Raw genomic sequence first — 57097 nt, 5'->3', positions numbered from 1 at the left:
CATGGTGGCATCAGTTTCATGGGAAAAATCAAAGGCCTGGTGTACCCGTTCTAGCCACCACGTTGCCGAGCGTTGACTATCGCTATCAATCAATAAAACGCGCTTATCTTCTGCAAAAATTGCGGCTAAATTAACGGCAGTTGTGGTTTTTCCCACCCCACCCTTACCGTTGAGAATCACTAGTACCTTAGGCACTACCTGCTTCTGTTTGACCTTAGCCACGACTTGTCACAACAATACGACCCTAACTCCATAGGTATTGATGTTCAGAGTAGATCGGGTTTTTAGGCTACCTGCATCTAAACCCTTGCATCTAAACTGTAGCTTCTCGCCCATTGTAAAGACTCATAGCCCTTTCAATGCCTTTACCAAGGCTAAATTCTATGGCTTCCCCAGCAAGATTAATAGCAGCATCCACAACTTTACGCTCGTCTGGCGCAAATTTACCCAGCACATGACCAACTACTGCACGATTAGCCTGCTTGTCTGCGCCATCTACCCGACTGATCCCCAGCCTCAGTCGGGGGAAGTCCTGGGTTCCCAGGTGAGAAATAATCGATTTCATCCCGTTATGTCCCCCGGCTGAACCAGACATTCTCATTCGCAGCTTACCAATGGGCAAATCCATGTCGTCATAAATCACTAACACATGGATGGGCTGTAACTTATACCAGTCCAATACTGAGCGCACGGACTGCCCAGAGAGATTCATGTAGGTAGAGGGTTTCAGCAAAATTAAGCGGTCACCAGACGCTGCACGGGTTTCGGCAACATGGCCTTGGAACCGTTTGTTGTCCGAAAGCGGAACAGACCATGCTTTCGCTAGATTGTCGATAATTTCAAACCCAATATTATGCCGCGTGCGCTCATACTTTTGTCCCGGATTCCCCAGGCCAACTAGCAATTTAGGCATCTGTGGAGAATCAGCCTCTATGGTCGTCATCCTACCGCCACATCCTATTGCCGCAAGTTTATCTAATGCTCCCTATGCAGTTTCCTCTGTGGTGGCGCTAACTGTGTCCGATGCGAGCGTCTCCTCAGCATCTGGATTGAGGGCCTTGGGCTCTGGTTTCTCCAATGTAGCTTTTATCGGTTCTGCCACCGTTTTTTCGATGCGAGCAGCTTCCTTTTTGAACTCATCTTCAAATTCCCTCGAAGCATCTTGAAACCCTTTGAGGGCCTTACCTAGGCTACGCCCAATTTCAGGCAACTTCTTGGGGCCAAATACCAGCAAGGCCACCATCATAATCAGAGCCATCTCTGGCAGACCAATGCCAAAAATATTCATTCCGGTAAATCTCCCGCTGACTGCTAACTAGCCAGCACCGACGCACCAGTGCTGGTCCTGACAAATGCTTGCAAATGCTTGACTATAGATTAGCTAACTGGGAAAGGGGACAGACCTATTAGCCTATCCCCTTTCCCAGTTGTCCACTTTCTAACAGGCTACCTTGATAACTATCACCACAGGCAACTCACATGTTGACCAGAGCTGACCTAAAAGCTCAGGCTACGCCAGTCAACATCAACCCCTTGAATTTGAATGGAGTTGTTATAGAGCTGCAGGATGATGAGTAGAAAAACAAGGAAAAGTACCATAAATACTCCCATCAAAGGAGTAGTACCCCAGCCTGGGGTGACTTTACCGTATTCAGAGTTGAGGGGTTTAAGCAGGTTTCCCAACCGAGTTTCCTGTGCCATGGGTGTATCTACCTTAAGGTCACTTTATAATCTGTAATATCATAGATTTTACATCCTCTACGGCTTAAACGATCCCATGGATTCTGCAACAGTTCTTATCATTTCAGTAGGCGCTATCGTCGTCACCTTTACTGGACTTGCGATATATACGGCATTTGGCCCCCCTTCCAAACAACTCGCGGATCCATTTGACGATCATGAAGATTAAGTCATTTCTATGGTGTCACTACGTTCCATCTTTTAATCAGACCATTGCATAGGTCTCCAACGGGTTCTCACTGCAGCTTGCTTTGACTGCAGTGTAGATCCTGCTTATGGGTGATAGAATTAGATGCTCTATATGAGTTCGCTGGCTTATGTTGATTTTCATGACTCCTAATGGGTCCGGAAAATAGGTACTTTTCAGCCAGTGGAGTATGTCCAAACTTTCAAACGAACAGACCGTTTCAACCCAACTATGATCAAATTGCGACTGAAGCGTTACGGCAAAAAACGTGAGGTGAGCTATCGGATTGTGGCTATGAATAGCCGAGATCGCCGTGATGGTCGCCCCATAGAAGAACTCGGATTTTATAATCCCCGGACCGATGAAACCCGTCTAGAAGTACCTGCGATTTTGAAGCGCCTTAAAGAAGGGGCACAACCTACCAAGACTGTGCAGCATATTCTTCAAAAGGCCAATGTATACGAACAGCTAAAGGCGTAGTTTGAGTAGTTCTGGTGGTTGAGACTAGCTTTTGCTTAGCAGCCTGTACATTGGCAACTTTTTGCCTGGTATAGGCTTTGTACATCCACATTTTTACTATGCTTGCTGCTAGATGTTAGAAGGTAACGCATGTGCCTGACTTTGAAGCCTTAGTTCGTTTTTTGGTAACTCCTTTTCTGGAGTCTCCTGATGCGTTGAAGTTAAACGTTGAGCCGCTTGCTGATGGTCAGCGGCTTTGGGTTCGAGTTGCCTTTGACGGGGATGATAAGGGTCGAGTTTTTGGCCGTGGTGGTCGAAATATCCAGGCCATACGTCAAGTTTTGAAGGCGACTGGCACACTGCATGGTTGCTCAGTGAACCTTGATGTTTATGGTGAATCATCCCAGGGATCGGGGGATGGTTCTGATCGTTCGCGGCCGCGTGGCGGCCGTGGTGGTGGTCGCCCCCGTCGGGATAGTGTTAGTAGACCGAAGCCCAAGGCACCTACCCCCAGGCGTAATGATCAAGATACATAGTTCGGTATAGCTGAAATTTTAGTGACTAAAGCGATAGTGGCTGAAGCGATAGGGATAGTTATTGCATATGCCCAGGCAATGAGAGATCGGAAGATGCCGGATCTTGGATGCCTATGGTGGCAAAATTAGGCCATTGTATGGAAGGTGCCTTCACATTTGAGTTTGATACGGCTGAACAGGCGATGGCCATGGCGGGTTATCAGGAAGACGCTATTAAACGCCTATCTCAGCAGACAGGAGCTAGGTTGGTCATGCGTGGTACGACGCTTTTGATGTCAGGCACGGCTAGCCAGGTAGAACGCTCTAAGAATTTGGTGACTGTGCTTAAGTCCATCTGGTCCCAAGGACAGGCTGTCTCTGTGGCTGATGTGATGACTGCAATCCATGCTCTGGATACTCACCGGGAGGATGATCTTGGGAAGCTCCATGGCGATGTGATCGCCCGCACCCGTCGGGGTGAGACTATTCGGGCCAAAACGTTTCGGCAGCGTCAGTATGTCAGTGCCTTACGGACCAGTGATCTAATTTTTTGTACTGGGCCAGCAGGTACGGGTAAGACCTTTTTGGCGGCTATGGTAGCTGTGGGGGCAATTCTTGAGCAGCAGTATGAGCGTTTAATTTTGACTCGACCTGCGGTGGAGGCGGGTGAGCGGCTGGGTTTTTTGCCGGGTGATTTGCAACAAAAGGTAGATCCCTATTTGCGTCCCCTGTACGACGCACTGCATGAGTTAATTGATCCGGAGCGTATTCCGAGTCTGATGGAACGCGGCATTATTGAGGTGGCTCCGCTGGCTTATATGCGTGGACGGACGTTAAATAACGCGTTTGTGATTTTGGATGAAGCGCAAAATACGACGGCGGCCCAAATGAAAATGGTGTTAACGCGATTGGGTAATAAGTCACGGATGGTGGTCACGGGCGACATTACCCAAACGGACTTGCCCGATGATCGGCAATCAGGTTTATCGATGGCGTTGAAGGTGCTCAAAGGAGTTGATGGTATTGCATTCTCTGAATTGACTAAGGCCGATGTTGTGCGCCACCCATTGGTGCAGAGGATTGTTGCGGCCTATGAAAAATACGAGATGTAGGGGAGGAAACTCTTCTATCTATGGGCTCTGAAGCCTGTTTATCTTGATGTGGAACGATACTGAAGGCAACATTGATTATGGCGATTCTCCATGGAAGTTGGCTTCCGACGCAGCAACGCTTTTTTGTTTGGGCTGAAACGTGGCGCAGGCTTGAAGAGACGCTGGCGGATGGTTGGGGGGTGGCAGATCATCCATATTGCTTGACTGCCGAGGAGTTTAAGGCCTTGCCGCAGCCTGACGAACAGTGGGATTTAGGACTTTTGTTAGAGCGGTTTCAGGCTCGCTGGTGTGGGCATGTTTTAGCTCTGCCAACGGTGTTTGATGCGGATGGGAAAATTTATCCCCAGTTGTCTGGGCAGCCTCCATCAACGGACCCTGTCTTACACCCTTGGCAGGTCTTTGGGGTGATGTTGCCAGCGACCATTGCTTTAAAGTTCCTCACAGGAGCACCTTTGGGGGCAGATGCCAGTTTGGTGGGGGGGGATCTCCGCTATTGGTCCCACATGGCTCGCTGGAGTTTAGATTTGATGTCACGGGGTAAGTTTATGCCGACGGTGAGTGCGGATGGTAGCGGTGCGATCGCAACCTGGCAACTCCTGCTCAACAGTGCGCTAGATCAAGCCCGACTGCGTCAGTTCTCCGACCGTATGCCCCTAGTCTGTCGCCTGTACCAAACCGCCAAAACCCAAACCCGAAAAACAGCAGCGGCCAATAAAACGAGCAAAGCTAAAACGACTAAAGCAAAAACAGCCGACCAAACGAGCAAAGCTAAAACGGCCAAATCCGCAGCGGTGGATCAACCACCTGCGGCGATTGGATTTCCTACCCCCACCTCATCTCTGCTGCAAGACTTTATCGCCAATGTAGTATCAGCCCAGGTACGTGAACTAGCTCAAATTCAGCCCCTGTCCCCAACGGCTCCCCTCAGTAAAGATTTACCCCTGCGGGAATGGGTCGGTGCCCTGACCCAAGACAAAAAAAAACGGTTTGAATCTACTCCGGCGGGTCTGGTGCGGTTGAATGAGGCCCTCAACACCTGGACCGCACCGTTACAAAATCTGGCAGCCGATGCGCTGGACACCGTGCATGTAGGATTCCGTTTGGTCCCACCCCCCAGCCGCGGCTCCAATCATGACTCCAATGGCGAGCTCAATTGGACGTTGCACTACGGTCTAGAATCATCTGATGACGAGAACTTTGGCCTAGATGCCCAGACCATTTGGCAACACCCCGTTGACCAGCTAGATTATCGCGGGCTGACCATCGATGCCCCCCAAGAAAAATTACTCGCAGGTCTAGGACGAGCCGCCCGTCTCTGTGAGCCCATAAAACATACCTTGGGTGAAACCAGGCCAAGTCTGTGTCTCCTCGATCCAATTCAAGCCTTTGAATTTATTAAAGCCACAGCCAGTCGTCTCCAGGACAATGGCTTTGGCGTCACCCTACCGGAAAATCTAGTCGATCCCACCAAGGCCAGCGCTAGCCGGTTGGGATTGAGTGTCAAGGCCATGGCCCCCTCACGGCAGCAGCAGCGGTTGGGGCTACAAAGCCTGCTCAACTTTGAGTGGGAGCTGTCCATTGGGGGGCAAAAGGTTAGCCAACGGGAATTTGAACAGCTAATTTCTCAGCAAACCCCCCTGGTGGAGGTCAACGGTCAGTGGGTCGAACTCCGTCCCCAGGATGTCAAAGCTGCCCAGTCGTTTTTTACCAGTCGTCAAACCAAAAACAAGCTTTCCGTCGAAGAAGTTTTGCGCATTAGCAGTGGGGATGGCCAGCTGATTGACAAGTTACCTGTGGTCGCCTTCGAAGCATCCGGTAAGTTAGATGAGCTGATCACCACCCTCACAACGGGCAACCAAACCCTGGAAGAGATGCAAGAGCCCCATGGCTTTAAAGGGAAGTTGCGTCCCTATCAAGCGCGCGGGGTTTCCTGGCTATCATTTCTGGAACAGTGGGGATTGGGGGCTTGTCTAGCTGACGACATGGGTTTGGGTAAAACTATCCAACTGATTGCATTTCTACTCCACCTGAAACAAGAGGGCCTGTTAACTAAACCCATTTTGCTCGTGTGTCCCACATCGGTACTCAGCAACTGGCAGCGAGAAGTCAACCGCTTTGGCCCAGAGTTAACAACGTTGATTTACCACGGTGATAAGCGCCCTAAGGGAACGACGTTTACCAAGCAAGCCCAGGGAACCAATCTGGTCATTACCAGTTACACCCTGGTCTATCGAGATCTCAAAGAATTAAAGCGAGTAGATTGGCAGGGGCTGGTGCTGGATGAAGCCCAGAATATTAAGAACTCGGATGCTATGCAGTCGAAGGCGGTGCGGGAACTGAACAGTGACTTTCGCATTGCCCTCACCGGTACCCCGGTAGAGAATCGGTTAGCTGAACTGTGGTCCATTATGGATTTTTTGAATCCCAACTATCTGGGACCAAAAAACTTCTTTCAGCGGCGCTTTGCCACACCTATTGAGCGCTATGGCGATACCGATTCATTACGCACCTTGCGGGGGTTGGTACAGCCATTTATTTTGAGGCGACTCAAAACCGATCGCAGCATCATTCAGGACTTGCCCGAGAAGCAGGAAATGACCGTTTTCTGTGGCTTATCTGCCGAACAGGCCCGCCTATATCAAAAAACGGTGGATGAGGCCCTAGTCAACATTGACGAAGCGGATGGCGTACAGCGGCGAGGAATGATTTTAGGCCTATTGGTCAAACTCAAGCAAATCTGTAACCATCCGGCCCACTATCTGAAGCAGGAGTCCTTAGGCAAGCAACGGCGTTCTGCCAAGCTGCAACGGTTGAATGAGATGCTCGAAGAGGTGATTTCAGAAGGTGATCGGGCCTTGATATTTACCCAATTTGCCGAGTGGGGCAATTTGCTAAAGGATCACCTCAAAGAACATCTGGGGGAAGAGGCCATGTTTCTCTATGGCAGCACGTCTCAGCCCGCCCGTGAAGCAATGGTGGATCGATTTCAGCAGGATCCCAACGGGCCCAAACTATTTATTCTTTCGCTCAAAGCTGGAGGGGTGGGTCTAAACCTCACCCGGGCAAACCATGTCTTTCACTTTGATCGCTGGTGGAATCCCGCCGTCGAAAATCAGGCCACGGATAGAGCGTTTCGCATTGGCCAGACCCGCAACGTACAGGTGCATAAATTTGTCTGTAGCGGCACCCTTGAGGAGCGCATCAACGACATGATTGAAAGCAAAAAAGCGCTGGCAGAACAGGTGGTTGGAGCTGGTGAACAATGGTTAACAGAGCTGGATACAGACCAGTTGCGCAATCTGCTACTGCTCGATCGGAAAGCGGTAATTGACGAAAGCTAACTCTTTAGGAAGCAGGGACAGCTAGTCTAACTGGCTATACATAAAGCAAACGTCACAAAACGGACATTGGAGATAAAGCTCTGGTGAGATTTTCGCCGGTTGCTCCCTGGTGTCTGGTGCTTGGGGTTCTTTCTGAAAGTCACTGCTGACCGAGATAATCCCATGTTCTTATGCCTGAATGCGTCAGGACATTTCTGGTTTTGCTGTGCCACTGAAAAACCTGGACTAATCCGGATCAGGACGGTGAGAGAGGTTGATATTTAGTTATATAGGGCCTGCGGCGCAATCTTAATGATGAGATCGCTCGGAATCGGTTCGCTGAGTGATGTAGATCCTAACATCACCTTGATGTGAGTCACTTGGGCTTTAACAACCGCCCCCTACGCTAAGTATGGGTGCATCAATCTAGCTCAAAAGGTTCGCATTTGGAGCAACCCCCAAGTTTTGTGGACTGTTCTCCGATCTCTTAGCTCGGGCACACTACATTTACGAGGGCTAGACGGCCTTGACTGTTTTTAGAGTTACACCGCCCATGGTTATGGATGCAACGTCTTATCAATCCACTGCAGATGCTGATTTGGCAGCCCCCAGCTCTGTTGCTCTCGCTTTGCTGGATCCTGTTCAGGATGAGCCCAGCGATACTGATATCAAAATGCTGCTATCGAAAGATGATGATGGCACTGTAGATAACTTAGACGTTGATAAGTTGGCCGTCGCCGCAGGGCGACGGACCACCGATTTGGTTCGTCTCTATTTACAAGAAATCGGCCGTGTACGTCTTTTGGAGAGAGACGAAGAGGTGGCGGAAGCGCAATTAGTCCAAGGCTATATGAAGCTTTTGGAAGAGCGCAAACAGGCCGCTGAGAACCAAGATGGGATTCTCGCTAACTATGTCGTCCTCCTAGAGACCCGCGATCGCATCACGGCCCAGTTGGGCCATCGGCCCTCCCTGGAACGCCTAGCCAAGGAATGCGACATTCATGTTACAGAACTCAAGCCTACCCTCCAGGCCGGGAAGCGTCAGTGGGCCGAAACCGTTGGGCTATCCGTTGAAGACTTGGACGCAGCCTGTACTGAAGGTGTGCGGGCTAAGGAGCACATGATTAAGGCGAACCTGCGTCTGGTTGTGTCGGTGGCGAAGAAATATCAAAACCGTGGCCTAGAGCTGCTGGATCTGATTCAGGAAGGCACCCTGGGGCTCGAACGGGCAGTGGAGAAGTTTGACCCCACCAAGGGCTATCGCTTTAGTACCTATGCCTACTGGTGGATTCGTCAGGGTATTACCCGTGCGATCGCAACCCAGAGTCGGACCATTCGCCTGCCGGTCCACATTACCGAAAAACTCAACAAAATCAAAAAAGCCCAGCGCAAAATCTCCCAGACCCAAGGCCGTACGGCCACCGTGGAAGATATCGCCCGCGAGCTAAACATGACAGCGCCCCAGGTGCGAGAAGTGCTGCTCAAGGTGCCCCGGTCCATTTCCCTAGAAACTAAGGTCGGCAAAGAGCGAGATACGGAACTCGGAGATCTCCTAGAGACCGATGCCCTTTCTCCTGAAGAGCTAGCCGTTCGGGATGCCCTCCGCCGCGACTTACATCAGTTACTCTCTGACCTCACTACCCGGGAGCAAGAAGTCATTCGTCTTCGCTTTGGCCTAGGGGATGGAGTGCCCTACTCCCTGGCTGAAATTGGCCGCACCCTGGAATTATCCCGTGAGCGTGTCCGTCAAATTGAGTCCAAGGCATTGCAAAAGCTGCGTCAGCCCAAGCGACGTAATCGCGTTCGCGACTACCTAGAAGCGCTGAACTAAGTTCTGCAACAGCTCATATTTCCTACAACAAAACACTTTCCTTGCCGACGATAAACCACTATCGTCGGTTTTTTATCGGGATCTAGGGAGGCCCTGATTTGGGAACTCTAACGCCCATCGGCCCTTCTTTTTATTCCGTCTGGCTAGTACACTATGGCTATTTTTCACGTTACAGCGAATGCCCCCAATAGCAATACCGGTGCTTCTTGGAATACAGCCACTAGTTTGCAGACAGCCCTAACCTTTGCCAACCCAGGTGATGAAATTTGGATCACCCAGGGCACCTACACCCCCGGCAATAATCCGAACGATACCTTTACCGTTAATCGAGCCCTGAAACTCTATGGGGGCTTTAGCGGCACAGAAACAGACCGCAATCAGCGTGATTGGGTCATCAATCAAACGATTCTCACCGGTAGCAATGTCAACCATACGGTCGTTACCACCCAAAGTACCGCCACCGCTGCTCTGATCGATGGGGTAATTATTCAAAACGGTAACTCCAATGATGACGGTGGTGGAGTTTACAACCAGGGCAATGGTCTCTTAACCCTACAAAACATTATTGTTCAAAATAATCAGGCAGCTGATGATGGCGGTGGCATCCGTAATAATGGCCAACTAACCATTATCAATAGCAGCATTATTAACAACACGGCCCTTGGCACTAGCACCACCAGCGGCGGTGGCGGTCTCTTAAACACCGTTGGGTCCCTAGTCACTGTTGTTAGTAGTACATTCAGCGGCAATAGCGCACCGAATGGTGGTGGTATTCGTAACGACGGCACATTAAATTTCACCAACAGTACCCTCAGTGGCAATACAGCCACTAGGGGAGGGGGTGGCCTAGCGAACACAGTCAGGCTTAGTACTAGCGGTCTTCCCGTGGTGGTTGGTGCAGCCACCGCCACTATTTCCCATAGCACCGTGATCAACAACAAGGCTATGGGAAATAGTGGCGGTGGTATTGCCAACTTTGGAGGCGTTACCGTCACTAGCAGTATCATCGCCAATAACGTTGGTAATGACGACATTGCTGATATCAATTTTCTGAGTAGCAGGGGTACCACGGTCTCCGGTGGCAATAACTTCATCGGTAACGGTGGCAATGCTACTGGCTTTACCAATGGCATTAAGAGTGATCAAGTCGGGACTAGTGCAGTTGCTTTAAATCCACAATTGGGAGCGCTGCAAGCCAACGGTGGTTTTACCCAAACCCATGCACCCCAAAATGCTAGCCCCGTGATCGATGCAGGCCCAGGTGTTCTACCAATAGATACCTTTGACCTAGATGGTGATGGTGATAGTGCAGAGGCGATTCCCTTGGATCAGCGAGGTTTTCCCTTTGATCGGATTGTAGGTACGACAGTCGATATTGGTGCCGTGGAAAGCCAGGTCGTCCCGACCCCGGCCATTAATCTGACCCCAACGACGGGTCTGATCACGACAGAAACAGGAGGCCTAGCCACCTTCACGGCCGTATTAGCCAGTCAGCCGGCAAATACTGTAACCCTTGGTTTTACTAGTGATGATCTGAGTGAAGGGACCGTAACACCCAGTATTACCTTTACGACAACTAATTGGAATACACCGCAAACCGTCACCATCACTGGCGTTGATGATGGCGATGACGATGGCGATGCCGCCTATATTATTAACACCAGTGTCACCAGTACAGATACTCGCTACAGTACGTTGCTGCCGGTGCCGGTGTCCGTAACCAATCAGGATGACGATGATCCGGTTAGCCCAACTAATCCAACGTCCCCAGTTCCTGTGACTCCAGTACCAGCGAGTCTCACCCCCCAAGGGGCAAGGTTGGCTGTTGGCGGCAGTGGCGATGTTTTAATCGAATTTTCCATTAGCCAAAATGCCTCCGAGCAGGTGAAGGAAATCATTCTATTTGCCACAGATACCAATGGTGGCGTCAACGGACTCACCCCCAAGGACCCAGGTTATTTAGATGCGGTCCTAGCTGCAGCCCAGGTAGTTTTTTCCACCCTTGAATCAGGGGAGATTCCTGCTCTAGCCACCAGTCGGACCATGACAGCGACAGCGGGCACAGTGTTGCAGTTTGCCGTCATCCATGACGGCAGTCTCGATAGCCTGCGTCGGGGAATGGGGGGAACGATTACCCTCACGGAGGTTAACAGCCAGTCAGAGCTCGTCGAGCAGCAAGCGTTAAGTACTGGGGCCGTGCAGGTTGGGTTCCGCCAAGGCCAAACTGGCTCCTTTGATCAGCTGGTGATCAAGGCCGTGGTGGGTGACGTTGTCCCGATTGGCACAGGACTCCAGGGTCTTAGCCCCGATTCTGAACTGATTGATCTGCGGACGGAAACAGGGAGCCTGACGGCCACGATAGATGTGTTCCGGGAAGCAGCATTGGATAGTGTGGCGGGTCTATTTGTCGTTGAAAACGAGCAGGGTCAGGTGCGGGACTCCCTAGGATTGTTGCTGAACCCTGGGGATGCTGGCTACGCCCAGGCAGCCTTGGCTCAACGGTTAGACTTAGACCTAACAGGCACCCATGGGAAAACCGTGAGTTATACCGCTGAGGTTTTAGGTGGCCAGTTGCTGTCTACATTTTTGATCGTCGATGGCACGATGGCTGACTTATTGGATGGGAATGGGGCGAATGACCCGGCCATTTACTTCACCCATACCTTGGGCAATCGGGATGGCACGGATCATGTTCGACTCTTGGGCAATAACACCTTTGGCTTTGAAGATCTTTCTGGCGGCGGGGATATGGACTTTGATGATGTGGTTATACAAGCTAGGTTTGCCTAGGTTGTGAGCATTTGCCCCATGAAAAAGCCAGCAGTGCAAACTACTGGCTGGACAGGAATCATTCATTGCTCGGGGCTAAAAAAGGCAAGACCGTTTCCTAGCAACTAGCAGAAGTGGTCAAGGAGCACAGCGGCAGCAGAGGCAAAACCTGTAATCCCCAGGGCAATCAAGGGATTTTGGCCTTGGCTGACAGCAAACGATGTGATGATGCCTGCACCGAGGGCAGCAATTATAAATGCACCTAACCAGTCTTTTTGGGCGTTGTACATAGGGTGCAGCTGGGTAAACAAGCAGGAACGACTAAACGTTACTGAGGCTTAATTTATCACCAGCTCTCAGGCCATATGAAGCAACCAGGATATTCTGTAATCAAGATTTAGGCTCGGAGATGTTTTGTTACAAATGTCTCAATTTTCCTCTGAGTATTCTAATTGGGTCAGGTCTACAGGCTGGCTAGGGGGTCGTGGGTTCATCTCCTGTGATGGTTTTAACGGTTGCTAGCAGTTGAGCTACCTGGGCTAGGTCCTTGTCTCCAGGGGCGTATTCTACTCCACTGGAGAGGTCAATCCCCTGGGGTGACAGGATGGATAGGGCCTGAGCCACATTGTCGGGACGTAGGCCCCCCGCTAAAAACCAGGGTTTTTCAGGGTGAAATGTTTGCAGCGCTTGCCAGTCTAGGGTGTGTCCGGTGCCGCCCAGCTGTTCTGGATGATAGGCGTCCAGTAAAAATGTATCTACATAAGGGGTGTAGTCCTGTAACCGGTCTAGGTCCTGTGGATGTCGAAGGCGCAGGGCTTTAATGATCTCTACCTGGGGCAACACCCGCCGGACCTGCTGGCAATAGTCGGGGGATTCTTGGCCGTGGAGTTGTACGCCGCTCAGTTGTCCAAGGGCGACCGTTTGCTGGATTTGTTTGATGGAGGCATCGGCAAAAACACCAAAGCAATCTATGGGAGGAAGCGCTTTGACAATTGCTTGGATGGTGTCTGGGGACACGTAGCGTGGCGATTGTTGGACGCAAATAAAGCCTAAAACTGATGCTCCCATGGTTGCGATCGCAACCGCTTGGTCTGGTTTGGTCAGACCGCAAATCTTAACCCGCATTGATAATGATTAAAAAAGATTCGGATATCCTGTAACGACATTTGTAAACCCCTCATTAAAATGAAGTCAGTGCTTGAGATTCAAGTTGCTTTTTAGGGCTAGCACATCCTAGGAAACCCCCTGGGTTTACCTGACGAAAACTTACAGTTCTGGATGGGGCGTGATTGAGTAGGCTTTTAGTAGGACTATGCTCATAATCCTGTCCCTAGTTTTCTAGGCATATCAAAGGTATATCACTATGCAATCCGGTTGGCGCATTGGCACGATTTTTGGCATCCCCCTATTCGTTGATAACTCGTGGTTCTTTATTGTGCTACTGATGACGTTTGCCTATGGGAGCGATCTGCATAGCGATGGTTTTTCCTTTCCCATGGCAGCGGTGGTCGGGTTAGTAATGGCGCTCCTTTTGTTTGGCTCCGTGCTGCTCCACGAATTGGGCCATAGCCTAGTGGCTAAGCGCCAGGGCATCCAAGTAAACTCAATTACCCTATTCTTGTTTGGGGGCATTGCTTCCATCGATAAGGAGTCAAAAACTCCAGGTCAAGCATTTCAGGTTGCGATCGCAGGCCCCCTAGTCAGCTTTTTCCTATTTGTGGCCCTCTCCCTGGCGTTGCAGATATTGCCAAGTCAACCAGTGGTGGTATTAGTGGTGGGAACAATTGCCCGCATCAACCTTGTCCTCACCCTATTTAACCTCATTCCAGGACTGCCCCTAGATGGTGGTCAGGTGCTCAAAGCAGCTGTTTGGAAAATGACCGGTAGCCGAGCCCAAGGAGTGCGCTGGGCGGCTCGGGTGGGTCAGCTTTTAGGATGGATGGCGATTACGATCGGCATTTACGCCTATTTGACCACCCAACAATTCCAATTCCTGTGGTTGTCCCTGTTGGGATGGTTTGCAGTGCGCAATGCGGGAGCCTATAACCGAGTCAGTGATTTACAGGACGCCATTGCTAGTCTCAAAGCTAAAGATGCCAGCGTCAGGGAATTTAAGGTAATTGATGGCCGGATGACATTGCGAGCATTTGCCGATGATCAACTGCTCCATGCAGGCAAATCCAGCGTCTATTTCGCGGCTTCCAACGGTCGCTATCGAGGCATGGTATCCCTAGATGACTTGCGCCAGATTGAGCGCAGTCAATGGGAGATCCGCACCCTAGATGAAGTCGCCCATCCGTTGCTAGATCAGCCCTATGTCAGGGAAGAAACGCCCCTATCAAAGGTGATTACGGATTTAGAAGAAAATGAGCTGCGACGAATTACCGTACTTTCCCCAGCGGATGCCGTAGCCGGCACCATCGACCGAGGGGATGTGGTGCGGGCTTTGGCTAAACGGCTGAATTTTCCCATTTCAGAAGCGATTATTGATCGCATTAAGGAAGATGGCACCTATCCATCTGGGCTACAGCTAGCGGCTATCGCTAAAAATTCAGAGTAGTTCCTAAAAACAAAAATATATCCGTATAAATAGCGCCCATACGGGTTCAAAGTCGTGTGTTTTCAGCAATTCGTCCTATTTTTTGGTAACTATTCACGGTTTTCTCGGTGCTAACAATGTATGAACATAAGGCCACTAGGAGCTTATAGGCATCTCAGCTAACTTTCAGCGCTTTGTCCATTGGTTGCTTTATACGGTGGCAGTTAACGTATTGTCATAGTTGAAATAGTGGGGCGGTTGGCGATCATCGCGCCTTACCCCAGAAAGGCTTTTTATGAAACATTGGGTATCTACATCTGGGTGGCGGTTGCTGCCTGGACTTTTGGCGGCAGGGCTCACCCTCATGGCGGCTCGCGTCGGCCTAGTGCAACCCCTAGAGCACAAGATCTACCGGTCCCTATTTCAAATCAGGGGAGAGCAACCATGGGACGATCGGGTAGTTCTGATTGAAATCGATGCTAGTAGTTTGGCTGAAATGGGCCAATTTCCTTGGCCCCGCCATTACTATACTGAGCTGCTCGATCAAATTACTCCGGCTAACCCTAGTGTGATTGCCTTTGATATTCTCTTTGCTGAACCGAGTGAAGATGATGCCGCCCTGGTCAAAGCCATGGCTCGCCATGGGGATGTGGTGGTGGCGACAGCATGGGACGCCCAGCGGGGAGTCATTGGCCCTAATGCAAAGTTGGTGGAGGGTGCGATCGCAACAGGACATATCCACAGCCTTGATGATACCGACAGTATTTCCCGTACCTATCGTCCTAAGGTGAACGGCACACCAGCATTAAGCCTTTCAGCTGTACAGCGCTACAAACTGAAACAATCTGATTCCTGGGCTATGCCTAACCTGAACCACCCCTTGTGGTTAAACTGGCCTGGCTTTGTCGAAAATGCGCCTCATTACTCATTTGTAGATGTATTGACAGGCCAGGTTCCGGCAACTACCTTCACCAACAAAATTGTTTTTATTGGTTTTACAGGTGTCGGTCTAGACGACATTGCGACGCCTTACGATCAGACCGCAACAGGTGTGTATCAACACATGGCTGCGGCTAATAATTTATTAACCCAAAACTATTTGCGACCCGTTGATTGGCCCATATGGATGATGGTAGCGTTGCTTAGCCCAGCCACAAGCTATTGGATGTTTTATCGTTGTTTACGAGTTCAGCTTCTGGCAAGTCTTACCCTCACTGGTGTCTGGAGCAGTTTAGTCGTTGTGGCCTTTGGTTACAGCTATTGGCTACCCACCATCGTGCCGCTAGTCAGCATCTCGCTGACCAGCCTATTTGTCCGTTCATTTGAACATTTTGAAGACACCCAACTCCTGCAGTGGCATGGGAAGCCTGAAAAGGGTTCTATACAATTGCCCGCCATCCAGCCATGGAGTCCCGTTAGCGAACAATAAGACTCAGCCTTCTGGTGGCTAGGTGCTGGTTGCCTTAGCCCTTACCCAAGCCAAGGCCTGTTGCTCTTCCTGATACGATAGCGGTTGCATCTGAAACTGAATGCCAAAAATACGCTGAGCCGAGGTGATCAAGGCTTCCACCACATCATTAGGCTGCACAGCCATTAAATCCCTGGGAGGCCTGATCTGCTGACCAAACACCTGCTCAACTAGCACTGGATCTGGCATCAGCCGTATGGAACCATGTTGCAAAATACAGCGATCGCGATATAGCTGAGCACTGCCAATCACCTTATAACCATTACCCATAACCAGGTCTGCGGCTGTGGCCGTACCAAAACAGTTCGCCGAACGCTGATAGCTATGCTGCTCTGATCCTAGGTGTAGGGTAATGCCCAGACTAAGCCACCCATCTATCAAAAACTTACATAAATCGGCATAAACCTCGCGCCGGCGTCCCCTGTGGCCAGAAGTAATCAGGCTATAGGTTAAATCCCCCTGATGTAGAACGGCTCGACCACCGCTGGGCCGCCTCACCAGCTCTATAGTCTGATTATTCCATTGCAAGTTGTGCCAATGCTCTGGGTAGTGGCGCTGATGATACCCCAAGGAAATGGCGATGGGAGCCCACGTATAAAACCTCAAACAGGCAGGACCTTCCCCTAGACGATGTTGCTCCAAAAGCCACTCGTCAATCGCCATCTGGGTTTCCCCTGAAGCCTCTATCGGCAAAATCAGCCGCCATGGTGTGACCATGCTGACTTAACCCGCAGGATATTTCTCCTGTAGAACGTCATCCTGCTCATCAGCAATGGTGGCAACGATAGTCATCAGCCGCGAAATTTCACCTGCGTTAAGATCCGCCAGAATCCGACTAGCCAAAACTAAAACCTCTTGATTGGAAATACCAAAACAGGCCTCAAAGGTTTCACCACAGTTCATGGCCAATAACTCTGCCATTAAGCCCGTTTGATCTTTCACCGGTAGCTTTAAAACGGGAGACCAAACCGTTAAAGTATCTTCCTCACCGCTACCCGTCAGCTGCACATATACCGCCACACTACCGTAGGTAAACTTCCAAAGATAGCCATCATCATCATCACGGCTAACCATGGCATTACCCCCCTGATCTAGGCTAGCAATAACCGTTTCAATCACATCGACGTGACTAGCTTCAAAGGTTTCAGTACCGGCGTTAATGGTTTCACCAGTAGTTTCAACATTCAGGGGACTCATGGGCTTCGCTTTACTCCTAATAAATCATCATTGAGGGTGTGAGCAGAGCAACTTGCTGTTCAGCAACACATTGGTTCAATAGAACATGGTATGCAGGAATGGTTCCCTATGACCACGTCCACCTCACTTTAGCGTTGCTTTTCCCCGAGCAAGTCTGAGTAGGTTATTTTTTTCAGATTTCTCCCATGGTTCTACCCATTAGCCCTGCAGAGGTAGTGCATAAAACACTACCTCTGCAGGGCATCTGCACCCTATGGTGCCAATGCAGTGCTAATAATTAGAAAATGCGGGCTGATGACGAATGAGGCTGAGAAACTCTTCGCGAGTCTTTTGCTCATCTTGAAAAATACCGAGCATGGCACTAGTCACGGTCCATGAACCAGGCTTCTGAACACCACGCATGGCCATACACATGTGGCTGGCTTCCATGACAACCGCCACCCCTTGGGGTTCTAGTACTTCGTTAAGAGCTTCCGCCACCTGGCGGGTTAGCCGCTCCTGAACCTGCAGTCGTCGGGAATACATCTCAACAATGCGGGCTAATTTACTCAGCCCTACGACCTTTTGGTTAGGAATGTAGGCAACATGGGCTCGCCCCATAAAGGGCAGCATATGATGTTCGCACAGGCTAAAGAAAGTGATGTCCCGCACCAATACCATTTCATTATGACCTTCATCAAAGATGGCATTATTGACAATGGTCTCTAAGGATTGGGTGTAGCCCTGGGTCAGAAAACGCATCGCTTCGGCTACCCGCTTCGGCGTTTTAAGCAGACCTTCGCGGTCGGGGTCTTCCCCCAGTTCAGACAACATCGTATGAACAGCTTCCATTAATTTGCTGTTGTCAGCAGAAGGCTCATGCAATAATGCCTCGTGCCCTTTAGTTTTCGAACGATCAGGACGTACGGCAGCTTCTAATGACTTAACGTTGAGCAGACCGTTACTGTTGGAACCGTCAGTTGAAATGACCATGGTGTAGATAAATTAATGTGCAAATAGTCAACTAAAGCGAGGCCAAGTTTTCCTGACCTAGAGAAAATTGTTTTTAGGGAATCACAGGGTTCCTCCGCTGGGCATGATGGTTAGCTCTTCGACCACAGCACCAAGGGGCAAAAGAGCTGTTTGCAGAATTGCATTGGCAACTAGCTCAGGTGTGAGCATGCCCGAACGATCAAAGTCCGCTTGGACAGTATCCGTATCCCACAGAGGAGTGTTGACAGCCCCAGGCAAAATGGTAACCACTCGAATACCATGACCTCGCTCTTCAACCGAAATGGCCTTTGATAAGGCCACAACAGCAGCTTTACTAACGCCGTAGGCACCCCACTCAGGAAAAGCTTGCCGGGCTGCCACCGAGGCGACATTAATAATCATGCCGCGACTCTGCTCACGCATCCCTGGAAGGACTGCCTGAATGCATTGAAAAATGCTAGTCACATTGAGATCCATCACCCTGCACCAGTCATCCAGCGGCATCTGATTCAATGCCCCCGTATAGCCCATGCCAGCATTGTTAACTAACACATCGACAGGACCAAACTGCTCTAACAAATTTGCGATCTTGAATTTAACTTGATCAGTCACACTCAAATCGATGGGAAAGCTCTTGGCTTTCACAGTCGAAATCGCACCGATTTCATTAACCAATGCCTGAAGTTTGGCTGCTGAGCGACTCACCAGTGCCACGTCGAATCCAGCCTGGGCAAAAGCCAAAGCGGTCGACCGACCGATGCCAGTACTAGCACCTGTAATCAAAGCACGCTGGTTAGGAGCAATGTTCATTAATGGAGGGTTTGAGGAAGATCTACAAAAGGAATATACACATTCAATAATATTAACAAATGTTACAAAGAATGGGGGTATTTTATTTGGAGAGAGTTTTGAGGTCGCAGCCGAGTGATTGCTCCATAGAGCATGCATCTGCAGTGCAACAACTTATGGGGCTCTCATTAATCTTGCTTAGAATCAAGACGCAATGAATGTACAGCAGAGTCTAAAGTCGTATTTTGAGCCTGTTACTATTGTTGTCCGCAATATAGAATATTGACTTCTTGGCATTTCAACCATGGGTAGCTCCTCTTAAGCGGCTTCGGAGAAGACACCGATCTGACGAAACTTACGATAGCGATCTTTCCGCCGCTGCTCTGGAGGTATAGCTAACAAAGCCTCAAGATTTTCTAAAAGGGCGGCCTGTAGACCTTCAGCAGCTTCAATTGGGCTTGCGTGGGCGCCCCCGGTGGGTTCAGGTAGTAGCTGGTCTAAAATACCCAGATTTTTCAAATCCCAAGCGGTAATTTTGAGCGCTTCGGCAGCTTGAGCAGCTCGGGATGAATCCTTCCACAAAATTGCCGCACAGGCTTCAGGGCTGGCCACAGTATAGACAGAATGTTCAAACATTAAAAGCCGGTCACCTACACCGATACCCAATGCACCACCAGAACCGCCTTCTCCAATCACCGTACAAATAATAGGGCTATCCAGACGGAACATTTCCCGCAGATTATAGGCAATAGCTTCACCTTGACCTAGTTGCTCAGCTTCTAAACCAGCCCAAGCGCCAGGGGTATCGATAAAAGTGAAGATTGGCATTTTAAAACGATTAGCATGCTCCATCAATCGCATGGCTTTACGGTAGCCACCAGGGGATGCCATGCCAAAATTGCGAGCAACGTTATCTTTGGTATCCCGACCCTTTTGATGGCCCAGCATCACGACTGAATGGCCATGAAATCGAGCAATGCCACCCACTAAGGCTAAATCATCTTTTCCTGAACGGCGATCACCATGAAGTTCTATCCATTCGTCAGAGATTGCCTGGATATAATCTAGGGTGCTGGGTCGACGCGGATGCCGAGCGACCTGAATGCGTTGAGCAGGGGTCAGACTCGTAAAAATCTCTTGCCGCAGCTGCTGCGCCCTTGACTCCAACTGCTGGATTTGTGCTGAAACATCGACATCGTTGTCTTCAGCCAGGGCACGTATTTGTAAAATTCGAGACTCTAATTCAGCCAATGGCTTCTCAAAGTCAAGCAAAATAGGCCTGCGTTCTGTTGTTGCCATAACAGGTTTAGGTACTCCAGCAATTATTCCACCCTATCGCAAACTGCACACCAAAATGCATTCTAACCATAGAGAACAATTGTCAGTATTAATGAGCCGCTTAATTTAAGTTGTTAGCAAAGGTCGAAAGCCATGTTTTACAGACGCTGCACCAATTTGCTCCATCTTCTCAAGGGTGATTTGATTTCTCCCCCAAGAGAAATTAGTGTGCCATTTTTCAAATTCCAGTATCATTGATTCGGCAAAGCAGGCGAACAGTTGGCGGGCGGGGACATCCATAGCAACAATGTGCATAATGCGCCAATCAATGTCGAGGCTATGCTCCACAATGCCCCCCTTGAGCACATGGATGCCGGGCTGGCTAAACTGACTGCTAATATTTTTGGGATAACCACCGTCCACCATCAAACAGGGCTGCTTTAAAGTACTGGGGTCAATGTCAATCCCCTTGGGCATGCTAGCCACCCAAACAACCACGTCAGCCATGGGCAGAGCTTCTTCTAGACCCATAATTGTGCCCATACCAATTTCGTCTTTAAGGTTGTCTAGTCGCTCGCGGTTGCGAGCAACTAGCAATAAATCTTTCACCCCAGTGTTTTGACTGAGCCAGCGACAGACGGCACTACCGATATCTCCAGTGGCACCGCAAACGGCTACGGTTGCTTTAGAAAGATCAATGCCGTATTTGGGAGCCGCCTGTTCAACTTGCTGACAAATAATATAGGCGGTGTGGGTATTGCCAGTGGTAAACCGATGAAAGTCAAGCTCTAAATTCCGAATTCGGCGGATCTGATCGAGCTTAAAATTTTCAAAAATAATGGAGGAAAATCCACCTAACGCTGTGATGTTAATGCCCATTTTCTGGGCATGGGCCATGGCGTTCAAAATTTTGCGAGTGGCAGCTTTGATGCGTCGCGTTGCCAGCATCTCTGGCAAAAAGCATGACTCAACATACCGTCCTTCAATTACTTGGCCAGTGGCACTGGTCACCTTGATGTCCTCGACCACAAAGGGAGGTGCACTGCACCAAAAGTCCAAGCCCTGGCTGCCATATTCTGGATATCCCAAATCACGGGCGACCGCTTGGGCGTGTTCTAAATTGGTGAGGTGTCCGATTAAGCCAAACATTTGGGACGTTTCTATAGAAGAAGATAACCTTAGAGAATAAGGCTACAACAAAATGTTACAGCCATACGGTCCATGCCAAACCATGGGGAGTTATAGCAAAAGGGGTTGATCCTAGGATCAACCCCTTTTGGAATCGGACAAGACTTAGGCCATGGCTAAGCCTTGGGCTGAAAGTCGCATCACTTCCCTACTGGTGAATCCAATATTGCCAAGCGCTTCACCGTAGGTAATCATAAAGTCCTCAACCAGAGCATCTTTTTCCATACCTAGGACGGCAGCGTCTTCGGCGACGTGGTTAAGCATTTGCCATACTAGGGGCAAATTTTGACGATTAGCTTCCTCTAGCTCAGCTTTGGCAGTCTCAAAATTTGCTTTGAGCCATTCTTCACCAAAGTTCAGGTGCATATATTCGTCTTTCACCACACCTTCGGTGATCTTCCGTGCAAAGTCATCTGCAACAGGAATGTAAATGTTATACGCAGCAATGGCAAAGGTCTCGATAATCAAAGACTGAATCAGTAGGCAAGTTACCACCTGTCCTTGATCCCAAGCCTGCTTAAAATTATCGTGTAGTTTTGCAAAGAACTCCTTGGCGAATCCCATGTCAGGTGTCACATTAAGATTCTTACCACAGGCTTGGAAACCCTTCATGTGACGATTTTCCATACGAGCTAGCTTAAGCAGCTCTTCCTTGTGCTCGCTGAGATATTCAGCCAACTTCTTATAGTTATCGTTAGCTTCTAGTTCCCCTTCAATGACGATTGCGTTGATGCGACTGTATGCATCCTTGTACGCTTCACTTTGGAAGTCGAGCGCTGGGCTGGCCTCAAGCTGCGGCATATTTGTCCAATTCCTGCATTATAAAACCACTCACTGCCTCTATCTAAGCCATGGCCTAGCACAATTGCTGCGGGTAACTTATATATTGACATCTGATTTCACACTTTACACCTAATCAGGATTGTAAAAATACCTAGAAGTACAGTTAAAGTGGCGTCACGCTATTGCTCTGTAAGTGTTCCAAGTTGATCTATTTAAGATTTTTATCTATCGGATTGATGTCTAGATTGATGTCAATTCGTATGAACAGACTGAACTACTCTATTCGATTTCCCCCAAGACTTGGATGCGGATGGTTTTGGTAGAAGGACTATTGGTGCTGCCCAGCTGGATTTCAATGATTTCGTTGGTCAGAGGGGCTAGGGCACTGAGTAGGGCTCGTAACTGGGGGGTGCTTTCGCCACTGTCCACATAGACCCGCTCGGCTAATTTGTTGAGTCGTCGCCAGGCCGTGTAGAGTTTGGCGGTAGCCTGCTCTAGCTGTGTTGCTTGATTGACTAAGTCTGCTGTGGAGTTTAAGCAACCGACTCTCAGGGCTTCTTCCAGGGCTTGTTCTAAATTAACGATATCTGGATCGAGCGTTTGTACTTGGCTCGCGGCAGCGATGTATTTGGACAGATAGCGAGCTTCAGAGGTGATCTGCTTTAGGGTGTCCACATCGGGATTGCGAGCGGCTTCTTCGCGCAGGGTGTTTTGATGGCTAGGGGGAAGTTTTTCCATTTCCTTAACCAAGGGGGTGAGGTAGCGGGTAGGGATAGTGTTGTTAGCCGCTTTTTCTCGGACTGCTTCTGGAATCAGATCTGAGGTCATGGCCGTCCATTCATCTGCTAAGTGTTTGACCTCTTTGCGGGTGATGTGTTCGCCTCGGCGGGCGGCTTCGGTCACCATTTGCTGGACTTCTGGAGCGGCCTGGGCAGTTTCTAAAAAGGCCCGTTTACTAAACTGGTTGACGGACTCTTCATTGAGTAGCCCCTCGTTGAGCAGTTCGTCAGCGCTATTGGCCAGCTCGATCAGTGCATAGGCCTGACTCTTGCTAATTTCTCGATCTTTCAACCAGTTGAGAAACCCAGTGCCACGACTGTCACCGCCGTGTTTTTCACGATCGCGGACGGCTCTGAGAATACGACCACGCCAGATGTCGGTTTGGAGATCAAAGCGATCGCAAACCTGCCAAGCGATGTTGATCTGATCACTAAAATCTTGTTCTGAGATACTGGTGTCGCTGGGATCGGGGACTTTGAAGTCGAGCGTTACATCCTGCCCCGTACTGCCCTGGGTTATGTCGGCTACAAAATCGACTGCTCCAACCATGGAATTCTTCTATCCTGCAGGCCTATGGAATAAACTCGCTATACATCCAACCGCTGTAGTTTTTGCGTAGGGAAAACCTCAGATGGCAGCTGGAATACAACCAAGCTTTTCATCTTACAGCTGCAGGAGCCAACGCACAAACAGGAATGATAGGGTTGCGGCCCCTAGGATCACACCTAATAAGCCTGCAATTAAGACGATGGCAAAGAGCTTATCGGCCCGACGACTAGGGATGGGATCGCGCAGATGCCGCTCTAGTAAATCGACATTGCGGGCATTGGCTTTCCAGACAACGTCAAATAGGTCGCCAATCATGGGTACTGCCCCTACGAGCACCTCGGTTAAGATGTTCAATCCCATGCGGCCTAGGGTGGCGGCCGGAACCCCTATCCGAGCAGCTTCAGCTACGACGTAGATGGAAATTAGCCCTGCCATTAGGTCGCCGCCACCGGGCAGGAGGCCGAACAGGGGGTCTAGACCTACCCGGTAGTTGAGACCAGGAATTGCGATCGCATTATCCAAAACATGACTCAGATTGCGTAGTCTCCGTAAGGCTGGATGCGCATGACTCTCCGACAGAGCAGAGCTGAACTCAGAACGGGGCATAGTAGGCTTTTTCCACGGCATACACTTAGGACTCTACCTGTTTCAGCACAACCAATGGTACAGATTACAAAAATCTGAGCACTTTAAAATCTGAGCACTTTAATAAGCAAGTCATCCGAGGACTGCTTTCAAGCAAATTAGCTAGTTAATCAACTTTACAAGCTGGTTTAGCGATATCACGAAACCGAAGCTTAGTGCATAATGTCACAATCTGAATGACCCATTTTTATCCCAATCATGAAGCAATCTAGAAAAATGGTACGCCACGCCCTATTGATTCCCACGACATTACTGACCATCGGATTGGCCAGTGCCAGCAGTGCCATGGCTCAAATTTACACTCCCATCGAGCTAACGGGAGGGCGTGAAATTAGCGATACTCTTTCTGAGAGGGACATTCCCACGGGCGTAGGTGGTTTTGCCAGGGACTACAAGGTTGAGCTATTTGAAGGGGATCAAATCACCATTGATCTAATTTCAGAAGAGTTTGACACCCTAGTCAGTTTGCTCGGGGCTGACGGAAATACCGTCAGCGAAAATGACGATGGCCCCGACGGGTCTACCAACTCCTTACTGTTTGCCCGCATTGCTACATCCGGCCAGTACACTGTTCGGGTCAGATCCTATGCTGGCCAGGGCATAGGGGACTTTTCTTTGCGGTTAGCCCGGCTGCAAGAGATTCAATAAAGGCATTCCTATCCGGAATTTCTAGCGACAAAAAAGTCCTACTCTAAGCTTCCTGCAGATGGTGCCGCAACTTGAGGGCAAAAGATCCCAAGTTTGAGCTTGCTAACGGTTCCCCTCTTTTGCTAACTTGTTTAGGCGCGCAAGCGAGGCAACCATGCCCCTTGTTGCCGGGATAGCTCAGTTGGTAGAGCAGTGGATTGAAAATCCTCGTGTCGGCGGTTCAAGTCCGCCTCCTGGCATTACCGATGAATATCGGTAAGGTGTGGGTCGTTGCCCGAGTGGTTAATGGGGGCGGACTGTAAATCCGCTGGCTACGCCTACGTTGGTTCAAATCCAACACGGCCCACCACACACCTTTTTCCACCGCCTTCATAGCTCAGCGGTAGAGCACTCCCTTGGTAAGGGAGAGGTCACGAGTTCAATTCTCGTTGAAGGCTTTTAGCACTAATACTTTTCTGACTGCATAACGCCTGGGTCTTATGCGAACCCTAAATCTTCATTGTTGGCCAGCTGAACGCAGTCAATTATTTTTCGCGGTACAACTAAAAATCCCCCACTGAACGAAAGGCATCCTAGTTCGTTTTTTCAAGGTGCCAACTTTTATGAGAGTTCATGGGAAAAGTTTGATGAGAAACACGTAGTTTCACACAGCAACAGGCGCTGTACCAAGGCAGTTCTGCCTATTTCACTACCAAATTCAACTCACTTTTGTAAATAAATGTTTACTTGATTATTTATTGCTTGACAGGTTGACGATTAATTGTATTGTCGCTAAGATCTTAGAGTAAGACAGCTGGCAACAGCCTCTGTCATCCATACTGATTTCCGGAGGAGTGACCTATGGACATGCCAGGTCAATTGACATTAGAACAACAGTTTCAACTCCAGATCTTGAAAGATCAGGTACGCAATCTTTCCCATGAAGATGCCCAGAACTATGTAGTTGAAGTAATGCGCCAGATGATGGTCAAGGATAACTTGGTCAAGCATTTACTTAAAAACGCCTAAAGCCGCCATGGTAGAACTTGTAAAAATGCCCCCTTGAAGTTGCGATTCAAGGGGGCATTTTTATGGTGAGCACCCAAAAAAGAACCCCCATTAAGGGCTGGGCACTTTAGTGAAATAAGTAATGTTTCTTGACAGCAGCCTCTATACACCAGACACAGCTCATACCCGCAGGAAACGTGACTAAGTCACCTTGCCCCATGGAAACAGGGTCACCACCTTCCGGAGTAACGGTGACGGCACCTGCGAGGAAATAACAAGTCTCTGTTTGACCATAGTGCCAGGGAAATTCCGACGTTTCCTTTTGCCAGATGGGCCATGAATACACATCCATGGCCTCCAGCTCCGATGGCTTTGGGTAGTGGTTAATTTGAATGTTGCCCATGGTGAGTACTGCTAATAGTTGGTGTTGATGCCCCTGCCCCCCACCAAGCTAGGGAATACGATTGTGGTTTTTCGGCAGTGCTCCGTTGTTGATAGACAACCCTCAGTTTATAGCGACCAGTCTGGGGAAGTTTGTAAAAGATGTGCTCCACACTATCGACGTCACTGACCGAAGACCAAATGCTTTTGGAAATATCATTTTCATCGACAGCCATCAGGTAAAGGTCTAGGTTATTGAGCTCCTGGGCATCAAAGCCTTCCCCGATGTCATACAGGCGGTTACCGTTGCTGTCTGCCAATGACACCTGACGCTCCCAGGCTAGGGTCGCAGAAAAATAGCTCCCTGCGTTGAGCGGTTCGTCGATGATGTAGTCTGCATGGGCAGGCTGTTGCGGTGAGGCCTCTGCCGTAGACAAGGCCAAGACATTATAGTCCCAGCCCTTAACCGCTACATTACCAGGACTCCATTGGCCACCATTAAATTGTTCGTAAGCCCTAAAGGCATTGAGATGCCCTGTACCCAGTTCTCGATGGAGCGGAACTTTAGGATCACGATAGGCATCGGAATCAATCCAAGTAAGATTTAATTCATCCAGTAGGGTACGGGCCATGCCCAGGTTCTGACCATCCCCATTATCCATTAACTTATCTGCAGCATTGAGCAAGACCGCTTTCATAACCATGGGCTCACGGGCATCCAATCGCCAGCCAGCCGTACGAATTTGGCGATCGCCCCATTCCTGCAATAAAGCAACTGTCGCCGCTACATGGGGAGCTGCAAAGCTAGATCCGCTGCTCAAAACTTCTTGCCCATCGACATTCAACATTCTAATGTCATCTCCAGGGGCCACCAAGTTGATTGAACGTCTAGGCCCCACATTAGATTCTGGCACGCTTGTCCCAGAGGGACTAAAGCTAGGTTCACTACTGGCATTAGCGTAGTCAATTTTGACAAAGCGCCCGTCTACCTGAGTTGAGTAGGCAACGTTGATACCATTAAAGTTATCGGTGGGAATGGGGATGCCGCCGCCCCCCTGATTCCCCGCAATGACATACAGAGCTTTATGAAAGGCGCTAGACCAGTCGATGCACTGAGTCAAAAGAGCATTGCCATCAAGGCTAGCATTGGGACGGGGGTCATTAACGAGGGGTTCACCAAAGCTAAAGTTGATGGCTCTCACATCATCACTATTGCGGAGGGCAATGTGCTGAGTGGTCAAACATTCTTGAGGTTGACCGCTCAGCTCTCCCGTCAGCGGCCCAATGGATGCAGAAAATAAGGTGGCATCAGGGGCAACACCTGTCAGTCGCTTGTCCTGACTGATCATGACGCTAGCGACATGATTAGCATGGTTATCGACAAACTCATCAGAAACTGCAACCCCGTCAAGTTGTAGAACTTGATTAACGGCGACTGGATTATTAGGAATGGCTAATTTATCTAAACCAAAGAGTCCGGGGCGTCCACCTTCAACCTGACCAATAGCAATTTTTTTGCCAGTCAGATTGTAAGGAGACTGGTGCAAACGACGAGCATCAATCCCATCAGCCCCGACCGAGATGGACAGAGCTAAAGCCGGAACTCCACTGACGAGGCCTATGAGTAGGGCGAAGGAGGACCATAAATACCTTCGCTTGGGATGATGAAGGTAGCTAGATTGATCAGAAAGATGCCGAAAAATTCCCATGAAGACTCCCGTAGATATACGTTGAAATAATGAATCGCATCAACTAATACAGCGTGTAACAATTTTGATACTAAGTTTTTGTTACGATAGTGACCATTAACGGTGATTACGCAAGGCGGGTTCCCCATGACTCAATCAAAAAAGTCTGTTGTTATTTCCCCATCCATTTTATCTGCTGATTTTAGTCGACTGGGCGATGAAGTTCGGGCAGTTGATGCAGCCGGTGCAGATTGGATTCATGTTGATGTGATGGATGGTCGCTTTGTGCCCAACATCACCATTGGCCCTTTAATCGTGAAAGCGTTGCGACCAGTGACACAAAAGCCCCTTGATGTTCACTTGATGATTGTCGAGCCAGAAAAGTATATCGAAGAATTTGCCGAAGCGGGGGCGGATATCATTTCAGTCCATGCGGAGCATACGGCATCTCCCCATTTACATAGCACCCTGAGCCGGATTCGCGATATGGGTAAGCAGGCTGGTGTAGTGCTTAACCCTTCCACACCCTTAGAGCTAATCGATTATGTACTGGAACTGTGTGATCTAGTGCTGATTATGAGTGTGAATCCTGGCTTTGGAGGACAATCATTTATCCCTGGAGTGTTGCCGAAAATTCGTAAACTACGTCAGATGTGTGACAGCCGTGGCCTCGATCCATGGATTGAAGTGGATGGTGGCCTGAAAGCTCATAACACTTGGCAAGTAGTGGAGGCCGGGGCTAATGCAGTTGTTGCTGGCTCTGCTGTGTTTAACGCACCGGACTATGCTGAAGCGATTACCAATATTCGGAATAGCAAGAGCCCTTCTCCTGAGTTAGCAGCCGTCTAGTTACTGATCGCAGCCAAAATCGCAGCCAACTAGACGGACTGAGTTGGCTGCGACAGGAAACTGAAGTTTTCGATCAAGATGTTGTAAACATACCCATACCCTTGGATTTTTAATCGGGACTGAAACCCCCTTGAGGCAATGGGTACGTTGTAAAGAATACGTAAATCCCGAACGTCCATTACAACAAAATCCCCTAGGGAAATTACGGATAATCTCTGACAAAATTGGGAAAGATTTGACCACTCCCTTTGCGAATAATTCGCAGAGGGAGTTTTTGATTAATGTGCTGAGGCTTCTCCCTAAGTCCCTTCTACAGGTAGGTTCAACCTTATAGGGCTGGAATGTCTCAGTGAACACTCAGTACATTTACTGATGTTCTTTTATGTGTGAATGACAGTTTAAAGAATTTGTATGACCAGAGGATAATTACTTATTAGGAGACAGCCAAGGCTCAATAATTGAAATACGGCATACCACGGATGTGAGTCTGTAGCAGACCCTATAGATTGGTTTATGTAAAACAACTAGGTTGTGCGTTTTATTTTATACCTGTTTTTGGTCGCTGGGGTGCGATGCTGTCTCTCTGAATTTTTGGGTGAACCTTTATGGCTATTCAATCGGTGGAAGAAATGGTTGCCAAGATCTTTGCAACTCGCCGTATTACTCGCGCCGATCAGGGCGTTTTGATGGCGATGTTTTCTGGTAATAACATCAGTGCCCATGACAAAATGTTGATCAATCAGATTTATGATGCACTGACCCAAGGGCGACTACGTGTGGTTGAGTAGGGTGCATATTTTTTGATACACCGTCCTTTGCTGCAGAGTTGAAATAGTAACAATCAATCAGGTGTTGAATAACCAGGACAAACACATCAATAAACTATCTGACACTAATGTCTGAATGCTACTTGGACGCTTGCAACACCAGCAAACTACCGACGACCAGACCAAGTATCGGTGCCAGCCAAGCCGCCGCCATCGGATGGAGAGTGCCTACTTTACCAAGGGCATCCGCAATAAAGCTGATCAGGTAATAGCCAAAGATAATCACGACACTAATGCCAAAGCTGGTGGCTTTACCGGTGCGTTGTGGACGAATCCCCACGGCAGAACCAACAATGCCAAAAACGATGCACACAAAGGGCAGGGCATAACGCTGGTACAGGCGTAATTCCCAAACGCGAATATTGCGGTCATCGCCAGACTTACGCACGATTTGATTGAGATGCTGCCGCGTTTCCGCAATATTCATCTCGTTATCGTCTTTGCCGCGGGCGGCTAAATCTAGAGGCGTGCGGGGTAAATTTAGATCCTGGCGATCAAAGGTCACAATGTGGCCGAAGGAACCATCGGGGGAAATGGCGTAGATAGTGCCATTAAAAAATGTCCACACGTTATCGACAAAATTCCAGGTGGCAGATTCTGCACTGACTACTTGCTCTAGGCCAGTTTGGGAAAAATCGAGAATGGTCAGCCCCTGCATTTCTTCGCCATTAAATCGCCGAGCATAGAATAGACGGCCCAATTCTTTGCCGCTGCCGTCCTCTGCCTGTTGATACTCCTGATACATAATGTTCCGCTCTCGGAAAGGCGGTTTCTCGGAGTTAAAGGCCTGGTCCAACATGACCTTCGCCCGATAGTTAGCAGCGGGGGTAATCACCTCATTGAAAACAAAGGTAAGACCGGTGATCAGCATGCTCAGCACTAGGGCTGGGGCAATGATGCGGCGAACACTGACCCCACAGCCCCGCAGTGCGGTCAGTTCACTATCGCTTGAAAAGCGACTGTAGGTCATCATGGTGGCGAGCAAGGTTGACATGGGAAATGCCAACACCACAAACTCAGGCATTTTTAGGACAAATATCTGCATTGCCAGGCTGACTTCCAAACCCGATTCGGTGATTTTACGAATCAGATCAAACAGGGCGCCGACGGAGACCAAAATGGATGAAAAAGCACCCACACCAAACAGAAAAGGGAGGGCCAGCTCCTGGGCAATGTATCGATCCATAATCGATAGGGTTGGCCACCAAGGAAAGCCAAAACTAGAGGCATTAGGCTGGGAAGAGGAGGCCATAAATCGATCGGTACCGATAGGGTTGGGGGCAAACAGAAAATCGGAAGGGGCTGGGAGCTAGCGCCTGGGGGTTAGCACCTGAGGGTCACAGCTGAAAGTCGTCTCCTAGATAATGCTCACGCACTAGGGGATTGTTGGCCAGATCCTCGGCACTACCGTAGGCCAAGATGCGACCATCGCTCATGATGTAAGCTCGATCAATAATGCGCAGGGTTTCACGGACATTGTGATCGGTAATCAGGATACCCATGTTGCGATCGCGGAGTTTGGAAACAATTTGCTGAATTTCGGAAACAGCAATCGGATCTACCCCAGCAAAGGGTTCATCCAGAAACAAAAATGTGGGCCCCTGCTTGCCAGAAGCCAATGCGCGGGCTAGTTCTGTGCGACGGCGCTCACCCCCAGATACTTGAATACCCAACGTATGAGCCACTTTTTCCAGACGGAATTCCCCCATTAATTTCGCTAGGCGATCGGCCCGTTCATGGCGAGGTACGCGAGTTTGCTCCATCACCAAACGAATATTATCCTCGACCGTCAGATTGCGAAAAATACTCGCTTCTTGAGCTAAATAGCCAATCCCTAGGCGGGCACGCTCATGTATGGAAAGGTTTGTAATGTCCCGACTATCTAGGCGTACAGCACCCTGATCAGGATGTTCCAAACCGGTAGCCATATAAAAGGTAGTCGTCTTCCCCGCTCCATTGGGCCCCAGCAAACCGACGATTTCGCCACGGGCTACCGATAGGCTCACTCCCCGGACAATCGTACGCTTACCGTAGGCCTTATGCACATTTTCCAAAGCCAACACAGCTTCCGGTGCAGTTACGATATCGGAAGAGGAATCAATCGCAGGAGACAGCATCTATTCATCGGTGGGGATAGCAAAATCAGGCAGTTCCTCGGGCAGCACTGGCAGTGGTGTCAAAGGTTCAGGTTCGGGAGCCGCAGCGGGCTCATCAGTGGGCTCGGGAAGAACATACACTGATTCCACCTGCTCGTTAGCGTTGGGCGTGGCAACGAACCTCCCCTGATCAATTAAATAGGTGACAACTTCAGCCTGTAGAGTATTAGCCTCTTGCTGCACAAATACATTTCCCGTCAGAATGATGCGCCGTTCACGGCTGTAGTACTGAGCCTGAGCCGATGTAGCATAAATTGCCTCTTCAGGATAGTCAATCTTGACATTGCCCCGGGCGGTGATAATGCCCGTATTGGCATCAGCTTCTTGAACATCGGCACGGAGCTTAATGGAGCCCCCGGATTGGGCCTGGGAAGGGGTGACTAAATTAGCAGCTACTAAAAATAATGCCCAGACTCCAGCACCAAGATACCGGAGACGTTTTGGGAAACGGGATCTAAACTTGTGTCCTCGCTGTAGAACCATGCTAAGCCTTTTGCTACTGCCCATTACCTAATTTAACCGTTGATGGTTTCATCAGCGTCAAGTTCTCGCCCAGTTCCATGACTGTCTCCGCGACTATCTCCGTAAACTATGCCCTAACTGGACTGAACTTATCTATACGTAAGTATATCCGTCAGGTTGTGCCAGGGTTACGGCCAACCCTAGGGTTGTGACTGAGCTGCACCCGATCCACTAAGTTATGCCAGATGAATTGTGGGTGGAATTAACGTTTCCCCACTTGCCAACCTATAGGGTTCTGATGCGAGGGGTAAGCCCGATAAAACAGACGCTAGCTGTTGGATTTGGTCAGGCCCCGTTGCCTGTAAGGCCGTAAGCCAGTCTAGGGATTGGGTGGCTAAATCAGTAACATTAATGCCGCCATGGACATCTCCATAGGCATCGAGGCGATGACTCCCCTCCCCCAGTAAAATGGCCGATCCTCGCCAGTTCAGATTACCTAGATGGTAAAACCCGACAGCGATTTGGAGAATACCCTGATAAAACCCTTGCTCACTGACTTTTGCATCTATCCAAATGGCTTCTAGGGTGTCGTGACAAGCGTAGTAGTTTCGTTGGTTAAACTGCTCAACCCCCAGCCAAAATTCAGTTGGCTGATGGATAGAGATCGACGAATTTACGGAATCAGTCATAGCAGACTATAGGAATCCTTAAATCTACATAAACTTACAGATGTTATTCTCCACTGTGAGTGAGTGTCGTTTGGAGTGTCAAGTATGGTAGCGTCTTCGCTTAGATTTCCGCAGGCTGACTTTGGTAACGGTTGGCAGCCCCTAGATTTACCCACCACCCCCCTATTTGGAACCGATGGAATTCGTAGTCGAGCGGGGGAATTGCTCACAGCTCCCCTGGCCCTACAGGTTGGTTTTTGGGCGGGGCAAATTATGCGTCAGCAGCAACCGGGAGCGATTGTGATCGGCCAAGACTCCCGCAACTCTAGCCCGATGATTGCGGCAGCTTTGTCCGCGGGCCTGACCTCGGCGGGGTTAGAAGTTTGGGATATGGGACTCTGCCCAACGGCGGCTGTGGCTTACATGGCAGCTGACGTGAATACGGCTGGTGGCATTATGATTTCAGCAAGTCATAATCCACCCGCTGACAACGGCATTAAATTTTTTGGGGCGAATGGCACCAAATTAGAAAAGGTAATCCAAGGGCAGATTGAACAGGCCTTGCGCCAAGGCTCTTGTGCGGGTGCGTTTAGTCCTGGGAACCAATGGGGTAAAACCTATCAACGCCCTGAACTGGTGGAGCGTTATGTTGACTTTTTACACCAGCCGTTTCCTACCCAGGCCCATTTAAGCGGCATGCGCATTGTCTTAGATCTCGCCTGGGGTGCAGCAGCTGGTGTGGCCCAGAAGGTGTTTGAGGCCACGGGGGCAGAAGTGATTGTGATTCATGGCCGGGCCGATGGCAATCGGATCAACGTGAACTGTGGGTCCACCCATTTAGCACCCCTGCAGGCAGCGGTCAGTGAACATAATGCTGATATCGGGTTTGCGTTTGATGGGGATGCCGATCGGGTAATGGCTGTGGACAGTCAAGGCCGGGTGGTGGATGGTGACTATATTCTGTACTTTTGGGGCCAAACCCTGAAACAGCAGGGGCAGTTGCCTGACGATACGATTATTTCGACGGTGATGGCCAACTTAGGCTTTGAGCGGGCCTGGGAAAACCTAGGGGGAACCTTGGTGCGCACCCAGGTCGGGGATCAATATGTGAATGCAGAAATGATTGCTCGGGGCGCTATGCTCGGTGGCGAACAATCGGGCCATATTCTGTGTCATCACTATAGCCTCACTGGAGATGGCATTCTCACGGCCCTCCATCTGGCTGATTGGCTAAAACGTGCTGATTGCTGCCTACCCGATCTGCTGGACCAAAGCTTTGCTCCATACCCCCAAAGATTGAAAAATATTCGGGTGGAAAGTCGTGAGGCGCGTCTTCAATGGGAAGGCTGTGAGCCTTTGCAGCAGGCAATTATGAAAGCTGAGTCGGCCATGGGTGAGCAGGGTCGAGTACTGGTGCGGGCATCGGGCACTGAGCCGTTGATCCGAGTCATGGTGGAAGCGGCTGATGCTGCTCTGGTTGACCATTGGACAGATGCCTTGGCTGAGGTGGTATCGATGCACTTGGCGAGTTAAATAGGCGGCTGTTGACGATGAACCGATCTATGTTCAACAGCCTTTGCGACAGTCTCAATCTAGAAAAGCCCAACATAGTTCAAACCATTGCTATGTTGGGCTTTGCGATCTTAATTGCAACCTGTGAGGGCAAAACTGATTTTCTATGACTTGCATCTGTCCATAGCGGTGTGACATTATAGATCCCCTATGTCAAAATTCTTGCTAGCTAGCACCATCGATCATGGCTAAAGGCGTTCGCATTATTATTACGTTGGAGTGTACGGAGTGCCGTAGTAACCCCAACAAGCGGTCTAAAGGGGTTTCCCGCTATACCACTCAAAAGAATCGTCGGAATACCACCGGTCGATTAGAGCTGAAAAAGTTCTGCACCCATTGCAACACCCACACTGTTCACAAAGAGATTAAGTAATCTAGCACTATGGCCTATTTTCGCCGTCGGGTATCACCTATTAAGCCCGAGGAAAAGATTGATTATAAGGATGTTGATCTGTTGCGTAAGTTTATTACGGAGCGGGGAAAAATCTTACCCCGTCGGATCACGGGTTTGACAGCTAAGCAGCAGCGAGATTTAACCGTTGCAATTAAGCGTGCACGCATACTGGCACTACTGCCCTACGTTAACACCGAAGGTTAGGCGCTAGACTCACCGCTATTAACTGAGTTCTGTCCCTATGGCACGTCCTAAGGGTTCTAGGGCTACGGTAATGTCGACTATAAACCCCAAAGCCAAGGATCTAGGTGGGTGGAAAAGGGAACGCTGATCGAGTTTAAGGTGCAGGGACTCCCTCGATTGGGGGTGGCCGATCGCCCAGAAGGTAAAAAAAACTGGGTGGTGGTCGATGGTAGTGGTCATCCCCATGTTTTACATCCTCGTCAGATTACCTACACGATTGAGAATGGCAGCTATCAGTCTTCGGATATAGCTGCTTTTCTGGCTGAGGTGGAGCCGAATCTGGATTCAGATAACCTAGAGGTTGCCTGGGAATTTTTGCATGAAGCTGGAGAGTTGACCGACCCAGCTTCTTTGGCATTGTTGTTATTTTCAGAGCAGTCACCATCGCTGTGTTACGCGGCCCATTGTTTGCTTACGAACGACAAGATTTTTTTTAAGCGTAAGGGTGATCGCTATGAGCCCCGTTCGGTCAAGCAGGTGGATGAGGTTCGCCATCAGCAGACCCGCGAGGCGGCTCAAAAGTTAGAGTGGGAAGGTTTTTTGTTGCGATCGCAACAAGCACTCGCTGCCCACCAGTCCTCCGAGACATCGGACTCCCCTGGTTCTGTAGAATGGGAAAAAACGGATCGTTCTCGTTTAGACCTGTTAGAACGCTACGCGACCCTAGGGGAAGATTGCTCCCAAAAAGTAGCCGCCCAGGACATTTTAAAAGCTCTAGGCTATGGCTTGGGAGCTGAAGAGGCGTTTCAGCTGTTGGTGGATCTTAGATTGTGGAGTCCCCACGAAAACTTAGCGCTGCGGCGTAGCCAAATTCCCATCCAAATTCCTGATGAGATTAGTGTCATGGTGCAGCAGCGTATCGATAATCCGCCCCCGGATGCAGATGCGGACCGGTTGGATTTGACCCATCTCAAGGTCTACACCATTGATGATGAGAGCACGCGTGAAATCGATGATGGGCTCAGTTTAGAAACCTTAAGTGACGGTCGGGCACGCATTTGGGTCCACATTGCAGACCCCACCCGATGGCTATTGCCAGGGGATGATATTGACCTAGAAGCACGTCGCCGCTGCACAACGGTCTATTTGCCCACGGGTATGATTCCCATGTTTCCTGAGGCTTTGGCCACCGGCCCCATGAGTCTGCGCCAGGGCGAGGTGTGCTGTGCCTTGAGTTTTGGCATCGTCCTAAGTGATGCGGGGGCCGTTGACGAGTATGAAATTTCCACCAGCCTGATCAAACCCACCTATCGGCTGACCTACGAAGACGTGGATGAAATGTTGGAGTTGGGTCTCAAGGCAGAACCAGAGCTGAATGCCATTGCTGAATGGGCCAAAAAACGGCGGGATTGGCGTAAGTCCCAAGGGGCGATTTCCATCAATATGCCAGAGTCATCGATTAAGGTGATCGATGAACAAATTACGATTGATGTGTTGGAAAATTCCCTATCGCGTCAAACCGTCGCAGAAATGATGATTTTGACCGGGGAAGTGGCGGCTCGTTATGGTGAGGCCCATGCCCTGGCGATGCCATTCCGCAGTCAGCCGGAACCAGAACTCCCCTCGGATAATGAGTTATTGCAGCTCCCGTCAGGCTGGGTCAGGGACTCGGCCATTCGCCGTTGTATGCCCCGGAGTGAGATGGGTATTAGTCCGGCTCGCCACGCCACGTTGGGGTTGGATTTCTACAGCCAGGTCACCTCGCCCATCCGTCGGTATACCGACTTGCTGGCCCATTTTCAGCTCAAGGCCCATCTGCGGGGAGATAGTTTGCCATTTTCTCCGGAAGAAATGACAGAACTTACCCAGGGCGTGTCCACGGCAGCCTATGAGGCGGTGACGGTAGAACGCCAAACTAAACGCTACTGGGCGTTAGAATTTTTGCGCCGCGAAGGCAACCATACTTGGGCCGTGATGCTGCTCAGGTGGCTGCGGGAGCATGAAAATTTGGGATTAGTCATTATTGAGGATTTGGGCTTGGAGCTGGCCATGCGATTTGACACGCCACCGCTTCTGGGAGAGCGCTTCGATGTCCGGGTGGTCCATGCCAATCCACGACAGGATTTTATCCGGTTGGAGCTGGCCTCCGCAGCGGTGGTTACCAGTGAAGCGGTGGCATGACGTCTGGGCCATTTTTGCACACAACACCGGACGAGGTGTTATCGGAGACAACTGAACAGCTGGTGGCTATTCCCTTTAAGGGGAAGACTCCCCGACAGTTTCGCCTAATGCTCCCCGTGAGTATTGACGTGCTGTTGGATCACCCCACCACCTATGCGGCCTTTGACCAGGATGAATATATGCCCTACTGGGCGGAGCTATGGCCGTCGGCGTTGATGCTGGGAGAGGCCATTGCCCAACGGGCTTGGTCCACCGAGATGCAGGTATTAGAAGTGGGTTGTGGGCTAGGACTGCCGGGGTTGGTGGCCCTAGCCTTGGGGATGGAGGTGGTCTTCAGTGACTATGATGTGGCGGCATTGGGGTTTGCCGCGCGCAATGCTCGGCTGAATGGGTTTGAACAGTTTCGCACGCTGCCCTTGGACTGGCGCTGCCCACCGAACGATCTAAAAGTGCCTTTGATATTAGCGGCCGATGTAATCTACGAAGCGCGCAACATTGCCCCGTTGATTCAGCTCATGGCGACGGTGTTAACACCGGGGGGTGAATGCTGGCTGTCGGATCCGGACCGTCCCCACAAACAGGAATTTCAGCAATCTCTGAGGGACCAAGGGTTTGAGTTTGAGGCGTTGCCGAGAAGCTTAGAACGCTTGGGGCAGCCAACGGTGCAGGGAACGGTGTATCGGATTATGAGCCCTTGGTTAAGGATTAGTGGATGATCGCGCCCTGCGATCGCAACCAAGCTTTCTCTAACCCTGTCAGCCCCACCACATTACAAAACACCGTTCCCTGGACCGAAGTCCGATGCCAGAGCACCCCCCGGAGGTGACTGCCTTGGATCGTGGCATGGTCTAAACGGGCACCGTAAAAATTTGCCCCTGATAGTTCAGTTTTAATCAGGACTGCATGGTCCAGGATCGCCTGTTGAAAATTGACGGCGGTCAATGTGGTGTGGGTCAAGTTAGCCCAAGTTAAATTCGCCTTTTGGAACGTGGCACCGGTGCCATTAGCGCCGGTTAGATTAGCCTGGTTGAGATTAGCACTCGTCAAATCGGCCTGGGTGAGATTGGCCTGGGTCAAATCTGCTTGGCGTAAATCGCATGCCTGCAGATGGGCCTGATATAGCTGAGCACCGTGGCCTTTAATACCGTAGAGTTCGCCCCCATTGGCATGCACCCGATGCATGTGGGCCCGGGTGAGATTTGCCCCCACCAAACGTGCCCGTCGCAGCATGGTGTTACTGAGATCAGACTCAGTTAGATTCGCTTCATCCAGCTCAGCTTCGGTGAGGTTTGCACCCCCTAAATTAGCCTGAGCCAGGTTGGCCTGAGTCAGGTTGGCCCACATTAAGACGGCCCCCAGTAAATTACCTCGTCGGAGACTAGCAGCGGCTAAATTGGCGTGGGCCAAGCTGGCTCCACTCAGATTGATATCGGCCATGCGGGCAGATATCAGCTGGGCTCGCTCCAGATTGGCTCCCCTTAAATCGGCCCTGGTGAAATTCGCCCGAGCGAGATTTTCGCCACTAAAGTTAGCACCCCGAAGCTTGGCACCGGCTCTGTTCAGATGACTAGCGGGTGCATATTGCCTGGGGAGGACTAATTCTCTCGGAGATGCACCTGGGGTATCTCCCCATCCATCGGCCATAGTATCCTTCGATTCCATCGGGATTGAGCCCGCCAGGCCGGTGTTTCTGGCTGTTACTGATTGAGAGGATAAATCGATCGAGCAAAAAGAGCCCCATGGCAAATTTTTTCAGATTCAATCATCCCGAGGATCAGCAATGTCTTTGTCCTGGATATGGACGTTGTGAGATCTAGGTAATTTTGACCATAGTGTATGGGGGTCTGTCACCCAGGGAGGACCTATCTTTTACGTAAATTCACATAATTATATTGTTTAATCACCCAGGCAGATTACCCCTTAGGGATGGGCGGCAGATTTAATCATGGGATCGCTGTTCCGCACAGTCTCGATCCAGTTGCTGACCATCAGGCATAATCGTCCGGCATAGACGTGCGCCTTCTAGATCTTCAATGTGGACATCTGCCCACCGGAGTTCCGCTTCGCTGAGGTCCGCATCCCACCAGTTGACTTCCCATAGTTCGGCATTGCGTAGGTTGGCTCCCTGTAAGTTACTGCCCTGTAAGTTGGCTCCCCTCAAGTTGGCATATTGCAAGTCAGTCGCCCTGAGGTCAGCCCCTTGAAGATTCGCTCCCCTGAGATTGGCCTTGCTCAGGTTAGCCAGGCTTAGGTTGCAGTATCGGAGATCTGCCTGGGGGAGTTCAATTTCAGCTAGGTTTGCATTAGAGGCTTCTAGCCTTTGGAGAGACCGACCATCTCGATGCAGTTCTTCTAGGGCTTGATATCGGGCATAACTGACGGACATCTGATTGGCTGCGGCCAGATCGATCACGCGCCAGGCATCATAGTGCCGCTGTGCCCGCCGATCAGGGGCCCCTTTGAGATAGAGGATAACGGCGATCACAGCGGCGATTGATTCGATATCACTGAGCAGGGTGCTGAGGACTTTCCACTGTTGCGATTGGACTTGGGGGGCCAGGGTCTGTTGGATGTCGGGAGCCACTGCTAGCACCTTTAGAGCGAGCAGGGCGATGACGGCTAAAGTTGCCACTACCCATGTGGGCACCGATTGCATCCAGCGTTCAACGGGGTGGTCTGGGCGAGTGGATCTCCATTTCATAGAGTGATTTTACCGGCTGGGGGAGTCTAGGGTGATGACTCTTTTAGGTGGAGAAAGCTAGTGCAGGCTGGATGAATGCGAAAGCGCTCGATATTTTCCAGGTTGATGGTGGGTACTTCGTAGTGGCCCAAATAGGCCCCGGCAAGGCTGGTGCGTCGGTTGGTGCGGTGGGGGACCCAGGCTTTAAGAAAGCCAATTTTCCAGAGCATCTGTTTGAGTTCGAGGTAGTCCATGTCAGAGACCCAGGTGGCGGCTCGTTCGACATCATACTCCCCACAAACGATGGCTAAGAGTAAATAGTCCAGGTCTTCCTTTTTGTATTGGCTGCGTTTGCCTCGAAAGACTTCGAATACATCGAGTAGGTGGGGATAGTGAAATCGATACTCTGAGGCGAGGTCGCGGATTTTTTGTTCAGAGTAGGCTTCTTCGGCGGTTGCGATCGCAACCTCATCAATCCGCCGACCCGCCAAAGAATACTCAATCCGCTCAGCACAGAGTTTACAAAACTGCAGTAACTCCCGGGGACGCAGCTGGGTACGGTCAATAATATAGTCTAAGGTTTCTGTCCCACTAGACTTCATCTGGCCGACGAAGATGGACTGCCAAAGCTTGAGGGCATCCAACTGCGTTGCCTGGGGAAAGGAATGGGCAATACGGCGAGCGATCAGCTCCAGTAGTTCATTTCTGCCCCACCGGATCACCTCCACATCTTCGCGAATTTTCTGAGCATCCTCGTAAATCTGAGGAATGTTATCAAACAGCTCCTGCCGAATCGAAATATACACCCGCAAATTGGGACTGATCAAATTGAGCTTTTGAGTCGCTTGGAATAATCCAGCAATAAAAAACTTGGCATCTTCCGAATTGTCCCACCCCTTATCTAGCTCATCAATCAGCACCTTGATCTTGGTATTTTGCAGCACCGTTTGCAGACTGGGCAACAGGGTTTTAATTTCATCTAGACTGTAGAGTGCCTGGAGTTCTTGGCTGCGCAGCCCCCCCGCCTTAGAGCTGGTTTTGACCTGTTCAATGCGTTTGAGATAATCGACCAGCGTAATGATAGAACTGGTTTGCTGAAATAGGTTTTGCCGGGTCACATAGTCATAAATATTTTTAGTCGCCCCCAGCAATAGCCCCCGCTTCGTTTGGGCAATGCTTTTGAAAATTAACGTATAGAGTAAATACTGCCAGGCTACCGAGTAAGCACTTTGCTTCCGCCAAGATCCATCTTCCTCACTGGCAAGGTGATCCGAAAGTAGCTCATAGGAATATTCCTCCGGAGATAGCTCGAGGATCAGGTTTCCTTTGCGAGCTTCTGTAGTCGCAATGTACTTAAAAATGGCACTTTTCCCCGCCCCCCGATTGCCCACCAAAATAGTCTTACGACCGCTCAGAAACTTCTGATACGTGGCGTTGGGATAAAAATATTCTGCCAAACCGAGATTAATGTCCCGCTCGGCAGAATCTGAACCTAGATTGAGTTCCCTGATATCTAATCGCATGGAGCATATTCATGCAGATTGGTTGGTCTCAGTTTATCGTGTCCTTGAGATTGACCATAGTACCCCCCAAGGGTACCTATGATGGCTCCCGCTGATTGATCAAATCCCAAAATTGGACGAGTTGGTTGATCAAGTATGCCTTAATCATGACAATGGGTTAGGTGTGCTAATTTACGCGTTTGATCGCCTATTACCGCTTCCCAACACATCACTTTTGCCAATTTTGTACAAATTCTAATTCTCTTACAGGGTTCAGATCCACCATGGTAGAAACTTGGCAAGCTTTAGTGGCCTCAATCACCTTCGTCATAGTGATTTTGGCGATCATGACCGAATGGATACAGTTAACGGTTGCCGCTCTTTTAGGCGCACTGGTATTAGTCTTTTCCCACATCATGTCTCTTACAGAGGCAATGAACTACATCGGCAACGGCTACCCTACGCTGGCACTTTTTTTTGGCGTGATGGTGCTAGTACGTGCTTTTGAATCTACCCACGTTTTTGAATATCTCGCCACTCAAATGGTGATAATGGCAAACGGAGAAGGTAAACGCCTGCTATTGGGGATTGTTGCCATTACAGCTCCCATTTGCGCAATTTTACCAAATGCGACAACAGTGATGCTATTGGCACCGTTGATGCCCACCATTGCTTCAGAACTTGAGGTCGATTGCGTGCCACTGCTCGTTCTATTGGTATTTGTGGCTAACAGCGCTGGTCTGCTGACCCTGGTGGGTGACCCGGCTACCTTTATTGTTGGCGACGCGATCAACATAAGTTTTATCGACTATTTGCAGAAGTTGAGCCTAGGGGGTGTCGTTGCGATCGCAGCCATCTTAGTGCTGCTGCCCATTCTCTTCCGCGATATTTGGAAATGGCGAATAACAGACCTCACAGTATTACCCCACCCCAAAATCCACCGGCCCACTGTTCTCGCCCTGGGGGGTGTAGTGATTGCACTGATGCTGACTTGCTTTGTAGTGGGTGAACTTTTCCCCGTGCCGATTACCCCTGCTAAGGCTGCATTAATGGGTGCGGCACTGGCCTTACTGATCGCCCATCAGAGTAAACTCGACACCGTGCACAACATTCTCCAAGATGTCGATTGGAGTACCCTCATCTTCTTTATGTGCACCTTTGTCCTCATTGGCGGGTTAGAAAAAACAGGAGTCATTGGTCAGCTCTCTCAACTCCTGGCTGTTTTAATTGGCAAGAACATTATGCTCGGAGCCATTGTGATGGTTTTTGTGATTGGACTGCTCTCCAGCTTTGTGCCAAATATTCCGTTGGTAGTGGCCATGGTACCGCTGCTCAAGCAGTATCTGGTTACCACCGGACTGGTGGTGGGGCCAGAGGTGTTAAGTCCGACCTTTACTGGAGAGTTTCCTCCCGAAGTTCTGCCCCTCTTCTACGCCATGATGTATGGCGCTACCCTCGGCGGCAATGGCACCCTGGTAGGAGCCTCGTCCAACATTGTGGCAGCTGGCATCGCCGAGCAGCACGGTCAGAGTATTTCATTCCAGCATTTTTTGAAGTACAGCATTCCGGTTACCGCCGTGCAGTTAATTGTGGTCGCGATTTATATTTTCATAAGATTTTAAGCCTTGATTGCCTCCGCTTTGGGCAGAGTCGCCCGGTGGACCCGGGCCCGTTGCTGACGCTGGCATCATTCAAGACGGGGGGCATGGCATGGAGGTTAGGATGCGATCGCACCCCTGGCCACCTGTAATTCCTGAATCCGCTCCAGGGTGCCAGCGGGAATAGCAGAAATCAGCTGCTTAGTATATGCCTGCTGGGGATGGTTATAAATTTCATCGGCGGGACCGATTTCTTCCACGCGCCCCTGGTTCATCACCATGATGCGATCGCTCATGAATTTCACCACCCCGAGGTCATGGGAAATAAATACGTAGGTGAGGCCAAACTCTGCCTGCAGCTCTTTGAGTAGGTTGAGGACTTGGGCCTGCACGGACACATCTAGGGCAGAGACCGACTCATCGCAAATAATAAATTTAGGGTTGAGGGCTAGGGCCCGGGCAATGCAGATCCGCTGGCGCTGCCCACCGGAAAACTCATGGGGAAACCGGTTGACACAACCTGGATCAATATCCACCCGCTCCAGCAGGTAGGCAACCCGTTCGTTCAGGTTGCGACGGCTGCGGATCACCCGATGAATCTTTAATGGTTCCGCAATGGCTTTGCCAATGCTCATGCGGGGGTCAAGAGAGCTAAAGGGATCTTGGAAAATCACCTGCATCTCGCGCCGGAGCTTGCGCATATCTCCCTTGGCTAGCTGGCGAATATTGCAACCTTCGAAGAAAATATTTCCAGCCATGGGCTCTACCAGCCTTAACAGGGCACGCCCCAGGGTGGTTTTACCACAGCCCGATTCGCCAACGAGGCCAAAGGTTTCGCCTTTGTACACATCAAAGGACACATCATCTACGGCCAAAAAGGTGCGAGTAGTTTGGCCAAAGACGCCCTTGACGGGATAGCCGACCTTGAGATTTTGTACGGTGATTAAGGGGGTGTCACCGCTGATTTGGGCTAATCGGTTAGCGGTTTCGTCAGGGCTGACTTCTGCGGTGAGTTTATTAGCTTCGTCGGAGTCAAAATGACGGGAAAAGATTTTGATTTCGCCATCGGGTTCCTCTTGCACTTGCATATAGTCAGCTACGGTGGGCAGCTTACGTAAGCGCTGATCGGGCCGGGGACGACAGGCCAATAGCCCTTTGGTGTAGGGATGTTCTGGTCGGTCAAAAATTTGATCTACGGCACCATATTCGACGATTTTGCCGCGATACATGACGGCGACATCGTCGGCAATTTCGGCAATGGTGCCTAGATCGTGGGTGATGAAAATCATGGACATGGAGCGTCGATCCCGCAGGTCTCGCAGCAGGTCTAAAATGCGAGCCTGGACGGTCACATCCAGGGCGGTGGTGGGTTCATCGGCAATCAGGAGGGAGGGATTGCAGGCGATGGCCATGGCGATCATCACCCGCTGTAGCTGACCGCCGGAGAGTTGATGGGGATAGCGCTTGAGGATGGCTTTTTTGCGTTCCTGGACAGCGCGGATAATGGCGTTGCGATCGCTAATCTGCTGCTCCCTAGCTACCAGGGTACTCAGCTCCTCATCGCTGGGCAGGAGTTTGACCTCCTGAAGACTAGCCATGGCCTGCTTTTCTGCCTCGGCTTGGGTCAGGGGCTGGTGCTGCTGAATCGCCTCAATCAGTTGAAAGCCGCAGGTATAAACCGGATTTAAGGAACTCATGGGTTCCTGGAAAATCATGGCAATTTTTTCCCCCCGGTAGCTCTGGAGCTGTTTGGGGGAGACCTGACATAAATCGACCGGGGCAGTGCCAGCTTGTTCTGAGAAAAGAATTTCCCCCTGGGTAATCCGCCCCGGTGGGTTGGGGACTAACCCCATGAGCGATAGGGAGGTGACGGATTTACCCGAGCCAGACTCCCCCACAATGCCCAGGGTGCGACCCCGTTTCACCTGAAAGGAAATGCCATCAACCGCTTTGATCACGCCGTTGGCGGTGTCGAATTCGACCTTTAGGTTGCGAACATCGAGGATGGTTGCGCTCATAGATGATTAAGTAGGGCTAGGGGGTGAGATCGGATGGGGTCAAACATTGGAGATGGCAGCGGATCGAGATGCAACCTTAATTATCGGCTAGGTCAGAAAACCTGGGGTTGTCTGTGTATCTATTTGGGAGAAGGCAACTATTATTTAATTTAGATTGATTTAGAGTTAGACACTGGGACTTCGGCAAATCTGCCCTAGTGAGATGGTGCAAAGGATCAGTATGTTGGAATAGCCACTGCTTTAGCAAAAACACCCATTTTTGCGGGTCTGAATCCTATATGGCGACTGTGTGGGCTTAGTTAGCCAGAATCATAGCAATCCTTCGCCACTGATTGTTGAATGTTGTCTCTACTCCCATCATGGCTCAACTTGCGATCGCAGTTTTGATCGTTTTAATCGGTTCCGCTCTTTGTTCTGCTACTGAAGTGGCGCTGCTGTCTATTCCCCTGCTCAAAGCCCGACAACTAGCCCAAAATCGTCATCCAGCCAATGTTGCTTTATTAGCCATTCGGGAAAAAATCAACCGACCCATTGCCACCGTTGTTATCCTCAATAACGTCTTCAACATCTGCGGCAGCTTCGTAGTCAGCCGCCTAGCCGCAAACTTGTTTGGCAACGTCATGCTGGGAATTTTTTCTGGCCTGATGACCTTTTTGATCATTCTATTTGGCGAAATTCTGCCCAAAACCATTGGTGAACGCTACGCCGAACAGTTGGGACCACTGATGGCGATTCCAGTGCGCAGCCTGGCCTGGCTAATGACGCCGATTATTTTAACCCTAGAAAAGCTGACGGCACCCCTGGTACAGGGAACTCAACGTCCCGTAACCAATGAAGCAGAAATCAAGCTATTGGCGATGTTGGGCTATCAAGAGGGGCTGATCGAAGATGATGAAGCCGAAATGATCCACAAGGTCTTTCGGATGAACGACATCGCCGCAGAAGACATCATGACGCCACGGGTAGCCATTACCTCCATTGAGGGCAATCAGTCCTTAGAATCGGCTCAGCAAGCAATTATGCAGTCGCAGCATAGCCGCATTATTGTCACCGGCAATGAGCTGGATGATGTGATGGGTGTGGCGCTGAAGGCGGAGCTCTTAGCAGCCCTAGTCCAGGGTCGGGGACAAGATCCGGTCACCAGCTGCATGCGTCAAGCCAGATACATCCCAGCCACCGGACGAGCCGACAAACTTTTAAAAACCTTTCAAACAGCCCGTGAGCATCTGATGATTGTGGTGGATGAATACGGGGGCGTATCGGGAGTAGTCACCCTAGAAGATGTACTAGAAGTGCTCATTGGTGAAATTGTCGATGAAACGGATCGCAACGTAGACCTCCAAGCATTAGCCCGACAGCGACGGAGAAGGTTGTTACAGCGTCAAGGGTTTCAGACGGATTTTAAGCGAAACCTCGCAGATTAGGCTATGGCTGCCATGGGACATTCGACACAAACATTTACAACATCATCTGTGCGCTCAAACACGTCCAAGTTGAACCCTGCTGTCCCCTATGGATTCTCCGTTTGAGCAGACTTGATTAGAAAACTGGGGAAGCTATAGCCCAGCTACTAGTCCATGATTTCCTGACCCCATGATGCCAATGGGAGTTTGGGTGGTCATTCTAAAGTCAGATATGGAATCCATCAGAGTCAGGACCTCATCTGCCCCTTGGTCCCTAAAGCAGCCCTGGGATGTCCGGCATCCCAGGCATCTGCCTGAATTAACTAATTAGTCAAACCCTAGGGTGAGCCTAATCTAGTTTTGTCAAGGCAATCAATGTAGCCGATCATGTCTAATTTTGATTGCTATGTTAGAGATGATTCTGACGATTTTATGGCTGACCGTAAGACTTGGGGACTTGGGGTGACAGCTTACTGGCAAATCGTCCGCTTACCCAGATCCGATTCACTATGTTTCATCTTGCTCCTATGGCATCTCGACTGCCTCGGCTGGCCCAGTTTGTTCCTGCTCAACCGTTTGGACCGTTGGTCAATGGTTTGAAGTCATGGGGATTAAAACCCTTGGGGTTGAATCGATGGCGGCTGGTGGCGGCGATCAGTGCGGTGGCCTTGGGAGGAATGACGGGGGGATCGGTGGAAGCCGCAGAGCGGATCAACATCCAAGTGGGACCGATCAGACAAACGCTCTATGTGAGCGATCTGGAAGAATTCGCTAAAACCGGACAGGTACCCTCCCGCCTAGGGATTTACCGGGGGCTATTGACCCCTGAAATTCAGGCAATGCTCAACGATCGGGTGACCCTTGACCCAGTCATGGCCGATCGCATGGTGGCAGATATTTTGGCTTCACCCAACGGGGAGCTCCTGTTAGATTCCTTAGCCAGGGTCGCCCCTGACCTCACCGTGGAGCAAATTCGGGGAGCCATTCGCCTGGCAGCAAAGCAGACCGCTGGTTTAAACGTGCTGGGGATCTTGCGAGCGGTGCCCCAGGAGACGTTGGATGTGGATCTAACGGCAGCCTTAGCGCTGGTATCCCAGCTCAATCTATCGCGGTTAGAGGGAGATGCCCTGAGCACGGTGCTTGAGCAAGAACTGCTGGTGAGCGATGATATTGATTTACCCAACGACCTTGACCCCACTGTGCAGGGGACAATAGCCGTAACCGAGCGCTCGTTTAAATTTGTGGATCGGGCTCGCGACCGGTTGATTCCCGTTGATGTGTATGTGCCCGATCAGGCAGTGGTGGAAGATGCGCCATTGGTGGTGCTTTCCCATGGATTCGCAGCCGATCGGCGTTTTCTAACCTATGTCGGCCAACATTTGGCTTCCCACGGGCTGACCGTCGTAGCCCTAGAGCATGTGGGGAGTAACGTGGATGCGCTGAATAATACGCCAATTGATCCGGCGGCCCTAGAGGAACCTAGCCGCATCCTGCCAGCCAGTGAGTTTCTAGATCGGCCCCGGGATGTCACCTATGTGCTGGACCGGCTGACCTGGATGGAAAAAGCATCCCCCACGTTAGGGGGGAAATTTGACCCAGAACGGGTGGTGCTGATCGGCCATTCCCTGGGGGGATATACCGGGTTCGCCTTGGCCGGTGCCCAGCTCGATCTATCGGCACTGCCGCCTTTTTGTGACAGCCTGACGCCCGTGGGGCTATCGCCAGCGGATTGGCTACAGTGTGCGGCGGTGGACCTGCCGGAGGTGACAGCGGACCTGAGGGATGAGCGAATTGTCCAAGTGATAGCGATGAATCCATTGGTGGGGCGATTGTTTGGTCGTCAAGGGCTGGCGGATGTGGCAGTGCCTAGCATCATTTTGACGGGGACTAAGGATGGGGTGACGCCCACCCTGGCACAGCAACTAGGTCCGTTCCACCAGCTGCAGGGACCTGACCACCATTTAGTGGCCGTGATTGGGGGCACCCACCTCAGTGTGGGGGATCCTGACAATGTGAATGAAGCCCTCACCCAGGTTCCCTTTATGCCAGAGCTATCGGGAGAGCAAACCACCCAGCTACGCGAGTATTTGAAAGCGTTGGCCCTAAGCGTGGCGATGCAACAGACCGAGCAGGCAGAGACCTACCGCGTCTTTTTGCAACCGGCCTATGCCCAAAGTTTTTCTACCGGTCCATTGCCCCTACGCATGACTCAAACCCTACCGGACAGTGTGCTGGGCTGGCTGAGAACGGTGGCCCCCGACCAGGCGCGATCGGGGGGTGAAACCCTGAAGTCCTGGGCTCATTTGAGTACCTTTGAGGCGAGGAAGTCCGTGGGCAGTGTGCAGCGTCGGATGATGGCCTATCTACGCCAAGAACAGGTGTCGATTACGGTGCTTTATTGGCCGATGGGATTGCCTTGGATTTAAGGGAGTGTCAGGGGCGTTCAGAAGCGTTCAGGGGCGTTTTACACGTCTGCAAGTCGAGTAAGGCCGCCGCTTCCCTGGGACTTACTAGGCTGTTGGCACAGAGAATGCCGGAGGCCGCAACGGCGGGAACACCGATGCCGGGAAGGGTGCTATCGCCAACTCGATACAGCCCCTTAATGGGGGTGCGACAGCCGGGGAAAAGGCCTTGGCCCGCGGCGATAGCAGGACCATAGGTGCCTTGGTGACGGCGGAGAAAGCGCTGGTGGGTGAGGGGGGTGCCAATGAGTTGGAGGGTGATGCGATCGCAAATATCCGGCACCACCCGCTGTAACGCCCGCAGCAGCGGCTGGGCCTTAGCTGCTTTTTTCTCCCCATAGTCCCCATCCCTCTGCCAGCCTGCATAGGGTTCCAGGGTATAAGCGTGGACCACATGGTGACCGACAGGGGCTAAGGATGGATCGAGCACCGACGGAATCGAAATCATGCAGGTGTTGCCAGGAGCGGTGATGTCCTGCTCCCGGTCGTGCACCACCACATGGTGAATGGTTAAATCCTCCAAACCCTCAGCACGAATGCCCAGATGGAGGTGCATAAAACTGTCTACTGCTGGCGTTGACAAAAACTTTTGGCGATACTTTTGCGGTAGATCCGCCTCGTCTAGCAGATGATTACAGGTGTCCCACAGGGTGGCGTTGGAAATTACCTGATCAGCGCGGATGTGCTCCCCCGTTTGCAAAACAATGCCTTGGGCCTGGTTTTGCTCAACCCAGATTTTATCCACATGGGTCCCCAGACGGAGCTCACCGCCCCACCGTTTAAGCCCCCTGACCAAGGCCTCCACAATGGCCCCACTACCCCCGATCGGATAGTCAATCACCGAGGTGGCCCGCTCGCCAAACATAAAGGCCATTTCCGGCGCTACGGTCTCATGGGCCTTCATCCCAGACAGCAAAAAGCATTCCAAATCAATCAGCTGTCGTAGCCATGGGTCCCTGACGGTTTCATCCACAAAGTCCCCCATGGAACGCCCTAGCCCTCGCAGTTGGGGAAGCAGCTGCACCATAGCTTTTGGAAATCGCTGGGCCAGTAATGGCAACAGCCAACCATCGGCCCGCAGAGCCAAGGTGGGAATTGCCCCTAGGGGACGGTAAATGGCCAGCATTTTTTCCGTCAGGGCTTGGAGCTCTTGGGCCGCTTGGGGGCTAATCTCCGCCAGGGATGCCTGGTAATGGTTAGCATCGCCGTAAATAGCCAGGGTGCGATCGGGAAAGTGGTAGTGCCCTAAGGGATCGTAGGCCACCGCTGCAACGGACTCCCCCAGGGCGCTCAACACCTCCCGGAGGGGATTGCAGGAGGTGGGGTCCGCCAAACCACAGTAAAAAGACGGCCCAGAGTCAAAGGTAAACCCCTGACGTTTAAACGAGTGGGCGGCACCACCGGGTAGGGTGTGGCTTTCACACACCAACACCCGCCGTCCGTAACGGGCAAGCAACCCGGCCGCCACCAGACCACCGATACCGCTGCCAATGACGACAACGTCATAGGATGCCATGGATCATCGAATCAACATTTGTTCAATATCGACCAGATGCTCCCGCACAGCGAGTTCCTCTTCGGGGTGAATATCCTGCAGCTGATTGATGCGCCTATGGGTGGAGCGTTCCAGCTCTTGCGCCTCATGCAGCAGCAGCAGGTACTCATCCGTGGCTTCTGGCTGGTTGCTGATTTGGTTGAGGCGTTGGGTGATGGCTTGGTGCTCTCGACCACAGTAGGCCTTGGCCGCTTGGATCTGGGCCTCGGTACCACCGGACTTGACCACAGCATAGATGTCCATAAGCCGTTGATACTTGTCTAAGTAGGTCGAATCAACGTCTTGAACAATGGGATGGCTGAGCACATCCCTGGCATTAGCACGGCGTTTTCGTTGGGTCCACCACTGTAAAAGCACAGGAATGGCTGTTGCACTGATCAGGTTCTTTTCGGAAAGTAGATGCATAGGTTACAAACCCAATGGACTAACCAGGAAGGCTAAAGCTAATTCCCTATCGGGTAATAGCTAAGGGGTAATATTTAATACTAAAGCGTCATTGGTACACTTGATGTCTAACTTACAGACATGTTTGATAATGTTTGTTTTTATTCTCATTTGGGGTCGCTTAGCTCGCCCGAGTATCCCTCTATCAGGGGATTGATCAAGATCTCTAATCGCGTAATTTGGCACAATGCTTAAGGCCGTCTTTTTTGGTTTTCACGGTGTCATTGTCAATGACGATGACGTTCATCCCCAGCTGATTGCTCAGTTATTGTTGGCTGAAAATCTGCGGTTTGATCCAGATGAGTATCGAGAGAAGTACTTGGGCCAAAGCGACCGCGCCCGACTGACGGCAATTTTGCAGGCCCGGGGCCGCTTTGTGCGCGATGAGTATTTGGATGGACTGTTGCGCAAGAAGGCAGAGGGCTATGGTGAATGGCTGCGATCGCAGCCCAAACTCAACCTCTATGCAGGTCTGGGCGATCTGCTATTTCGCATTCGCAGCAAACAATACACCACAGCGATTGTGACCGGTGCCCAGCGCACCGACGTGGAACAGATATTGGCAGCAACTAAGCTCACGGATCACTTTTCGTTAGTGGTTTCCGCCAGCGATATGCCCGTGTCGGCGAGTAAACCCTCCCCCTTGAGTTATCTGGCCGCCATTGATCAGCTCAATTTGCTAGACCCGACCCTGGCTCTCACCCCCCAAACCTGTCTGGCCATTGAATCCTGCTTTGCGGGGATTGACGCGGCTAAGGCGGCGGGTATTCCCGTGGTGGGTGTGGCCCAGGTCTATCCGTATCACATGATGCAACGCTGTGCTACATGGGCGGTGGATTACCTAAACCAAATTGACTTTGATTGGATTGCCCCACGGTATGAAGGGGGATCGAATACCGCTACCATGGAAGGAAAACCAGCCATGTAGCCGATCCAGGGAGTAGTTAATGATGAAAGTGGCAGTAACTGGGGCAACAGGATTTGTGGGCTCACGTCTAGTGCAACGACTCCATGATGCGGGCCACCAGATTAAAGTATTTACCCGTAACCCTGATCGGGCCAGAAAAATATTTCCTGAGTCTGCCTATGGCCAGGTAGAAATTGTGGCCTATACTCCCCAGCAGTCCGGCGATTGGCAAGCCGAGATTGCCGGCTGCGATGGGGTGATTAATCTCGCGGGGGAGACGATCGCAGAACGGTGGACCCCCGAGCGTAAGCGGGAAATTATGAACAGCCGCGCGCTGGGCACGGCCAAGCTGGTGGAAGCCATCGGCATGGCCTCAGTCAAACCCAAGGTGATGGTGAGCGCTTCGGCCATTGGGTTCTATGGCACTAGTGAAACAGCTGAATTTTATGAAACCAGTCAACCCATTAAGCAGGATTTTCTGTCCCAGGTGTGTCAGGCGTGGGAAACGGCAGCGGACAAGGTGACCGCCTATGGCACCCGCTTGGTCACGGTGCGCATTGGCATTGTGTTGGGTATGGGGGGTGCGATCGCAAAAATGCTGACACCTTTCCGCCTTTACGCCGGGGGCCCCATCGGTAGCGGCAAGCAATGGTTTTCCTGGGTCCACCGCGATGATCTCGTAAGCCTGCTGATGCAGGGCCTCACCGAGGAAAACATGACCGGTATTTACAATGGCACCGCCCCCCACCCAGTGCGCATGACCGCCATGTGCGACGCCCTCGGTAAAGTGATGAACCGTCCCTCATGGTTACCCGTGCCTGACTTTGTAATCGAGACCTTGCTGGGGGATGGCGCTGTGGTAGTGCTCGAAGGCCAAAAGGTCCTGCCCGAACGCACCCAGTCCACCGGCTTTTCCTATGCCTATCCCAAAATAGAAGCCGCCCTACGGGACATTGTGGTGGAATAGCCATTTTGCTAAATCACCTGAGTTAAATCACCTGAATTCTCTAAACCTACTGCACCACCTGGGCGCCATGGCTGCGGGGATCATCCGATCCACCAGATGGTTGTAGCACCGTCTCCACACCTGAGGTTTGGCCTTTCGCTTGGGCATAGGGTAGTTTCTCCCCCACCACTAACGCCGTCAAATTCTCCGCCAGCACAGCCCGAGGAATTTCACCCATGGCAGCACCTGCATCATTCCCCGCCCCATCCAAAAAAACGAAATGGGGAATGCCATCCACCCGGTAATGGAGCATTTCCGGCAACCACTTGGTATTATCCACATTCAGCATGACAAAGTTCACATCCTGCTGATACTCAGCCTTCAGCTGTTGCAAATCCCCAGCCATAGCCTGACAACTGGTACACCAATTGGCGTAAAACTCCATCAAGGTGGGTTTACCATTGGCCATCGCCTGCTCCAGGGGTAACGAGTCCTCGGCCATATCCGATAGGGATGCAGCCGGAGTGCGAGTTTGCAGCCCCACAACAACCACCACACTCAACACTACGGCTACGAGCACCACCACAAAATTTCGTAAGCGTTGGGCCAGACCGTCAGATTCAGGAGAGTTAACCGACATAGAATAAAAAAGCGCCTGCGGCGTCACAACAGCATCTTCTTCAGTCTAACGGAATGAAAAAGCGCGTTACCCTAACATTTCCAAAACAGACGGTGAATATGCCCATCACCTATCGGCTAGCCAAGGATTTTAACGTGGCAGCCAATATCATTCGGGCCCAGGTCGCCCCCAACCAGGTAGGCAAAGGCGTACTGGAACTATCAGGCGACATTGACCAGCTAGACGAAGCCATTGACTGGATGCGTAACCAAGGCATCGACGTCTCCCTATCCAGCCGAGAAATTCTGATCGACGAGGACCTTTGTGTCCATTGCGGTCTATGTACAGGGGTGTGCCCCACAGGCGCATTACGCCTAGATCCAGACAGCTTCAAACTCGTCTTTAACCGCGCCCAATGCATTGTTTGCGAGCAATGTATTCCTACCTGTCCGGTCCAGGCAATTTCCACCAACCTTTAAGAGTACCGATGAAAAAATGGCCCTGGCTATCGCTACTCCTTTTATTCCTGGCCTACATGGGGTTTGGTGCCTTTCTGAATACTCGCCACAGCGCTGATGTTATCTGGTGGTTAGCCGCTGCCTATGCCGTGGTCGAAGCAGCCCTATTAACCATTTTCTGGAAACCCCTACGTAACTTTCTGCTGCTTGGGTTTCAATCCGACGTGGGCTACACGGCAATGGCATTAGTGAGCGCATCCCTCGCCGTGGTGGTCGTTACCTGGATTCAGATTTTTATGTACTTTCTCGTGATGCTGGCCGCAGCGTTGCTACTCAGGGTGGAATTAAGAATTCGCGATGTTGGCAATAGTTTGGCGTTTGTCACCATCCTGGTGGTTTCGCTCATGGGGGTATGCCTAAGTCGTCTGACCGTAGACCTCCTCATGAATCCCCCACCTGAAACTCAAGCTGCAATTGGATTGTGGACACTCTAAAAATCGGCATACGCCAAACCGCGTAGACCGTTCCTTAAGCGATGCTATGGATAGCACAAGCGTTTAACTGTTGCCCCTACCTCGTGAAACACATTCGTGTTCGCGGGGTACTTTTTTATTTAAAACGTTTAACTGAAAGCGTTTAACTGTTTCCCATGCCTGGCCCTTACTGGCCCTTAGTACCCTTCACCACTAATACCCACGGGTCTTGGCAAAGGGTTTGGTGCCTGGAATTGACCTACCTAAGGTTAGGTTGTAAGTAGCGAACACATCTTACCTGTATCATAGCTCACATAATTGAAACATAGGCTGAGATGGAGTAACTACTCAGCCTATAGCAAAATCCCTTTAAACCTTAGTCAGAAAGGATTTTAGCCAATTTCATAGAAAAGGAGATTCTCAATTAGAGTCAAAAATTGGCTCCTTATTGCAAAAGCTGATTTTTCTACGTATTCTAAGAAAATCATCATGCACTACATATAGTGTTTTGAGAATGTTGTTGTCTAAATGTATAGCCTGAGTAGTTACGAGATGGAATTATGGACACTCCAGAAATCGACACAGGACATGCCATTTATCAGTTGGTTTGAGCGATTCTATTTACAGCACAAGCGTTTAACTGTTGCCCATACCCTGTGAAGCACATTCGTGTTTCCAGGGTACTTTTTTGTCTAGTTTTAACTGGTCTCGTATTTCGTCTGTTTTGAGGGTGAAAGCGGAGAGACGTCGCACAAAACGTCTAACTGTTGCTCAAGCACTATTGGCACCAAGGAATTATCAAGGGAGAAGCAGCTCAGCTAAATCCTAATAGACTAAGCTGGCTGCCGCCTTCCTTTGCACCCAATCGGTGATCAATGGATTCACCAGTTCGGGTGCTTCATCCTGGGGGCAATGGCCCACTCCTTCGAGCGGTATAAATTGTTCGACGACGTTATATTCACTGAGTTCCCGACCAAGTTCAATCGGTTCCCAAGGATCGACGTCGCCCCATAGCATTAATACCGGGCAGGTGAGCTGGGGGAGCAAATCTTCAGGGAGTGGTCCCTGGGAATAGCTGATAAAAGCGACAAAGACATCTACGGCTGCCGGGTCGCGGGCGGGGGCAAGCAGCAACTCGATCAGTTCGTCGGTGACGGCTTCTTTGCGACCGTAGGCTTGGCGTAGGATATTTTTGAGGGTTTTAGGTTTAGCGAGCCGGGAGAAAAAGAACTGGCCAACAGGCTTGTAATTGAGGATCGCTTGGATCAGGGGGGTGGGAGCGCTTCGGTACCATGGCAGGGTGGCGCGCTTACGATCATGGAGTAGGCGCAGGGAACAGTCGAGGATGACGAGGCCCAGCACTTGGTCGGGGGCCATGGTGGCAGCTTGCATGGCGACGATGCAGCCGATGGAGTTGCCGACGAGGAAGGTGGGTTCGCAGATAATGTCTTGACAGAAGTCGATGATTTGTTGGCCCCAGGTTTCGAAGGTGTAGGGGAGAGGCTCTCCGGGGGTGGGCTTAGCGGACTGACCGTAGCCGATGAGGTCAATCGCGTAGACACGATGGGTGAGTCCAAGGTCGGGAAGATTTTTGCGCCAGTGGTCGCTGTGGGCTCCGAAACCATGGATGAGGAGGAGTGGGGGGCCGTCAGTGCCTGAGGTTTGGTAACGGATGGGGAAGCCTTGCCAGGTCCAGAAGTGGTTTTTGGGGGATGGATATGGGGTCATGGAAGGGGCAAGTCACGTAATACTTCTGGATAAAGTATTACGTAATCTGTGTTGTTCTGCTTACAGCAGATCGCTAGCGCCACAGTACAGCACAACACCCAAAATTGATGCCCCGCTCAAGGTCTGGGCCATTGTCAATAATCTAAGCCCCTTTCTCCCGGAGGCAAAGAAAACCGGGCAATCTTTAGCCGAGTTCTTGGGTGCTCACCTCCATGACCTCCCTTGGATGGAAGCTCTGAACCTATTCACCGTAGGTGCTTTAGACGAACTTCTTCCACTTAACAATTAGCAGGCACCAATTTTGGATCTATCTGGTAAAAGCATGGTTGATGACCAGGGTTACGGGTGTAATTAAAAGTGACAGTAAAACATATGAACTATCCTAGTCGATATTGAATCTGAGGGAGGTTACAATCAAGTCATCATTATTTGACTAGGGTAATACAATATGTCTGTGCCAATTGAGTCCTCTTCCGATAGTCCCTCCAACAGTTTGGAATCTCGCTTGAGTGCACATCCAGAACTCAAAGTAAAAATAGAGAGTTTGTTGTCGGTAGTGGAGAATGCTGACGGGGATCTCAAGAGTGCGCATGAGGCAGAACAGCGAGTGATAGAAGAGATTCAAAAGCTGGGACAATCAGCACTCCAAGGCTGGGCAACCCAACAAAATGAGAAACAAAGAGAAACGTTTGTCAAGGCTAATAGCCAAGCTCATCGGAGCCGAAAAAAACACTCTACTGGTATACCCGATTCGGTGAAATCAGAGTAGAAGAACAAACGTTTATGTCCCACCAAAGAGGACGGTTAATCCGGCCTTTTTCGATGAGTGCTGATGTGCATTGTCGTAGCTATTCATTACCGTTACAGCGAGTGATTACCGACTTTGGTGCCGATATATCCTTTGGTCGGATTCCGAGCAAGCTGAAAGAGCATCATGGCATAGCGGTGCCGATTAGTTCAGCCCAGGCGATTACTCAATCTCACGCCCAGGTCGTCCATGAAAGCCAAGTGCTGAGCGCTGAGATTCCGAGCCAACCCGGTGTCAGCCAACTGATTGCGCAAATGGACGGGACGTTGCTTCCCATTGTGGAAACGACAGCCGGTGTAACCGCAGCAGGAAGCCCGATTGACCGTCGTAAAACGCGTCAGGTTAGCTTCAAGGAAGCTCGGTTGGCATTAGTGCGCGT

At 50.7% G+C, this 57097-nt stretch carries 55 protein-coding genes, 3 tRNA genes and 1 pseudogene (1 of these 59 cut by a window edge); 30 read left to right on the top strand and 29 right to left on the bottom strand.

Features of this window, described 5'->3' with window-relative positions:
* From VB741_RS04370 to psbH, 4 genes are all read right to left on the bottom strand, one after another.
* A protein-coding gene (locus VB741_RS04370; RefSeq protein WP_323363924.1) for a ParA family protein crosses the window boundary here: on the bottom strand, window positions 1-222 show its 5' portion. 435 nt of this gene lie to the left of the window's left edge; only the first 222 of its 657 coding nucleotides appear in the window; its start codon is at window positions 220-222; its stop codon lies beyond the left edge, outside the window.
* A gap of 91 nt (window positions 223-313) precedes the next feature.
* Entirely contained in the window at window positions 314-943 is a 630-nt protein-coding gene (pth, locus tag VB741_RS04365; protein WP_323363923.1) for an aminoacyl-tRNA hydrolase, read from the bottom strand.
* Window positions 944-985: 42 nt separating this feature from the next.
* Window positions 986-1288 carry a TatA/E family twin arginine-targeting protein translocase gene (locus VB741_RS04360; RefSeq protein ID WP_323363922.1) on the bottom strand — a complete coding sequence of 101 codons (303 nt, stop codon included), beginning with the start codon at window positions 1286-1288 and terminating at the stop codon, window positions 986-988.
* Window positions 1289-1497: 209 nt separating this feature from the next.
* Entirely contained in the window at window positions 1498-1701 is a 204-nt protein-coding gene (psbH, locus tag VB741_RS04355) for a photosystem II reaction center phosphoprotein PsbH (RefSeq protein WP_323363921.1), read from the bottom strand.
* Window positions 1702-1777: 76 nt separating this feature from the next.
* Between psbH and psbN the strand changes: the two genes are divergently transcribed.
* The 7 genes from psbN to VB741_RS04320 all read left to right on the top strand — a co-directional run bounded on the left by psbN (window position 1778) and on the right by VB741_RS04320 (window position 11954).
* On the top strand, window positions 1778-1909 hold the full coding sequence (psbN, locus tag VB741_RS04350) for a photosystem II reaction center protein PsbN (RefSeq protein ID WP_323363920.1): 132 nt from the start codon (window positions 1778-1780) through the stop codon (window positions 1907-1909).
* Between the two features lie 249 nt (window positions 1910-2158).
* The gene (rpsP, locus tag VB741_RS04345; protein WP_323363919.1) at window positions 2159-2407 is read left to right on the top strand and encodes a 30S ribosomal protein S16; all 249 of its coding nucleotides are present in this window, start codon (window positions 2159-2161) and stop codon (window positions 2405-2407) included.
* 131 nt (window positions 2408-2538) lie between these two features.
* Window positions 2539-2922 carry a KH domain-containing protein gene (locus VB741_RS04340; RefSeq protein ID WP_323363918.1) on the top strand — a complete coding sequence of 128 codons (384 nt, stop codon included), beginning with the start codon at window positions 2539-2541 and terminating at the stop codon, window positions 2920-2922.
* 137 nt (window positions 2923-3059) lie between these two features.
* Window positions 3060-4013, top strand: a complete 954-nt coding sequence (locus VB741_RS04335) for a PhoH family protein (protein WP_442786289.1) — start codon at window positions 3060-3062, stop codon at window positions 4011-4013.
* A gap of 77 nt (window positions 4014-4090) precedes the next feature.
* On the top strand, window positions 4091-7354 hold the full coding sequence (locus tag VB741_RS04330) for a DEAD/DEAH box helicase (RefSeq protein WP_323363916.1): 3264 nt from the start codon (window positions 4091-4093) through the stop codon (window positions 7352-7354).
* Between the two features lie 538 nt (window positions 7355-7892).
* Window positions 7893-9164: an RNA polymerase sigma factor SigC gene (gene sigC, locus VB741_RS04325; RefSeq protein ID WP_323363915.1), complete on the top strand. Its 1272-nt coding sequence runs from the start codon at window positions 7893-7895 to the stop codon at window positions 9162-9164.
* A gap of 153 nt (window positions 9165-9317) precedes the next feature.
* Window positions 9318-11954 carry a DUF4114 domain-containing protein gene (locus VB741_RS04320; RefSeq protein ID WP_323363914.1) on the top strand — a complete coding sequence of 879 codons (2637 nt, stop codon included), beginning with the start codon at window positions 9318-9320 and terminating at the stop codon, window positions 11952-11954.
* Between the two features lie 104 nt (window positions 11955-12058).
* Here the strand turns inward: VB741_RS04320 and VB741_RS04315 are convergent, their stop codons facing one another.
* Window positions 12059-12223, bottom strand: coding sequence for a hypothetical protein (locus VB741_RS04315; RefSeq protein WP_323363913.1), 165 nt, complete (start codon window positions 12221-12223; stop codon window positions 12059-12061).
* A gap of 184 nt (window positions 12224-12407) precedes the next feature.
* On the bottom strand, window positions 12408-13058 hold the full coding sequence (locus tag VB741_RS04310) for a phosphoribosylanthranilate isomerase (protein WP_323363912.1): 651 nt from the start codon (window positions 13056-13058) through the stop codon (window positions 12408-12410).
* A gap of 238 nt (window positions 13059-13296) precedes the next feature.
* Here VB741_RS04310 and VB741_RS04305 point away from each other — a divergent pair, with 238 nt between their 5' ends.
* Both VB741_RS04305 and VB741_RS04300 read left to right on the top strand, forming a co-directional pair.
* On the top strand, window positions 13297-14493 hold the full coding sequence (locus VB741_RS04305; RefSeq protein WP_323363911.1) for a site-2 protease family protein: 1197 nt from the start codon (window positions 13297-13299) through the stop codon (window positions 14491-14493).
* A gap of 274 nt (window positions 14494-14767) precedes the next feature.
* Entirely contained in the window at window positions 14768-15901 is a 1134-nt protein-coding gene (locus VB741_RS04300; RefSeq protein WP_323363910.1) for a CHASE2 domain-containing protein, read from the top strand.
* 18 nt (window positions 15902-15919) lie between these two features.
* On the opposite strand, the gene VB741_RS04295 is transcribed toward VB741_RS04300, so the two are convergent.
* The 9 genes from VB741_RS04295 to VB741_RS04255 form a co-directional block, all read right to left on the bottom strand.
* A complete protein-coding gene (locus tag VB741_RS04295) occupies window positions 15920-16657 on the bottom strand; it encodes a lipoate--protein ligase family protein (RefSeq protein ID WP_323363909.1) in 738 nt (245 codons plus the stop codon).
* Window positions 16658-16663: 6 nt separating this feature from the next.
* Complete coding sequence (locus VB741_RS04290; protein WP_323363908.1) at window positions 16664-17137, bottom strand: YbjN domain-containing protein; 474 nt, start codon at window positions 17135-17137, stop codon at window positions 16664-16666.
* Between the two features lie 270 nt (window positions 17138-17407).
* On the bottom strand, window positions 17408-18109 hold the full coding sequence (gene folE / locus VB741_RS04285; RefSeq protein ID WP_323363907.1) for a GTP cyclohydrolase I FolE: 702 nt from the start codon (window positions 18107-18109) through the stop codon (window positions 17408-17410).
* Window positions 18110-18190: 81 nt separating this feature from the next.
* Window positions 18191-18919: an SDR family oxidoreductase gene (locus VB741_RS04280; protein WP_323363906.1), complete on the bottom strand. Its 729-nt coding sequence runs from the start codon at window positions 18917-18919 to the stop codon at window positions 18191-18193.
* A 297-nt stretch (window positions 18920-19216) separates the two neighbouring features.
* A complete protein-coding gene (locus tag VB741_RS04275) occupies window positions 19217-20197 on the bottom strand; it encodes an acetyl-CoA carboxylase carboxyltransferase subunit alpha (RefSeq protein WP_323363905.1) in 981 nt (326 codons plus the stop codon).
* Window positions 20198-20302: 105 nt separating this feature from the next.
* Window positions 20303-21325, bottom strand: a complete 1023-nt coding sequence (locus tag VB741_RS04270; protein WP_323363904.1) for a long-chain acyl-[acyl-carrier-protein] reductase — start codon at window positions 21323-21325, stop codon at window positions 20303-20305.
* A 144-nt stretch (window positions 21326-21469) separates the two neighbouring features.
* The gene (locus VB741_RS04265; RefSeq protein WP_323363903.1) at window positions 21470-22165 is read right to left on the bottom strand and encodes an aldehyde oxygenase (deformylating); all 696 of its coding nucleotides are present in this window, start codon (window positions 22163-22165) and stop codon (window positions 21470-21472) included.
* Window positions 22166-22426: 261 nt separating this feature from the next.
* On the bottom strand, window positions 22427-23476 hold the full coding sequence (locus VB741_RS04260; protein ID WP_323363902.1) for a hypothetical protein: 1050 nt from the start codon (window positions 23474-23476) through the stop codon (window positions 22427-22429).
* 114 nt (window positions 23477-23590) lie between these two features.
* Window positions 23591-24082: a DUF4112 domain-containing protein gene (locus tag VB741_RS04255; RefSeq protein WP_323363901.1), complete on the bottom strand. Its 492-nt coding sequence runs from the start codon at window positions 24080-24082 to the stop codon at window positions 23591-23593.
* Between the two features lie 237 nt (window positions 24083-24319).
* Between VB741_RS04255 and VB741_RS04250 the strand changes: the two genes are divergently transcribed.
* The 5 genes from VB741_RS04250 to VB741_RS04230 all read left to right on the top strand — a co-directional run bounded on the left by VB741_RS04250 (window position 24320) and on the right by VB741_RS04230 (window position 25777).
* A complete protein-coding gene (locus VB741_RS04250; protein WP_323363900.1) occupies window positions 24320-24769 on the top strand; it encodes a PPC domain-containing protein in 450 nt (149 codons plus the stop codon).
* Window positions 24770-24935: 166 nt separating this feature from the next.
* Window positions 24936-25008: transfer RNA gene (locus tag VB741_RS04245), tRNA-Phe, on the top strand.
* A gap of 25 nt (window positions 25009-25033) precedes the next feature.
* Window positions 25034-25118, top strand: a tRNA-Tyr gene (locus tag VB741_RS04240).
* A 16-nt stretch (window positions 25119-25134) separates the two neighbouring features.
* Window positions 25135-25206 (top strand) — tRNA-Thr (locus tag VB741_RS04235).
* A gap of 403 nt (window positions 25207-25609) precedes the next feature.
* Window positions 25610-25777: an NblA/ycf18 family protein gene (locus VB741_RS04230; protein ID WP_323363899.1), complete on the top strand. Its 168-nt coding sequence runs from the start codon at window positions 25610-25612 to the stop codon at window positions 25775-25777.
* 106 nt (window positions 25778-25883) lie between these two features.
* Here VB741_RS04230 and VB741_RS04225 read toward each other — a convergent pair whose 3' ends face one another.
* Both VB741_RS04225 and VB741_RS04220 read right to left on the bottom strand, forming a co-directional pair.
* Window positions 25884-26159 (bottom strand): cupin domain-containing protein, encoded by a 276-nt coding sequence (locus VB741_RS04225; RefSeq protein WP_323363898.1) that lies wholly within the window; start codon window positions 26157-26159, stop codon window positions 25884-25886.
* Window positions 26140-27846 (bottom strand): S8 family serine peptidase, encoded by a 1707-nt coding sequence (locus VB741_RS04220; protein ID WP_323363897.1) that lies wholly within the window; start codon window positions 27844-27846, stop codon window positions 26140-26142. The genes VB741_RS04225 and VB741_RS04220 overlap by 20 nt, the downstream gene beginning before the upstream one ends.
* A 126-nt stretch (window positions 27847-27972) precedes the next feature.
* On the opposite strand from VB741_RS04220, the gene rpe reads away from it, so the two are divergent.
* Both rpe and VB741_RS04210 read left to right on the top strand, forming a co-directional pair.
* The gene (rpe, locus tag VB741_RS04215) at window positions 27973-28674 is read left to right on the top strand and encodes a ribulose-phosphate 3-epimerase (RefSeq protein ID WP_323363896.1); all 702 of its coding nucleotides are present in this window, start codon (window positions 27973-27975) and stop codon (window positions 28672-28674) included.
* Window positions 28675-29279: 605 nt separating this feature from the next.
* Window positions 29280-29462, top strand: coding sequence for a hypothetical protein (locus tag VB741_RS04210; protein WP_323363895.1), 183 nt, complete (start codon window positions 29280-29282; stop codon window positions 29460-29462).
* A 118-nt stretch (window positions 29463-29580) separates the two neighbouring features.
* On the opposite strand, the gene VB741_RS04205 is transcribed toward VB741_RS04210, so the two are convergent.
* The 4 genes from VB741_RS04205 to VB741_RS04190 form a co-directional block, all read right to left on the bottom strand.
* Window positions 29581-30687, bottom strand: a complete 1107-nt coding sequence (locus tag VB741_RS04205) for an LptF/LptG family permease (RefSeq protein ID WP_442786288.1) — start codon at window positions 30685-30687, stop codon at window positions 29581-29583.
* Window positions 30688-30838: 151 nt separating this feature from the next.
* Entirely contained in the window at window positions 30839-31618 is a 780-nt protein-coding gene (gene lptB, locus VB741_RS04200; protein ID WP_323363893.1) for an LPS export ABC transporter ATP-binding protein, read from the bottom strand.
* Window positions 31619-32140 carry an LptA/OstA family protein gene (locus VB741_RS04195; RefSeq protein ID WP_323363892.1) on the bottom strand — a complete coding sequence of 174 codons (522 nt, stop codon included), beginning with the start codon at window positions 32138-32140 and terminating at the stop codon, window positions 31619-31621.
* Between the two features lie 215 nt (window positions 32141-32355).
* Window positions 32356-32808, bottom strand: coding sequence for a DUF309 domain-containing protein (locus VB741_RS04190; RefSeq protein ID WP_323363891.1), 453 nt, complete (start codon window positions 32806-32808; stop codon window positions 32356-32358).
* Window positions 32809-32892: 84 nt separating this feature from the next.
* On the opposite strand from VB741_RS04190, the gene glmM reads away from it, so the two are divergent.
* From glmM to VB741_RS04165, 5 genes are all read left to right on the top strand, one after another.
* Window positions 32893-34320, top strand: coding sequence for a phosphoglucosamine mutase (gene glmM / locus VB741_RS04185; protein WP_323363890.1), 1428 nt, complete (start codon window positions 32893-32895; stop codon window positions 34318-34320).
* 223 nt (window positions 34321-34543) lie between these two features.
* Window positions 34544-34732: a 50S ribosomal protein L33 gene (rpmG, locus tag VB741_RS04180; protein WP_006516708.1), complete on the top strand. Its 189-nt coding sequence runs from the start codon at window positions 34544-34546 to the stop codon at window positions 34730-34732.
* Between the two features lie 9 nt (window positions 34733-34741).
* Complete coding sequence (rpsR, locus tag VB741_RS04175) at window positions 34742-34957, top strand: 30S ribosomal protein S18 (RefSeq protein WP_323363889.1); 216 nt, start codon at window positions 34742-34744, stop codon at window positions 34955-34957.
* Between the two features lie 108 nt (window positions 34958-35065).
* A complete protein-coding gene (locus VB741_RS04170; protein ID WP_323363888.1) occupies window positions 35066-37117 on the top strand; it encodes a ribonuclease catalytic domain-containing protein in 2052 nt (683 codons plus the stop codon).
* Window positions 37114-37833 (top strand): class I SAM-dependent methyltransferase, encoded by a 720-nt coding sequence (locus VB741_RS04165; RefSeq protein WP_323363887.1) that lies wholly within the window; start codon window positions 37114-37116, stop codon window positions 37831-37833. The genes VB741_RS04170 and VB741_RS04165 overlap by 4 nt, the downstream gene beginning before the upstream one ends.
* Here VB741_RS04165 and VB741_RS04160 read toward each other — a convergent pair.
* The 3 genes from VB741_RS04160 to VB741_RS04150 form a co-directional block, all read right to left on the bottom strand.
* Window positions 37823-38779, bottom strand: a complete 957-nt coding sequence (locus tag VB741_RS04160; protein ID WP_323363886.1) for a pentapeptide repeat-containing protein — start codon at window positions 38777-38779, stop codon at window positions 37823-37825. The two genes, VB741_RS04165 and VB741_RS04160, sit on opposite strands and share 11 nt — an antisense overlap.
* Before the next feature lie 277 nt (window positions 38780-39056).
* Window positions 39057-39818 carry a pentapeptide repeat-containing protein gene (locus VB741_RS04155; protein WP_323363885.1) on the bottom strand — a complete coding sequence of 254 codons (762 nt, stop codon included), beginning with the start codon at window positions 39816-39818 and terminating at the stop codon, window positions 39057-39059.
* A gap of 26 nt (window positions 39819-39844) precedes the next feature.
* Entirely contained in the window at window positions 39845-41320 is a 1476-nt protein-coding gene (locus tag VB741_RS04150) for a P-loop ATPase, Sll1717 family (protein ID WP_323363884.1), read from the bottom strand.
* 263 nt (window positions 41321-41583) lie between these two features.
* Here VB741_RS04150 and VB741_RS04145 point away from each other — a divergent pair, with 263 nt between their 5' ends.
* Complete coding sequence (locus tag VB741_RS04145; protein WP_323363883.1) at window positions 41584-42921, top strand: ArsB/NhaD family transporter; 1338 nt, start codon at window positions 41584-41586, stop codon at window positions 42919-42921.
* 95 nt (window positions 42922-43016) lie between these two features.
* Here the strand turns inward: VB741_RS04145 and VB741_RS04140 are convergent, their stop codons facing one another.
* Window positions 43017-44915 (bottom strand): ABC transporter ATP-binding protein, encoded by a 1899-nt coding sequence (locus VB741_RS04140; RefSeq protein WP_323363882.1) that lies wholly within the window; start codon window positions 44913-44915, stop codon window positions 43017-43019.
* A 359-nt stretch (window positions 44916-45274) separates the two neighbouring features.
* On the opposite strand from VB741_RS04140, the gene VB741_RS04135 reads away from it, so the two are divergent.
* Complete coding sequence (locus VB741_RS04135) at window positions 45275-46339, top strand: hemolysin family protein (protein WP_323363881.1); 1065 nt, start codon at window positions 45275-45277, stop codon at window positions 46337-46339.
* 506 nt (window positions 46340-46845) lie between these two features.
* On the top strand, window positions 46846-48744 hold the full coding sequence (locus tag VB741_RS04130; protein ID WP_323363880.1) for an alpha/beta hydrolase: 1899 nt from the start codon (window positions 46846-46848) through the stop codon (window positions 48742-48744).
* A 7-nt stretch (window positions 48745-48751) separates the two neighbouring features.
* Here the strand turns inward: VB741_RS04130 and VB741_RS04125 are convergent, their stop codons facing one another.
* Together VB741_RS04125 and VB741_RS04120 are read right to left on the bottom strand one after the other, a co-directional pair.
* Window positions 48752-50296 (bottom strand): phytoene desaturase family protein, encoded by a 1545-nt coding sequence (locus tag VB741_RS04125; RefSeq protein ID WP_323363879.1) that lies wholly within the window; start codon window positions 50294-50296, stop codon window positions 48752-48754.
* 3 nt (window positions 50297-50299) lie between these two features.
* Window positions 50300-50740, bottom strand: coding sequence for a hypothetical protein (locus tag VB741_RS04120; RefSeq protein WP_323363878.1), 441 nt, complete (start codon window positions 50738-50740; stop codon window positions 50300-50302).
* 226 nt (window positions 50741-50966) lie between these two features.
* On the opposite strand from VB741_RS04120, the gene VB741_RS04115 reads away from it, so the two are divergent.
* Window positions 50967-51707 (top strand): HAD family hydrolase, encoded by a 741-nt coding sequence (locus VB741_RS04115; RefSeq protein WP_323363877.1) that lies wholly within the window; start codon window positions 50967-50969, stop codon window positions 51705-51707.
* 22 nt (window positions 51708-51729) lie between these two features.
* Window positions 51730-52653: a thylakoid membrane protein ThyD gene (gene thyD, locus VB741_RS04110; RefSeq protein ID WP_442786287.1), complete on the top strand. Its 924-nt coding sequence runs from the start codon at window positions 51730-51732 to the stop codon at window positions 52651-52653.
* A gap of 46 nt (window positions 52654-52699) precedes the next feature.
* Here thyD and VB741_RS04105 read toward each other — a convergent pair whose 3' ends face one another.
* Entirely contained in the window at window positions 52700-53272 is a 573-nt protein-coding gene (locus VB741_RS04105; protein ID WP_323363875.1) for a thioredoxin family protein, read from the bottom strand.
* Window positions 53273-53325: 53 nt separating this feature from the next.
* Between VB741_RS04105 and VB741_RS04100 the strand changes: the two genes are divergently transcribed.
* On the top strand, window positions 53326-53730 hold the full coding sequence (locus VB741_RS04100) for an NIL domain-containing protein (RefSeq protein ID WP_323363874.1): 405 nt from the start codon (window positions 53326-53328) through the stop codon (window positions 53728-53730).
* An 8-nt stretch (window positions 53731-53738) separates the two neighbouring features.
* Entirely contained in the window at window positions 53739-54203 is a 465-nt protein-coding gene (locus tag VB741_RS04095) for a hypothetical protein (RefSeq protein ID WP_323363873.1), read from the top strand.
* A gap of 804 nt (window positions 54204-55007) precedes the next feature.
* Here the strand turns inward: VB741_RS04095 and VB741_RS04090 are convergent.
* Window positions 55008-55910, bottom strand: coding sequence for an alpha/beta fold hydrolase (locus VB741_RS04090; RefSeq protein WP_323363872.1), 903 nt, complete (start codon window positions 55908-55910; stop codon window positions 55008-55010).
* A 448-nt stretch (window positions 55911-56358) separates the two neighbouring features.
* Between VB741_RS04090 and VB741_RS04085 the strand changes: the two genes are divergently transcribed.
* Window positions 56359-56679, top strand: a complete 321-nt coding sequence (locus tag VB741_RS04085) for a hypothetical protein (RefSeq protein WP_323363871.1) — start codon at window positions 56359-56361, stop codon at window positions 56677-56679.
* A 53-nt stretch (window positions 56680-56732) separates the two neighbouring features.
* A pseudogene (locus tag VB741_RS04080) lies at window positions 56733-57097 on the top strand (hypothetical protein); the annotation flags it as partial.

The sequence above is a fragment of the Leptothoe sp. PORK10 BA2 genome (genome assembly GCF_034932105.1).
Taxonomy (GTDB): domain Bacteria; phylum Cyanobacteriota; class Cyanobacteriia; order Phormidesmidales; family Phormidesmidaceae; genus Leptothoe.
Note: the sequence above shows the minus strand (reverse complement) of the source record. Positions and strands in the feature narration are given on the sequence as shown.

Excerpts from the sequence above, each read along its gene's own strand:
- VB741_RS04155 (WP_323363885.1), bottom strand. The coding sequence starts at position 39,818 with ATGAAATGGAGATCCACTCGCCCAGACCACCCCGTTGAACGCTGGATG.
- rpsR (WP_323363889.1), top strand. The coding sequence starts at position 34,742 with ATGGCCTATTTTCGCCGTCGGGTATCACCTATTAAGCCCGAGGAAAAG.
- VB741_RS04160 (WP_323363886.1), bottom strand. The coding sequence starts at position 38,779 with ATGGAATCGAAGGATACTATGGCCGATGGATGGGGAGATACCCCAGGT.
- VB741_RS04105 (WP_323363875.1), bottom strand. The coding sequence starts at position 53,272 with ATGTCGGTTAACTCTCCTGAATCTGACGGTCTGGCCCAACGCTTACGA.
- sigC (WP_323363915.1), top strand. The coding sequence starts at position 7,893 with ATGGATGCAACGTCTTATCAATCCACTGCAGATGCTGATTTGGCAGCC.
- VB741_RS04225 (WP_323363898.1), bottom strand. The coding sequence starts at position 26,159 with ATGGGCAACATTCAAATTAACCACTACCCAAAGCCATCGGAGCTGGAG.
- psbN (WP_323363920.1), top strand. The coding sequence starts at position 1,778 with ATGGATTCTGCAACAGTTCTTATCATTTCAGTAGGCGCTATCGTCGTC.
- VB741_RS04190 (WP_323363891.1), bottom strand. The coding sequence starts at position 32,808 with ATGACTGATTCCGTAAATTCGTCGATCTCTATCCATCAGCCAACTGAA.
- VB741_RS04335 (WP_442786289.1), top strand. The coding sequence starts at position 3,060 with ATGGAAGGTGCCTTCACATTTGAGTTTGATACGGCTGAACAGGCGATG.
- VB741_RS04260 (WP_323363902.1), bottom strand. The coding sequence starts at position 23,476 with ATGGTTGGAGCAGTCGATTTTGTAGCCGACATAACCCAGGGCAGTACG.
- folE (WP_323363907.1), bottom strand. The coding sequence starts at position 18,109 with ATGGTCATTTCAACTGACGGTTCCAACAGTAACGGTCTGCTCAACGTT.
- glmM (WP_323363890.1), top strand. The coding sequence starts at position 32,893 with ATGGTAGCGTCTTCGCTTAGATTTCCGCAGGCTGACTTTGGTAACGGT.
- VB741_RS04330 (WP_323363916.1), top strand. The coding sequence starts at position 4,091 with ATGGCGATTCTCCATGGAAGTTGGCTTCCGACGCAGCAACGCTTTTTT.
- VB741_RS04230 (WP_323363899.1), top strand. The coding sequence starts at position 25,610 with ATGGACATGCCAGGTCAATTGACATTAGAACAACAGTTTCAACTCCAG.
- VB741_RS04270 (WP_323363904.1), bottom strand. The coding sequence starts at position 21,325 with ATGTTTGGCTTAATCGGACACCTCACCAATTTAGAACACGCCCAAGCG.
- VB741_RS04125 (WP_323363879.1), bottom strand. The coding sequence starts at position 50,296 with ATGGCATCCTATGACGTTGTCGTCATTGGCAGCGGTATCGGTGGTCTG.
- VB741_RS04265 (WP_323363903.1), bottom strand. The coding sequence starts at position 22,165 with ATGCCGCAGCTTGAGGCCAGCCCAGCGCTCGACTTCCAAAGTGAAGCG.
- VB741_RS04250 (WP_323363900.1), top strand. The coding sequence starts at position 24,320 with ATGAAGCAATCTAGAAAAATGGTACGCCACGCCCTATTGATTCCCACG.
- VB741_RS04130 (WP_323363880.1), top strand. The coding sequence starts at position 46,846 with ATGGCATCTCGACTGCCTCGGCTGGCCCAGTTTGTTCCTGCTCAACCG.
- VB741_RS04140 (WP_323363882.1), bottom strand. The coding sequence starts at position 44,915 with ATGAGCGCAACCATCCTCGATGTTCGCAACCTAAAGGTCGAATTCGAC.
- VB741_RS04255 (WP_323363901.1), bottom strand. The coding sequence starts at position 24,082 with ATGCCCCGTTCTGAGTTCAGCTCTGCTCTGTCGGAGAGTCATGCGCAT.
- VB741_RS04135 (WP_323363881.1), top strand. The coding sequence starts at position 45,275 with ATGGCTCAACTTGCGATCGCAGTTTTGATCGTTTTAATCGGTTCCGCT.
- VB741_RS04275 (WP_323363905.1), bottom strand. The coding sequence starts at position 20,197 with ATGGCAACAACAGAACGCAGGCCTATTTTGCTTGACTTTGAGAAGCCA.
- VB741_RS04310 (WP_323363912.1), bottom strand. The coding sequence starts at position 13,058 with ATGCGGGTTAAGATTTGCGGTCTGACCAAACCAGACCAAGCGGTTGCG.
- VB741_RS04115 (WP_323363877.1), top strand. The coding sequence starts at position 50,967 with ATGCTTAAGGCCGTCTTTTTTGGTTTTCACGGTGTCATTGTCAATGAC.
- VB741_RS04165 (WP_323363887.1), top strand. The coding sequence starts at position 37,114 with ATGACGTCTGGGCCATTTTTGCACACAACACCGGACGAGGTGTTATCG.
- VB741_RS04360 (WP_323363922.1), bottom strand. The coding sequence starts at position 1,288 with ATGAATATTTTTGGCATTGGTCTGCCAGAGATGGCTCTGATTATGATG.
- thyD (WP_442786287.1), top strand. The coding sequence starts at position 51,730 with ATGAAAGTGGCAGTAACTGGGGCAACAGGATTTGTGGGCTCACGTCTA.
- VB741_RS04090 (WP_323363872.1), bottom strand. The coding sequence starts at position 55,910 with ATGACCCCATATCCATCCCCCAAAAACCACTTCTGGACCTGGCAAGGC.
- VB741_RS04145 (WP_323363883.1), top strand. The coding sequence starts at position 41,584 with ATGGTAGAAACTTGGCAAGCTTTAGTGGCCTCAATCACCTTCGTCATA.
- VB741_RS04280 (WP_323363906.1), bottom strand. The coding sequence starts at position 18,919 with ATGAACATTGCTCCTAACCAGCGTGCTTTGATTACAGGTGCTAGTACT.
- VB741_RS04150 (WP_323363884.1), bottom strand. The coding sequence starts at position 41,320 with ATGCGATTAGATATCAGGGAACTCAATCTAGGTTCAGATTCTGCCGAG.
- VB741_RS04195 (WP_323363892.1), bottom strand. The coding sequence starts at position 32,140 with ATGGTTCTACAGCGAGGACACAAGTTTAGATCCCGTTTCCCAAAACGT.
- VB741_RS04305 (WP_323363911.1), top strand. The coding sequence starts at position 13,297 with ATGCAATCCGGTTGGCGCATTGGCACGATTTTTGGCATCCCCCTATTC.
- rpsP (WP_323363919.1), top strand. The coding sequence starts at position 2,159 with ATGATCAAATTGCGACTGAAGCGTTACGGCAAAAAACGTGAGGTGAGC.
- VB741_RS04295 (WP_323363909.1), bottom strand. The coding sequence starts at position 16,657 with ATGGTCACACCATGGCGGCTGATTTTGCCGATAGAGGCTTCAGGGGAA.
- VB741_RS04320 (WP_323363914.1), top strand. The coding sequence starts at position 9,318 with ATGGCTATTTTTCACGTTACAGCGAATGCCCCCAATAGCAATACCGGT.
- rpmG (WP_006516708.1), top strand. The coding sequence starts at position 34,544 with ATGGCTAAAGGCGTTCGCATTATTATTACGTTGGAGTGTACGGAGTGC.
- VB741_RS04100 (WP_323363874.1), top strand. The coding sequence starts at position 53,326 with ATGAAAAAGCGCGTTACCCTAACATTTCCAAAACAGACGGTGAATATG.
- pth (WP_323363923.1), bottom strand. The coding sequence starts at position 943 with ATGACGACCATAGAGGCTGATTCTCCACAGATGCCTAAATTGCTAGTT.
- VB741_RS04290 (WP_323363908.1), bottom strand. The coding sequence starts at position 17,137 with ATGAGTCCCCTGAATGTTGAAACTACTGGTGAAACCATTAACGCCGGT.
- VB741_RS04220 (WP_323363897.1), bottom strand. The coding sequence starts at position 27,846 with ATGGGAATTTTTCGGCATCTTTCTGATCAATCTAGCTACCTTCATCAT.
- VB741_RS04085 (WP_323363871.1), top strand. The coding sequence starts at position 56,359 with ATGTCTGTGCCAATTGAGTCCTCTTCCGATAGTCCCTCCAACAGTTTG.
- VB741_RS04095 (WP_323363873.1), top strand. The coding sequence starts at position 53,739 with ATGAAAAAATGGCCCTGGCTATCGCTACTCCTTTTATTCCTGGCCTAC.
- VB741_RS04120 (WP_323363878.1), bottom strand. The coding sequence starts at position 50,740 with ATGCATCTACTTTCCGAAAAGAACCTGATCAGTGCAACAGCCATTCCT.
- psbH (WP_323363921.1), bottom strand. The coding sequence starts at position 1,701 with ATGGCACAGGAAACTCGGTTGGGAAACCTGCTTAAACCCCTCAACTCT.
- rpe (WP_323363896.1), top strand. The coding sequence starts at position 27,973 with ATGACTCAATCAAAAAAGTCTGTTGTTATTTCCCCATCCATTTTATCT.
- VB741_RS04300 (WP_323363910.1), top strand. The coding sequence starts at position 14,768 with ATGAAACATTGGGTATCTACATCTGGGTGGCGGTTGCTGCCTGGACTT.
- VB741_RS04205 (WP_442786288.1), bottom strand. The coding sequence starts at position 30,687 with ATGGATCGATACATTGCCCAGGAGCTGGCCCTCCCTTTTCTGTTTGGT.
- VB741_RS04315 (WP_323363913.1), bottom strand. The coding sequence starts at position 12,223 with ATGTACAACGCCCAAAAAGACTGGTTAGGTGCATTTATAATTGCTGCC.
- VB741_RS04210 (WP_323363895.1), top strand. The coding sequence starts at position 29,280 with ATGGCTATTCAATCGGTGGAAGAAATGGTTGCCAAGATCTTTGCAACT.
- lptB (WP_323363893.1), bottom strand. The coding sequence starts at position 31,618 with ATGCTGTCTCCTGCGATTGATTCCTCTTCCGATATCGTAACTGCACCG.